56 protein-coding genes, 1 tRNA gene and 1 pseudogene (1 of these 58 running past the window's edge) are annotated in these 55,778 nt (G+C 60.0%); 30 read left to right on the forward strand and 28 right to left on the reverse strand.

The genetic code is table 11. The features are described from left to right. Positions 1–173: 173 nt before the first annotated feature. From dnaN to purF, 4 genes are all read left to right on the forward strand, one after another. Positions 174–1,340, forward strand: coding sequence for a DNA polymerase III subunit beta (gene dnaN, locus SynA1560_RS00005; protein WP_186500810.1), 1,167 nt, complete (start codon positions 174–176; stop codon positions 1,338–1,340). 2 nt (positions 1,341–1,342) lie between these two features. Then, a complete protein-coding gene (locus SynA1560_RS00010) occupies positions 1,343–2,119 on the forward strand; it encodes an RNA methyltransferase (protein WP_186500811.1) in 777 nt (258 codons plus the stop codon). A 56-nt stretch (positions 2,120–2,175) separates the two neighbouring features. Next, positions 2,176–4,518 carry a phosphoribosylformylglycinamidine synthase subunit PurL gene (gene purL / locus SynA1560_RS00015; protein WP_186500812.1) on the forward strand — a complete coding sequence of 781 codons (2,343 nt, stop codon included), beginning with the start codon at positions 2,176–2,178 and terminating at the stop codon, positions 4,516–4,518. Positions 4,519–4,654: 136 nt separating this feature from the next. After that, positions 4,655–6,112, forward strand: a complete 1,458-nt coding sequence (gene purF, locus SynA1560_RS00020) for an amidophosphoribosyltransferase (protein WP_186500813.1) — start codon at positions 4,655–4,657, stop codon at positions 6,110–6,112. 38 nt (positions 6,113–6,150) lie between these two features. On the opposite strand, the gene SynA1560_RS00025 is transcribed toward purF, so the two are convergent. The 3 genes from SynA1560_RS00025 to queG all read right to left on the reverse strand — a co-directional run bounded on the left by SynA1560_RS00025 (position 6,151) and on the right by queG (position 10,578). Beyond that, the gene (locus tag SynA1560_RS00025; RefSeq protein WP_186500814.1) at positions 6,151–8,646 is read right to left on the reverse strand and encodes a DNA topoisomerase (ATP-hydrolyzing) subunit A; all 2,496 of its coding nucleotides are present in this window, start codon (positions 8,644–8,646) and stop codon (positions 6,151–6,153) included. A gap of 55 nt (positions 8,647–8,701) precedes the next feature. Continuing rightward, positions 8,702–9,532: a tetratricopeptide repeat protein gene (locus tag SynA1560_RS00030; protein ID WP_370523253.1), complete on the reverse strand. Its 831-nt coding sequence runs from the start codon at positions 9,530–9,532 to the stop codon at positions 8,702–8,704. Between the two features lie 83 nt (positions 9,533–9,615). Beyond that, complete coding sequence (gene queG, locus SynA1560_RS00035) at positions 9,616–10,578, reverse strand: tRNA epoxyqueuosine(34) reductase QueG (RefSeq protein WP_186500816.1); 963 nt, start codon at positions 10,576–10,578, stop codon at positions 9,616–9,618. Positions 10,579–10,617: 39 nt separating this feature from the next. Here queG and SynA1560_RS00040 point away from each other — a divergent pair, with 39 nt between their 5' ends. From SynA1560_RS00040 to SynA1560_RS00070, 7 genes are all read left to right on the forward strand, one after another. After that, on the forward strand, positions 10,618–11,277 hold the full coding sequence (locus SynA1560_RS00040; RefSeq protein WP_186500817.1) for an HpsJ family protein: 660 nt from the start codon (positions 10,618–10,620) through the stop codon (positions 11,275–11,277). 49 nt (positions 11,278–11,326) lie between these two features. Beyond that, positions 11,327–12,064: a DUF502 domain-containing protein gene (locus SynA1560_RS00045; protein WP_186469755.1), complete on the forward strand. Its 738-nt coding sequence runs from the start codon at positions 11,327–11,329 to the stop codon at positions 12,062–12,064. Between the two features lie 26 nt (positions 12,065–12,090). Then, entirely contained in the window at positions 12,091–12,717 is a 627-nt protein-coding gene (gene nusB, locus SynA1560_RS00050) for a transcription antitermination factor NusB (protein ID WP_186469756.1), read from the forward strand. Between the two features lie 18 nt (positions 12,718–12,735). After that, entirely contained in the window at positions 12,736–14,406 is a 1,671-nt protein-coding gene (gene ftsY, locus SynA1560_RS00055; protein ID WP_186500818.1) for a signal recognition particle-docking protein FtsY, read from the forward strand. 57 nt (positions 14,407–14,463) lie between these two features. Then, entirely contained in the window at positions 14,464–15,873 is a 1,410-nt protein-coding gene (locus tag SynA1560_RS00060) for a PP2C family protein-serine/threonine phosphatase (protein WP_186470901.1), read from the forward strand. 32 nt (positions 15,874–15,905) lie between these two features. After that, positions 15,906–17,318: an argininosuccinate lyase gene (gene argH / locus SynA1560_RS00065; protein ID WP_186500819.1), complete on the forward strand. Its 1,413-nt coding sequence runs from the start codon at positions 15,906–15,908 to the stop codon at positions 17,316–17,318. A gap of 120 nt (positions 17,319–17,438) precedes the next feature. Beyond that, positions 17,439–18,029: an RNA-binding protein gene (locus SynA1560_RS00070; protein ID WP_186501513.1), complete on the forward strand. Its 591-nt coding sequence runs from the start codon at positions 17,439–17,441 to the stop codon at positions 18,027–18,029. An 18-nt stretch (positions 18,030–18,047) separates the two neighbouring features. Here the strand turns inward: SynA1560_RS00070 and dusA are convergent, their stop codons facing one another. Beyond that, positions 18,048–19,052 (reverse strand): tRNA dihydrouridine(20/20a) synthase DusA, encoded by a 1,005-nt coding sequence (gene dusA / locus SynA1560_RS00075; RefSeq protein ID WP_186500820.1) that lies wholly within the window; start codon positions 19,050–19,052, stop codon positions 18,048–18,050. Positions 19,053–19,121: 69 nt separating this feature from the next. Between dusA and msrB the strand changes: the two genes are divergently transcribed. Then, positions 19,122–19,631: a peptide-methionine (R)-S-oxide reductase MsrB gene (gene msrB / locus SynA1560_RS00080; RefSeq protein ID WP_186469760.1), complete on the forward strand. Its 510-nt coding sequence runs from the start codon at positions 19,122–19,124 to the stop codon at positions 19,629–19,631. 34 nt (positions 19,632–19,665) lie between these two features. Further along, positions 19,666–20,856, forward strand: a complete 1,191-nt coding sequence (locus tag SynA1560_RS00085) for an NAD(P)/FAD-dependent oxidoreductase (protein ID WP_370523167.1) — start codon at positions 19,666–19,668, stop codon at positions 20,854–20,856. A gap of 10 nt (positions 20,857–20,866) precedes the next feature. Here the strand turns inward: SynA1560_RS00085 and SynA1560_RS00090 are convergent, their stop codons facing one another. The 3 genes and pseudogenes from SynA1560_RS00090 to SynA1560_RS00100 form a co-directional block, all read right to left on the reverse strand. Next, the gene (locus tag SynA1560_RS00090; protein ID WP_186500822.1) at positions 20,867–22,141 is read right to left on the reverse strand and encodes a type II secretion system F family protein; all 1,275 of its coding nucleotides are present in this window, start codon (positions 22,139–22,141) and stop codon (positions 20,867–20,869) included. A 16-nt stretch (positions 22,142–22,157) separates the two neighbouring features. Further along, a pseudogene (locus SynA1560_RS00095) lies at positions 22,158–23,230 on the reverse strand (type IV pilus twitching motility protein PilT). A gap of 10 nt (positions 23,231–23,240) precedes the next feature. Continuing rightward, a complete protein-coding gene (locus tag SynA1560_RS00100; RefSeq protein ID WP_186500823.1) occupies positions 23,241–25,022 on the reverse strand; it encodes a GspE/PulE family protein in 1,782 nt (593 codons plus the stop codon). Positions 25,023–25,116: 94 nt separating this feature from the next. Here SynA1560_RS00100 and grpE point away from each other — a divergent pair, with 94 nt between their 5' ends. The 4 genes from grpE to rsgA are packed head-to-tail and all read left to right on the forward strand — an operon-like array spanning position 25,117 to position 28,161. Then, a complete protein-coding gene (gene grpE / locus SynA1560_RS00105) occupies positions 25,117–25,842 on the forward strand; it encodes a nucleotide exchange factor GrpE (protein WP_186501514.1) in 726 nt (241 codons plus the stop codon). A 42-nt stretch (positions 25,843–25,884) separates the two neighbouring features. Further along, positions 25,885–27,015 (forward strand): molecular chaperone DnaJ, encoded by a 1,131-nt coding sequence (dnaJ, locus tag SynA1560_RS00110; RefSeq protein WP_186469764.1) that lies wholly within the window; start codon positions 25,885–25,887, stop codon positions 27,013–27,015. A 2-nt stretch (positions 27,016–27,017) separates the two neighbouring features. Beyond that, entirely contained in the window at positions 27,018–27,260 is a 243-nt protein-coding gene (locus tag SynA1560_RS00115; RefSeq protein WP_186500824.1) for a sulfurtransferase TusA family protein, read from the forward strand. A gap of 19 nt (positions 27,261–27,279) precedes the next feature. Then, positions 27,280–28,161 (forward strand): ribosome small subunit-dependent GTPase A, encoded by an 882-nt coding sequence (rsgA, locus tag SynA1560_RS00120; protein WP_186470905.1) that lies wholly within the window; start codon positions 27,280–27,282, stop codon positions 28,159–28,161. Here rsgA and SynA1560_RS00125 read toward each other — a convergent pair. From SynA1560_RS00125 to murC, 3 genes are read right to left on the reverse strand one after another with little or no spacing between them, the layout of a single operon-like run. Next, positions 28,136–28,477: a YbaB/EbfC family nucleoid-associated protein gene (locus tag SynA1560_RS00125; protein ID WP_186469766.1), complete on the reverse strand. Its 342-nt coding sequence runs from the start codon at positions 28,475–28,477 to the stop codon at positions 28,136–28,138. The two genes, rsgA and SynA1560_RS00125, sit on opposite strands and share 26 nt — an antisense overlap. Positions 28,478–28,501: 24 nt before the next feature. After that, the gene (murB, locus tag SynA1560_RS00130; protein ID WP_186500825.1) at positions 28,502–29,434 is read right to left on the reverse strand and encodes a UDP-N-acetylmuramate dehydrogenase; all 933 of its coding nucleotides are present in this window, start codon (positions 29,432–29,434) and stop codon (positions 28,502–28,504) included. Further along, entirely contained in the window at positions 29,410–30,861 is a 1,452-nt protein-coding gene (gene murC / locus SynA1560_RS00135) for a UDP-N-acetylmuramate--L-alanine ligase (RefSeq protein ID WP_186500826.1), read from the reverse strand. The genes murB and murC overlap by 25 nt, the downstream gene beginning before the upstream one ends. Positions 30,862–31,034: 173 nt before the next feature. On the opposite strand from murC, the gene gap reads away from it, so the two are divergent. Next, a complete protein-coding gene (gene gap / locus SynA1560_RS00140; protein ID WP_186469769.1) occupies positions 31,035–32,060 on the forward strand; it encodes a type I glyceraldehyde-3-phosphate dehydrogenase in 1,026 nt (341 codons plus the stop codon). Positions 32,061–32,119: 59 nt separating this feature from the next. Here the strand turns inward: gap and thiL are convergent, their stop codons facing one another. After that, positions 32,120–33,106: a thiamine-phosphate kinase gene (gene thiL / locus SynA1560_RS00145; protein ID WP_186500827.1), complete on the reverse strand. Its 987-nt coding sequence runs from the start codon at positions 33,104–33,106 to the stop codon at positions 32,120–32,122. A gap of 5 nt (positions 33,107–33,111) precedes the next feature. Then, positions 33,112–34,185: a peptidylprolyl isomerase gene (locus SynA1560_RS00150; protein ID WP_186500828.1), complete on the reverse strand. Its 1,074-nt coding sequence runs from the start codon at positions 34,183–34,185 to the stop codon at positions 33,112–33,114. Between the two features lie 77 nt (positions 34,186–34,262). Here SynA1560_RS00150 and efp point away from each other — a divergent pair, with 77 nt between their 5' ends. Both efp and accB read left to right on the forward strand, forming a co-directional pair. Next, on the forward strand, positions 34,263–34,826 hold the full coding sequence (gene efp / locus SynA1560_RS00155; RefSeq protein WP_186469771.1) for an elongation factor P: 564 nt from the start codon (positions 34,263–34,265) through the stop codon (positions 34,824–34,826). A 2-nt stretch (positions 34,827–34,828) separates the two neighbouring features. Next, complete coding sequence (accB, locus tag SynA1560_RS00160) at positions 34,829–35,317, forward strand: acetyl-CoA carboxylase biotin carboxyl carrier protein (RefSeq protein ID WP_186469772.1); 489 nt, start codon at positions 34,829–34,831, stop codon at positions 35,315–35,317. Here accB and pdxA read toward each other — a convergent pair. From pdxA to SynA1560_RS00180, 4 genes are all read right to left on the reverse strand, one after another. After that, complete coding sequence (gene pdxA, locus SynA1560_RS00165) at positions 35,304–36,335, reverse strand: 4-hydroxythreonine-4-phosphate dehydrogenase PdxA (RefSeq protein ID WP_186500829.1); 1,032 nt, start codon at positions 36,333–36,335, stop codon at positions 35,304–35,306. The two genes, accB and pdxA, sit on opposite strands and share 14 nt — an antisense overlap. Continuing rightward, positions 36,304–36,429, reverse strand: coding sequence for a hypothetical protein (locus SynA1560_RS13715; RefSeq protein ID WP_255476997.1), 126 nt, complete (start codon positions 36,427–36,429; stop codon positions 36,304–36,306). Before SynA1560_RS13715 ends, pdxA begins: the two co-directional genes overlap by 32 nt. A 16-nt stretch (positions 36,430–36,445) precedes the next feature. Continuing rightward, on the reverse strand, positions 36,446–37,417 hold the full coding sequence (locus tag SynA1560_RS00170; RefSeq protein WP_186500830.1) for an SDR family oxidoreductase: 972 nt from the start codon (positions 37,415–37,417) through the stop codon (positions 36,446–36,448). Positions 37,418–37,696: 279 nt separating this feature from the next. Then, positions 37,697–38,128 carry an HNH endonuclease gene (locus tag SynA1560_RS00180; protein WP_186469775.1) on the reverse strand — a complete coding sequence of 144 codons (432 nt, stop codon included), beginning with the start codon at positions 38,126–38,128 and terminating at the stop codon, positions 37,697–37,699. Between the two features lie 259 nt (positions 38,129–38,387). On the opposite strand from SynA1560_RS00180, the gene SynA1560_RS00185 reads away from it, so the two are divergent. Continuing rightward, positions 38,388–39,896: a DEAD/DEAH box helicase gene (locus SynA1560_RS00185; RefSeq protein ID WP_186501516.1), complete on the forward strand. Its 1,509-nt coding sequence runs from the start codon at positions 38,388–38,390 to the stop codon at positions 39,894–39,896. On the opposite strand, the gene SynA1560_RS00190 is transcribed toward SynA1560_RS00185, so the two are convergent. The 3 genes from SynA1560_RS00190 to SynA1560_RS00200 all read right to left on the reverse strand — a co-directional run bounded on the left by SynA1560_RS00190 (position 39,851) and on the right by SynA1560_RS00200 (position 41,267). Beyond that, complete coding sequence (locus SynA1560_RS00190; protein ID WP_186500831.1) at positions 39,851–40,228, reverse strand: hypothetical protein; 378 nt, start codon at positions 40,226–40,228, stop codon at positions 39,851–39,853. The genes SynA1560_RS00185 and SynA1560_RS00190 overlap by 46 nt on opposite strands. A gap of 47 nt (positions 40,229–40,275) precedes the next feature. Next, positions 40,276–40,683 carry a DUF6554 family protein gene (locus tag SynA1560_RS00195; protein WP_186469777.1) on the reverse strand — a complete coding sequence of 136 codons (408 nt, stop codon included), beginning with the start codon at positions 40,681–40,683 and terminating at the stop codon, positions 40,276–40,278. Positions 40,684–40,751: 68 nt separating this feature from the next. Beyond that, positions 40,752–41,267 carry an AbrB family transcriptional regulator gene (locus SynA1560_RS00200; protein ID WP_186470909.1) on the reverse strand — a complete coding sequence of 172 codons (516 nt, stop codon included), beginning with the start codon at positions 41,265–41,267 and terminating at the stop codon, positions 40,752–40,754. Positions 41,268–41,386: 119 nt separating this feature from the next. Here SynA1560_RS00200 and SynA1560_RS00205 point away from each other — a divergent pair, with 119 nt between their 5' ends. Beyond that, on the forward strand, positions 41,387–41,698 hold the full coding sequence (locus SynA1560_RS00205) for a chemotaxis protein (protein WP_255476999.1): 312 nt from the start codon (positions 41,387–41,389) through the stop codon (positions 41,696–41,698). A 38-nt stretch (positions 41,699–41,736) separates the two neighbouring features. Further along, on the forward strand, positions 41,737–41,979 hold the full coding sequence (locus SynA1560_RS00210) for a hypothetical protein (RefSeq protein ID WP_186501706.1): 243 nt from the start codon (positions 41,737–41,739) through the stop codon (positions 41,977–41,979). A 407-nt stretch (positions 41,980–42,386) separates the two neighbouring features. Here SynA1560_RS00210 and SynA1560_RS00215 read toward each other — a convergent pair. Then, positions 42,387–42,458: transfer RNA gene (locus SynA1560_RS00215), tRNA-Gly, on the reverse strand. Between the two features lie 53 nt (positions 42,459–42,511). Then, on the reverse strand, positions 42,512–43,663 hold the full coding sequence (locus SynA1560_RS00220) for an alanine--glyoxylate aminotransferase family protein (RefSeq protein ID WP_186500832.1): 1,152 nt from the start codon (positions 43,661–43,663) through the stop codon (positions 42,512–42,514). A gap of 53 nt (positions 43,664–43,716) precedes the next feature. On the opposite strand from SynA1560_RS00220, the gene cbiD reads away from it, so the two are divergent. The 5 genes from cbiD to mrdA all read left to right on the forward strand — a co-directional run bounded on the left by cbiD (position 43,717) and on the right by mrdA (position 49,449). After that, entirely contained in the window at positions 43,717–44,892 is a 1,176-nt protein-coding gene (cbiD, locus tag SynA1560_RS00225; RefSeq protein ID WP_186501517.1) for a cobalt-precorrin-5B (C(1))-methyltransferase CbiD, read from the forward strand. 51 nt (positions 44,893–44,943) lie between these two features. After that, positions 44,944–46,530, forward strand: a complete 1,587-nt coding sequence (guaA, locus tag SynA1560_RS00230; RefSeq protein ID WP_186500833.1) for a glutamine-hydrolyzing GMP synthase — start codon at positions 44,944–44,946, stop codon at positions 46,528–46,530. A 63-nt stretch (positions 46,531–46,593) separates the two neighbouring features. Then, positions 46,594–47,205, forward strand: coding sequence for a hypothetical protein (locus SynA1560_RS00235; RefSeq protein WP_186469781.1), 612 nt, complete (start codon positions 46,594–46,596; stop codon positions 47,203–47,205). 19 nt (positions 47,206–47,224) lie between these two features. Continuing rightward, complete coding sequence (locus SynA1560_RS00240) at positions 47,225–47,638, forward strand: hypothetical protein (protein ID WP_186500834.1); 414 nt, start codon at positions 47,225–47,227, stop codon at positions 47,636–47,638. A gap of 5 nt (positions 47,639–47,643) precedes the next feature. Continuing rightward, entirely contained in the window at positions 47,644–49,449 is a 1,806-nt protein-coding gene (gene mrdA / locus SynA1560_RS00245; protein ID WP_186500835.1) for a penicillin-binding protein 2, read from the forward strand. A gap of 15 nt (positions 49,450–49,464) precedes the next feature. Here mrdA and SynA1560_RS00250 read toward each other — a convergent pair whose 3' ends face one another. The 4 genes from SynA1560_RS00250 to SynA1560_RS00265 form a co-directional block, all read right to left on the reverse strand. Next, positions 49,465–50,613 (reverse strand): glycosyltransferase family 1 protein, encoded by a 1,149-nt coding sequence (locus SynA1560_RS00250; protein WP_186500836.1) that lies wholly within the window; start codon positions 50,611–50,613, stop codon positions 49,465–49,467. 20 nt (positions 50,614–50,633) lie between these two features. Further along, on the reverse strand, positions 50,634–51,830 hold the full coding sequence (locus SynA1560_RS00255; protein ID WP_186500837.1) for an NAD-dependent epimerase/dehydratase family protein: 1,197 nt from the start codon (positions 51,828–51,830) through the stop codon (positions 50,634–50,636). Positions 51,831–51,888: 58 nt separating this feature from the next. Further along, the gene (psb34, locus tag SynA1560_RS00260; protein ID WP_186469786.1) at positions 51,889–52,056 is read right to left on the reverse strand and encodes a photosystem II assembly protein Psb34; all 168 of its coding nucleotides are present in this window, start codon (positions 52,054–52,056) and stop codon (positions 51,889–51,891) included. 87 nt (positions 52,057–52,143) lie between these two features. Further along, positions 52,144–52,953, reverse strand: coding sequence for a thiazole synthase (locus SynA1560_RS00265; RefSeq protein WP_186469787.1), 810 nt, complete (start codon positions 52,951–52,953; stop codon positions 52,144–52,146). A gap of 92 nt (positions 52,954–53,045) precedes the next feature. Between SynA1560_RS00265 and SynA1560_RS00270 the strand changes: the two genes are divergently transcribed. Next, positions 53,046–53,567 carry a hypothetical protein gene (locus SynA1560_RS00270; protein WP_186500838.1) on the forward strand — a complete coding sequence of 174 codons (522 nt, stop codon included), beginning with the start codon at positions 53,046–53,048 and terminating at the stop codon, positions 53,565–53,567. Here SynA1560_RS00270 and SynA1560_RS00275 read toward each other — a convergent pair. From SynA1560_RS00275 to rpmI, 3 genes are all read right to left on the reverse strand, one after another. Continuing rightward, positions 53,535–54,125, reverse strand: a complete 591-nt coding sequence (locus tag SynA1560_RS00275) for a hypothetical protein (RefSeq protein ID WP_186500839.1) — start codon at positions 54,123–54,125, stop codon at positions 53,535–53,537. The genes SynA1560_RS00270 and SynA1560_RS00275 overlap by 33 nt on opposite strands. A 34-nt stretch (positions 54,126–54,159) precedes the next feature. Next, the gene (gene rplT, locus SynA1560_RS00280; protein ID WP_186469790.1) at positions 54,160–54,507 is read right to left on the reverse strand and encodes a 50S ribosomal protein L20; all 348 of its coding nucleotides are present in this window, start codon (positions 54,505–54,507) and stop codon (positions 54,160–54,162) included. Positions 54,508–54,574: 67 nt separating this feature from the next. After that, positions 54,575–54,772: a 50S ribosomal protein L35 gene (gene rpmI / locus SynA1560_RS00285; RefSeq protein WP_186470911.1), complete on the reverse strand. Its 198-nt coding sequence runs from the start codon at positions 54,770–54,772 to the stop codon at positions 54,575–54,577. A gap of 117 nt (positions 54,773–54,889) precedes the next feature. Between rpmI and SynA1560_RS00290 the strand changes: the two genes are divergently transcribed. Next, a protein-coding gene (locus SynA1560_RS00290) for a SpoIID/LytB domain-containing protein (protein WP_186500840.1) crosses the window boundary here: on the forward strand, positions 54,890–55,778 show its 5' portion. Its footprint extends 701 nt past the window's final position; 889 of the gene's 1,590 nt are visible here — the first part of the coding sequence; its start codon is at positions 54,890–54,892; the stop codon falls past the right edge of the window.

Below are 55,778 nucleotides of genomic sequence, written 5' to 3' on the forward strand. Positions count from 1 at the left end.
AAGGTTTTCCACGTTTTCCCCAACGCCTATTACGGCTGTATGGATAGTTTTTCTAGAAATCAAAAACAGCCCGTAGACAGGCAAACGAAAAAGCCAGGCACCAGGCCCATTGCGCTTCGTCCAACCCTGTGAAACCGTGGAAGCCTTGAAGCGCTCCAGCGAACAGCCTCGCCATGAAACTGGTTTGTTCCCAGTCGGAACTCAACGCGGCGCTCCAATTGGTCAGTCGTGCCGTTGCATCGCGCCCGACCCATCCAGTCCTGGCGAATGTGCTCCTAACCGCTGATGCCGGCACTGACAGGCTCAGCCTGACGGGATTTGATCTCAACCTCGGCATCCAGACGTCGTTGACCGCGTCTGTGGAAACCAGCGGTGCTGTCACGCTTCCAGCTCGACTGTTCGTTGAGATTGTCTCCCGTCTATCGAGTGATTCCCCGATCACACTCTCCACGGATGAGTCGGGTGAGCAGGTGGAACTCACCAGCCTCAGCGGCAGCTACCAGATGCGTGGCATGCCGGCCGACGATTTCCCCGATCTGCCTTTGGTCGAAAACGGCACGGCTCTCAAACTGGACCCTGCTGCATTGGTGAAAGCGCTTCGCAGCACCCTGTTTGCCAGTAGTTCTGATGAGGCCAAGCAGCTCTTGACCGGTGTGCATCTGCGTTTCGATCGCACCAGCCTCGAGGCGGCCTCCACTGATGGTCACCGGCTGGCCGTGCTCAGCGTGAATGAGGCTCTTCAGGCTCCGCTGGAAGTGGCCGATCCAGGCGCGTCTGATGACGCTGCTTTGGCCGTCACCCTGCCAGCCCGCTCCTTGCGTGAAGTGGAGCGGCTCATGGCCGGTTGGAAAGGCACCGATGCGGTGAGTCTTTTCTGTGAACGCGGACAGGTTGTGGTGCTGGCGGCCGATCAGATGGTGACCAGCCGAACCTTGGAAGGTACGTATCCCAATTACCGCCAGCTCATCCCCGAGTCGTTCACCCGGACCCTTCAGCTCGATCGCCGCGCGTTTGTGGCGTCGCTGGAACGCATTGCTGTCTTGGCAGATCAGCACAACAACGTGGTGCGCATCAGTAGTGATCCATCCAAAGGTCTTGTGCAGATCAGTGCTGATGCTCAAGACGTTGGCAGTGGTTCTGAATCGCTGCCTGCTGACATCGAAGGTGAACCGATGCAGATCGCTTTCAACGTGCGCTATGTGCTGGATGGACTGAAGGCCATGGATGCCGACCGCATCCGCCTGCAGTGCAATGCACCCACGACACCGGCCATCCTCTCGCCTGCGGATGATGGTTCTGGATTGACCTACCTCGTGATGCCTGTTCAGATTCGGACCTGACCTTGGCGCTGCCTGATCCCCTGCTGCTCAGTGATCTGCTGCGCCACCGTGTGCGTTGTGATCAGGGGCTCGACCATGGCGTCGGGGTCATGGCCTGGATGCACCCACCTGTGCATCGATTGCTCGGCTGGGTCAGTCGTCCGTCGGCCCTCCGCAATGCGCGGGCTGTCTGGCGTCTCGATCAGTGTCGCGGTTTGGGTGATCAGCAGGTGTTCGTGAAGGGATCACCTGCTGAAACCGATCAGCTCACCTTGGAGCGGTTGCCGACGCTGCTGGATGCCGATCTTCTCGATGTGGAGGGTCAACGACTGGGCCAGGTGGCGGATTTGGCTTTTGTGCCCTCCACGGGAAAAATTCTCCATTATTTGGTTTCGCGTAGTGATCCTCGATTGCCCGGCAGCAGTCGTTGGCGGTTGACTCCTGATCGCATCATCGATCAGCAACCCGGATTGGTGTCCACAGGCATTCGCAATCTCGATGATCTTCCCCAGGCCCGGGCGAGTGTTCGTCAAGATCTGGTGCGGCGCTCTCGCCAATGGCGAGATCAGCTTCAGCACCTTGGTGATCGTGCTGGTGAACGATTGGAGGGTTGGCTGGAAGAACCACCCTGGGATGACGAGCCAGCACCCGCACAGGTGTCCCGCGACGAAGAGTCTGATCCCATGGGTGATCCAGATCTCCCAGATCCCTTGGAGGATTGGGACGATTCCGATTGGCCCCAACAGCCGGAACGAGTGGGGGATCGCCGAGGGGATCGCGACGAAGATCCCTGGGTCTGAGCTGAGCGGTGTGAAGCCGGCCGTCGGCAAGACTGGGAAGAGATGACCTGTTGACTGTGACCCAGTCTTCTTCCGTGGCTGAGGCCTTCGATGTCGCCGCCGCCCTCCGTCAGGAAGGGCTCACGCAGCAGGATTACGCCGAAATTCAGCGACGCTTGGGACGCGATCCCAACCGTGCTGAATTGGGCATGTTCGGTGTGATGTGGTCTGAGCATTGCTGCTACCGCAATTCCAGGCCTCTCCTTAGTGGCTTTCCCACGGAAGGACCTCGCATCCTTGTCGGTCCTGGTGAGAATGCCGGCGTCGTTGATCTCGGTGGCGGCCATCGCCTGGCGTTCAAGATCGAGAGTCATAACCACCCTTCAGCGGTTGAACCCTTCCAGGGGGCTGCAACCGGAGTTGGCGGCATCTTGCGTGACATCTTCACGATGGGCGCTCGGCCGATTGCGCTGTTGAATGCGTTGCGCTTCGGTCCTCTGGAGGATCCCGCCAATGTGGGCTTGATGCAGGGGGTTGTGGCTGGGATCGCCCACTACGGCAATTGCGTCGGTGTTCCCACCGTGGGGGGCGAGGTGGCCTTTGATCCTTCTTACAACGGCAATCCACTGGTCAATGCCATGGCCCTGGGTCTGATGGAGACCGAGGACATCGTTAAATCTGGGGCCTCTGGCGTCGGCAATCCCGTTGTGTACGTCGGCAGCACGACAGGGCGCGATGGCATGGGGGGAGCCAGTTTTGCTAGCGCTGAGCTCAGTTCCGCTTCGCTTGACGATCGACCCGCTGTGCAGGTGGGTGATCCGTTTCTGGAAAAGGGATTGATCGAAGCTTGTTTGGAGGCGTTTCAGAGCGGTGACGTGGTGGCTGCTCAGGACATGGGTGCAGCTGGCCTCACCTGCAGCTGTTCCGAGATGGCGGCCAAAGGTGATGTGGGTGTGGAGCTTGATCTCGACAAGGTGCCGGCGCGCGAGGAGGGGATGACGGCTTACGAGTATTTGCTCTCTGAATCCCAGGAGCGGATGCTGTTCGTGGTCCGTGCTGGCCGCGAGGAGCCTTTGATGGAGCGCTTCCGTCGCTGGGGTCTTCAGGCTGCAGTTGTGGGCCGTGTTCTGGCGGAGCCTGTGGTTCGCGTGCTGCAGCACGGTGAGGTGGCGGCAGAGGTGCCATCGCGTGCTCTGGCAGAAGACACGCCGATCAATCATCACGACCTCTTGCAGGAGCCGCCCGCTGACATTCAAGAGCTCTGGCGCTGGTCTGAAGTGGATCTTCCCTGCCCTTCTCAGGGCCATGACTGGGGGCAAGAGTTGCTGCGTCTTTTGGATGACCCCACCATTGCGAGTAAGCGTTGGGTGCATCGTCAGTACGACCAGCAGGTGCTGGCGAACACCGTGGTGTCTTCAGGGGCTGCCGATGCTGCCGTGGTGCGGCTCCGCCCTCAGCAGGGCGAAGGCTCCCTTGAGGCGTCTCAACGCGGTGTGGCGGCGACGGTCGACTGTCCTAACCGCTGGGTCGCTCTCGATCCCGAACGAGGCGCGCAGGCAGCTGTGGCGGAAGCCGCGCGCAATCTCAGTTGCGTTGGTGCCGAACCGCTGGCGGTCACCGACAACCTCAACTTCCCTTCCCCTGAAACACCCAAGGGGTATTGGCAGCTGGCCAAAGCCTGTCGAGGCATTTCCGATGCCTGTCGAGCGTTGAACACCCCCGTTACCGGTGGCAATGTTTCTCTCTACAACGAGACCAAACAGGATGATGGCAGCTTGAAGCCCATTCATCCCACACCTGTGATCGGCATGGTTGGTGGCGTCGATGACATCAGCACCGTGACCGGGCTGGGTTGGCGCAAAGCCGGGGATCCTGTGTATCTCTTGGGTGTACCCACGGCCGATGGTGAGTCCAGCACCCTGGGTTTGGCCGGCAGCGCTTATCAACAGCTGGCTATCGGCCGCCTGGCTGGTCGTCCGCCTGAGACGGATTTCGATTTAGAAGCACGCGTAGGAGGGTTGGTGCGCGACGCCATCGCCCGAGGATTGCTTGCCTCGGCCCATGACTGCAGCGATGGCGGCTTGAGCGTCGCTTTGGCTGAATCCTCGATGGCTTCTGACTACGGGATCAGCGCTGATCTTGCTGCCGGCGGTGTTCGGATGGACCGGTTGTTGTTCGGCGAAGGCGGTTGCCGCGTCGTGGTGTCTGTGAAGTCGGAATGTGTCCAGGCCTGGGAGTCCTTGGTCGATGCAGTGGAGGAATTACCGATCACGCCGATTGGTGTGGTGATCGATCAACCCAGCTTGATCATCAAGGTCGATCAGACACCCTGCCTGGATCTGACCCTTCAGCAATGCCGTGATGCCCATGCCATGGCGCTCCCTCGTCGCATCGAAGCCGACGCCGAGGTTGCAAAATGATCATCACTCGTTTTGCTAATCTTTTTTGCCCAGTTTCCACCGTTTCAATCATTCCCGAGGAGTCAATCATTTCTTTTGGATTGAATTCTTCAGGGGTGTTGAGTCTGCTTCGTTCTTTTAGTTAGAGGTTGTCATTATGTGTGGAATTATTGGAATGTTTTGCACTGATTCTGTGAATCAGCAGATCTACGATAACCTTCTATTGCTTCAACACCGTGGTCAGGATTCTGCGGGGATTGTCACGATGGACAATCACACGTTTCATGTTCATAAGCAACGCGGAAGAGTTCGAGAAGCATTCCGAACAAGAGATATGCGCAAGCTTCTTGGCAATGTCGGAATCGGCCATGTTCGTTATGCCACACGAGGGGCAGCAGCAGCAGAAGACGAGGTGCAGCCGTTCTATGTCAATGCTCCCTATGGAATCGCCTTTGTTCACAACGGCAATCTGACCAACACCTCCCAGCTTGAACAGGATTTGTTCAAGGTGGATCGTCGCCACACCAATTCCTCCAGCGACACCGAGATGCTGGTCAATGTGTTAGCGACAGAGATTCAGTCTTGCCTTACAGGTCCTGATGTTTCACCGGATCAGTTGTTTGATGCTGTGGCGTCCCTGCATCAGAGAGTCAAGGGTTCTTATGCATCCATCGCTCTGATTGCAGGCCGCGGCATGCTCGCTTTTCGCGACCCTTATGGAATTCGTCCACTGATCCTGGGGCGACGCATTTCGGATCAGGGTCGTAATGAATGGATCGTTGCCAGTGAATCACTGGTGATTGAAAACAGTGGGTACGATATTGTTCGCGATGTGGAACCCGGTGAAGCAGTCTTCATTGACTTTGATGCCAACTTGCATCATCGCCAGTGCGCACCGTCGTCGTGTTTGGTTCCCTGTGCATTCGAATACGTCTATCTCGCCAGACCAGATTCGGTCATGAATGGAATCTCTGTTTATGAGACTCGATTGCGGATGGGAGATCTTCTGGCCAAGACTATTGCTCAAGAGTTGCCTGCCGGAGAGATCGATGTGGTGATGCCGATTCCTGACTCGGCACGTCCCTCGGCTATGCAGGTGGCAAAGCAGCTTGGAATTGAATATCGCGAAGGCTTTTATAAAAATCGTTATGTCGGCAGAACCTTTATCATGCCTGGTCAGGCAGAACGTAAAAAATCAGTTCGCCAGAAACTCAATGCTCTGGGAACTGAATTTGCTGGAAAAAATGTTCTGATTGTGGACGATTCAATCGTGCGGGGTACCACGTCGAAGGAAATTGTTCAGATGGCTCGTGATGCAGGAGCAAATCAGGTCACTTTCACCTCCGCAGCGCCGCCAGTTCGTTTCCCGAACGTCTATGGCATCAACATGCCCTCTCGAGCAGAATTGCTGGCACATGGTCGATCAACAGACGAAATAGCGGATGTTCTTTTGGCTGACCATGTTGTTTATCAAAGTGTTGATAATCTCAAGCAGAGTATTGTTCAAGGGACAAGTCTTGATCAACTTGAAATGTCTTGTTTTGATGGAGAGTATGTGACCGGTGATATTGATGAAAAATATTTGACGTGGTTGGAAGGGAATACCCGTTCCTGATTAATTTACAGCTTAGAATTAAAGAGATAAACGGTTACTCAACTGATGAGTGGCACTAAACGAACCAATTGTTCGTTTGTTTTCAGAGACAGATCGGTCGGTTGATCGGTGTCAGCACTGATGCAGTCGTTCAGGATCCGACCATGACGACTCTGGCTGGTGATCACGCCGACGAGATCACTTGTCGCACACACCGTCACAACAGGATCTAACTTTTTCCCCGTTTTGCTCAGTTGCAGTGCAACGTCCCCAAGATCTCCCCGCTGGCAGCGTCGCAGCGACGCCAGCGACAGACGTGTGAGCCAACCGTTGCCTGTCCCCACCAGGATTTCACTGCTCGTCGCGTTGCCGATGGGATCTGCAGGATGGCTCACCGCTCCCACCAGTGTTTCTCCAGGTAATGTGCGCATTGCCACCGGACCCTGCGCCAGTTTCCCCATCACTGGTAGGCATTGCTCTTCCACCGGTAGGCACAGGACCCGACCGATATCGCTGATCAGCGTGACGGTTCCGCCGTCATCGCACATCACGGCAGACAGCAGTGAGACGCCGTCCTTGAGTTTGACGATGGTCGCTGCACGACCCGATAACTCCTGCATATCGTCCAGTGGCAGTCGCTTGAAACGGCCATCGGTGCTCAGCAGGCCGAGGGACAGTCGCTGATTGGCCTCAATATCGTCGGCTGGTGGAAGTTGGAGAAGACTGATCACCTTGTCGCCTTCCAAGGCAGTGGGTAGGAATCGCTCTAGGACACCGGGCTGTTGGCCGGCGAATTCCCAGCGCACCAATGCCACTCGACCTGTTGCAGTGAGTGCCAACAAACGAGGTGCTGGATGGATTGGCAGAATCAGCTGTGCTGGCGAGGGTTCATCACCCAGATCCGCTGCTTCGTTGAGATGCAGACGGCCGAGAAGTTGTGGGCTCACCACCTTCACTTGACCATCGTTCTGAATTAACAGTTTTGATTCCGATGGAAGGGCATCGAGGGCTTGCTGACGCTGCAGTTCTGCATTGGGACGCTGGTTGGCGGCCCGTTCAGCCAACAGATGATCGCCGCCTTCTACCAGTCGTGTGCGTCGCGGAGTGGCAAAACGTTTTTTGAGTTGGCGCAGTTCCTGGACGAGGGCATCCAGCAGTTGATCGCGGTTGTCCAGCAGCACTTTCAAGCGCTGCCGCTCGGTCCGCAGATCCTCGGCCTCCTGGCGCAGACTTTCCTGTTCCAGGCCTGTGAGACGGCGCAGAGGCATGGACAGAACGGCATCAGCTTGCCGTTCACTGAGATCCAGCTGCACCATCAGGCTCGCCCGAGCGCTGGATGCGTCGCGAGCTTCCTGGATCATTGCGATCACTTTCTGTAGCGATGCCAGTGCTGTCGTTAACCCTTCCACCACTTCCAGTCGGTCTTCTGTCTTGCGCAGGGCGTGACTGGTCCGCCGGATCAACGTCAATTCCCGGTAGTCCAGGAAGGTCTGCAGCATGCGCCGCAAGGACAGTTGCTTCGGCTGTCCGTCCACAAGGGCCAGGAGGATGGCGCCGAAATTGCTCTGCAGTGAGGTGCGTCGCTGTAGATCTTTCAGCACCGTGTCTGGATCGGCGTCTCGCCGCAGTTCCACTACGACACGCATGCCCTCACGGTCGCTTTCATCGCGAATGTCAGCGATCCCGCCGATCTTGCCGTCGTTGACCTGTTCCGCCAGCTTTTCGATCCAGCCAGCCTTGCTGAGTTGGTAGGGCAGTTCCGTGACGATGACCGCTTTGCGTTTGTGTCGTCCCTTGCCCGGCTGCACCTCTTCGATGTGTGCCACACCCCGCATTGGGATGCTGCCACGTCCCTTCAGATAAGTGTCACGCACGCCACTGCCCAGTAGCACTTCCCCACCCGTGGGAAAGTCGGGTCCGGGGATCAGGCTGAGCAGCTTGTCATCGGTGAGGTCTGGCTTGCGGACTAGGGCGATCAGACCATCCACAACCTCGCCAAGGTTATGGGGAGGAATGCTGGTGGCCATGCCAACGGCGATCCCCGCGCATCCGTTCAGGAGCAAAAACGGAAGCTGAGCCGGCAGGACGGTGGGTTCCTGTTGCGAACCGTCGAAGTTGGGTGCGAAATCAACGGTGTCGTTGCCGATTTCATCCAGCAGACCTTCGTTGGCGATCGGCGCCAGTCGCGTTTCTGTGTAGCGCATCGCCGCTGGTGGATCGTCGTCCACGGAGCCAAAGTTGCCGTGACCATCCAGCAGTGGATGCCGACTAGAGAAGGTTTGCACTAGCCGCACCAGGGCGTCGTACACGGCTTGGTCACCATGGGGGTGGTATTTGCCAAGCACATCGCCGACGACACGGGCGCATTTGCGGTAAGGCCGATCTGGGGTCAATCCCAGCTCATGCATCGCGTAAAGGATGCGCCGCTGAACCGGTTTGAGCCCATCACGGACATCCGGTAAGGCTCGACCCACGATCACGCTCATCGCGTACTCGAGGTAGGAGCGCTGCATCTCCTGATGCAGGGCGATCGGTTGAACGCGCTCCTCGGCCATCCGCTCCGGAATCAAGAAGGCAGAAGGCGCTCAGCCTACAGATCTTCTTCCTGAATCACTCAGCTGATTTGGGATCGGCATTGGCTTCAGCCCGTTCAACGGCTCCTTTCAACCTGGGTTCTGACAGCAGAACACCTGTGGCTTGGCGCAGTTTTTGACCCCAGAGCTGGTTTTCCTGATGCCCTGGCAGCACGTAATTGGGGTCGTCGGCCAGCGCTTGGCGGGCCAAATCGATGGATTCCTCATCGCCGCTGGATTGGTTGTTCAATGCCGCAGCCAGAGCAAGCATCGGCTCGGCATTGCGCTTGATTTCCAGCACAGATCTCCAGCGTCGGATCGCTTCCGCTGTGTTTCCCATCTCGAACAACACCAGCGCTTGATTGTTTAGCGCTTCCCAGAAGCTGGGTTTGATGGTTGTGGCTTGTTCAAAGGCTCGGAGGGCTTGACGCAGCTCTGACTGCATGATTCGGGCGTTGCCGAGATCGAAGTAGGCGCCTGCATTCTTCGGGTCAAGACGCAAGCCCTGATCCAACAACGGCACGGCATCATCCGGGCGTTGATCGCGTAAGGCTAGGGAAGCCTCGGCAAACCAGAGTCCTGCGTTCTGTGGATCCAGCGACTTGGCCTTAGCCAGCGATGCTGCTGCTGCCTTGAGCTGATCGCTGCGAAGTTGCGCTTCCGCCAAAACGGACCAAAGCCGTTCGTCGTTGGGCTGGAGCCGAACGGCCAGTGCTGCCAGACGTGCTGCTTCCTGCGGTTGACCGAGACGCAGCAATTGAGCTGCGGTGCGGCCGATGCCGATGCCTGCATTCTCCAATTCCTCGGAGCTGGGTGTGTACACGTAGGGGACCAAGGCCCGGGCAGGGAATGAACTCAGGGAGCCCATGAAACCGATCAGCAGCGTGATGGCCAGGGTTTGACGCCAAGGCCGCCCCGAACGAGCCAAAACTCCCATGGCTGTTACACAGATCAACCAACACTAGGCGGGGTATCTGGTTTCGCTGCTGCCGCATTGCGTCGCCACATCCAGGGTTTGATGCGACGCAGTGCAGAACCCCGCAGACGTTCATCCCAATCCTCATCTGTCCATGCCTGGATCGCTTCAGCACGAAGATCCAGCAGCCAGGGTCGTGGTTGCACATCTGGATCATTGCTGGAGGGGATTCCGGTTTGATTAAACGGGCAGACGTCCTGGCAGATGTCGCACCCGGCCACCCATGGCCCCAGGGCTGTCGCCATGGCTTCGGGCAGTTCCGGCTCACGGTTTTCGATGGTGTGAAAAGCGATGCAGCGCCGTGCATCCACCACAAAAGGTTCGGTGATGGCCTCGGTTGGGCATGCATCGATGCAGGCCCGGCAGCGACCACAACGTGCTGTCGCAGGTTGATCGGCCTCCAGCCGTTCTGTGGTGATCAGATGACCGATCACCATCCATGACCCACGCTCGGCATGGATCAGGTTGCTGTGCTTCCCGATCCATCCCAGACCTGCTTCCTCTGCCCAGGCCTTGTCGAGGAGCGGTTCAGCATCCACGCAGACACGCCAGTGGCAATGCGGACGTTGCGTTTGCAACCAGCGCCCCACTCGGCGCAGCCGTTGGTTCACCACCCGGTGGTAATCACGTCCCCAGGCGTAGCGGGCCACCGCCAGGCGATCTGAGCGTCGTTCGACGGCCACGTGATAGTTCAGCCCGACGGCCAGAAGGCTGTTGGCTCCATTGAGCAAAGTCTGGGCTGATCGACGACGGGGAGCGGCCATCCATCCCATGTCGCCTTGATGACCGGCGTCCAGCCAGCGCTGCAAAGCTTCTGTGCGCATCTGCAATCGTGCACTCCCCGGCAGGCGAGCAATGCCGACCGGGTCAAATCCCTCCTCCCGGGCCCGTTGTTTCAGGGCCCGGCTGAGTGCTTCACGCTCGGATGGAACATCCAAATTCAGACCCTAAAGTTGAGCGTCTTCAGGCATCGTGCCGTGTCCGCTTCCCCAACAGATTCCTCGCTGCGTCTGTCACCTCTGATGCGCTGGTTGGGAATCACGTTGGTGATTTTGCTGGTCTTGCAGATCGGCGTGGTGCTCAGTGCTGCGGATTGGAGCGACAGCATCTATCAGCAGCTGCTGATTGAGCGCTTGGTCAGTCAAACGCCGATGGGGTTTGTCGGACTGTTACTCATGCTGATCAGCTCACGGCTCGACCACCCCCGAACCGCTCGAACGCCGATTCGTTGGGTGGTCTGCGTGGTGTCGGCGGTCTTGGCCCTGGTGATGATCTCCGTGATCCTTTTGGGCCTCGGTGGCAACCAGGAACTGGTGCGTGAAGCGGACCAGACCCTTGACCAACGCCGCGGTCAGCTGGAGATGGCCCGGCAGCAGTCCGCTAATCCCGACAATGTGAAGGTGTTGGGTGAGCAACTCGCGCAGGCCGGTCAGCTCCCTTCTGATGCCACTGAAGAAGAAAAAACCGAGGCTGCGCAGGAGTTCATCGACAAGCAGCTCTCTCAAATGAGTGACCAGATCAAGCAGGCGGAGCGCCAGCGCAATCTGGCCGTGAATCAGCGATTGATTGGTGGAACCATCAGCGCCGTGGTGTTGGCGGTGGCTCTGGTGTTGCTGGCGTTGGTCGCGGTTCTCTGACCGCTCGTTAGGTTGGTGGAACACGTTGGCTTCCGGCCCCAGGCGTTCCTTGGTTCAGTCCAATCCGAGACCTGACCTGCCGCTCAGCGCCAGGCTTCAGCAGGATCTCAAGAATGATCTGATTGCGGGTCTCCTGGTGGTGATCCCGCTGGCTACCACGATCTGGCTCGCCACGATCGTCAGCAAGTTCGTGCTGGCGTTTCTCACTTCGATTCCCAAGCAGTTCAATCCGTTCATCAACCTGAACCCCTGGCTTCAGGATCTGATCAATTTGGCGCTCGGATTGACGGTCCCATTGATGGGAATTCTTCTCATCGGTCTCATGGCCCGCAACATCGTGGGCCGCTGGTTGCTGGAATTCGGTGAGGGAACACTCCAGCGCATTCCTCTTGCCGGTTCTGTTTACAAGACCCTCAAACAGCTGCTGGAAACCTTTCTGCGCGACAATTCGCGCCGCTTCCGCAGGGTGGTCCTGGTCGAATATCCAAGAGAGGGCCTTTACAGCGTCGGTTTCGTTACGGGTGAAGCGGGTCCTTCGTTGCGCTCTGATCTGGGCGACACCCTGTTAAGTGTGTTCATCCCCACGGCACCCAATCCGACCACAGGCTGGTACACCCTTGTTCCTGAGGGTTCGGTTCGGGAGCTCGATATCTCTGTAGAGGATGCCTTCAGAACGATCATTTCGGCGGGCATCGTCAATCCCGATGAACGCGAGGCACCAGTTAACCGCAGTTTTTCCAGCCTGATCGCCCAGCTGCGCGCCTCTGTGGCACCCTCATCGTCCTGAGTCGTTCGTCCGATACGCCTTAACCCATGCAGACCCGCACTCTCTCCCGTGAGCTCGCCTTGCTGGTGCTAGGCCAATGCGCTGAGCGCGATCACTCCGCTGCTGCCAACCACACCTTGGACGTGCTGTTGCAAAAGGCCCTCGACAGCCTGATGCAGCATTGGCGAGAGGTGCTTGATCACTGTGCTGGGGACCTGGAGAAAGCTCAACAGTCTTTGCTTGACAGCGAACTTCAGGACTCTCCGGATGCCGGTGATGCTGCACCTGTGCGCGCGCACCTGCGCGACTCACTCACCAGTGCGGAGCAAGTTCTGAATGGTCTTTCCGCCAGCCTTGAGCTTCCGCGTCTGCTGGCACTGGCCGATCAGGATCGGGTGCGTGAGGAAGCCATGCGCCGCATTCATTTGGTGCTTGACTCTCGGGACACCATTGATCAGCAGTTGGATGGTGTGATGGAAGGCTGGCGTCTGAGCCGATTGCCGCGCATCGATCGCGACATTCTTCGTCTTGCAGTTGTCGATCTCGGTGCCATGAAGACGCCGGCATCTGTGGCTTGCAGCGAGGCCGTGGAATTGGCCAACCGCTACAGCGATGAGCAAGGTCGTCGCATGATCAATGGAGTTCTGCGTCGGCTGCAGAACGCCACTGTCTAGGCGTTTCCCTGATTTCGCATGGTTTACGACTGGTTCAACCGACGCGCCGAGCCGGCACAGTCCGCTCAGCCGACCCCCAGCCCTGAGGACACGGTTAGCCCGGCTCCAGATGCTGAGTCGGTCGAACCGTCGGTCGAGTCCGCGCCGAGTCGATCAGAAGAAGGCCCTCCAACCGAATCGCTGGCGCCGCTTTCTGAACCTGTTGAATCTGGGCCTGTTTCAGATTCGGAGCTGCCTCAGCCTTCTGTTCAGCCATCAACGGAGCAAGCCAACCCTGACGATGACCCCCTGGAGTGGGCCCGCCAGGCCTATGCGCGACTGAAAGCGCAGAAGGAGCAAGAAAAGGCCCAACAAGAACAAGATGGCTCGGCTCCGGCGGCACCCTCACCGGCTCCGGCTGATGTTGCGGAACCTCAGTCGTCATTACCGCCACAACCACCTTCAGCCGAACAGGCTTCTGCTCAACAGGCTTCTGCTCAACAGCCAAGCGATGACGCCGTTGCACGCGAATCCCCTGTTGTTGAACCGCTTGCAGTGGAACAACCTTCGACGGGACTGTCTCTGCTCGAGCAGGCCGCGGCCCAACGTCAGGAACGTCAGCAGCAGTTGGAGCAAGCTTCTGCAACGGAAGATGCTGAGCCCTCTGCTGCAGATCCGTCCGATGAACCCAGCCTTGGGGAATTCGATGACACCTTCACCTGGTCGGCTGAAGTTTTGGCCGCTCAGGGACGGTCTGCGGATCAGATCACTCTTGAGGAGATCGACTGGCTCGGTCGTCTGCGCCAGGGGCTGGAAAAAACCCGCCAGGGCTTTGTCACCGGTCTTCTCGAAAATCTTGGGGATGATCCACTCACTCCTGAGGTGCTTGATGACCTGGAGTCGCTGCTTCTGCGAGCTGACGCTGGTGTGAAGGCCACGGATCAGGTGTTGGAAGCCCTGCGCCGCCGTATGAATGAACAGGTGGTCGATCCCACCGAGGGCATTCGTTTTCTGAAGGAGCAGTTACGCGATCTGCTCGAAAAGCCCATCAAAGACAGCGGTGTTGAACTGCTAGCTCCGCGACGGGAGCAACTGAACGTCTGGCTGATGGTTGGTGTGAATGGTGTTGGCAAGACCACCACACTCGGCAAGCTCGCCAATCTTGCGGTCCGCAGTGGTTACTCCGCCATGATTGCGGCGGCTGACACGTTCCGTGCTGCAGCGGTTCAGCAGGTTCAGGTCTGGGGTGATCGCAGCGAGGTGCCCGTGGTGGCGAATCCCTCCTCCAATGCTGATCCTGCGGCTGTGGTGTTCGACGCGATCGGTGCGGCTCGTTCCAAGGGAACGGATTTGGTGCTTGTTGACACCGCCGGTCGCTTGCAGACCAAGCACAACCTCATGGAGGAGCTCGAGAAGATTCGACGTGTGGTCGACCGTTTGGCTCCCGATGCCCGTGTGGAGTCCTTGCTGGTGCTGGATGCGAGCCAGGGCCAGAACGGACTTAAACAGGCGATGGCATTTGCCAAGGCGGCGGGACTGACTGGCGTGGTGATCACGAAACTGGACGGAACGGCCCGAGGTGGTGTTGCGCTGGCGGTGGCTTCGGAGGCTGGGCTGCCAATTCGTTTCATCGGAGCCGGTGAGGGCATCCGCGACTTGCGTCCTTTCAACAGCTTTGAGTTTGTCGAAGCGCTGTTAGCCGGCCGCTGAGCACTTCGGTTTTCTCAGCGCAGACTTGCTACCTTGCGGGTTCTGCCCGGGGTTGCCGTGAGCAGCAATCCATCAAGGCGCCATCCAGCTTCCCCGATCCGGCAGTTTTTGCCGTCCACCTCGGCAACCGCTTCGTTGCGTCAGTTGCTCGACAGCCTCTCGAAAGAGCAACGTTCCAATCAGGAACTGCTTGTGTCGCTGGGCTTCGCTCTGCGCAGTTTCACCAACCTCAACCGCTTTCTGGAGCTCGTTCCAGTGGTGGCAGCCCGTCTGGTGGGTGTGGAGGGGGCACTGCTCGTGCCTTTTCATGCCGATGGACGCCTGTGGAACGAACAACTGCAGATTCTGACGACCGCTCGTTCGGAACCCGTGCTTCAGGCTCTGAACAAGCACGAACCCGGACGATCATCTGGCTTTGGTTCTGATGATGCCCTGGTGCTGGGCATGGATCGCCTGGTGCAGCGCCAGCTCGGATCGGCCGGTGTGTTTGCCACGTCACTGGTGGCCCGCGGTCGTCAGCGCGGACGTCTTTATGTGTTCAATCCCTCCGGATCACTGATCTGGACGGATGTGCATCGTCGCCATGTGCAGCTCGTGGCGGATCTCGCCGGTGTGGCGATTGAGAACGACCTGATGCTTCAGGAAGCACGCCTGCATGAGCGTGTCGATCGGCAGCTGAGCATTGGTGCAGAAATCCAGGCTCAGCTGCTGCCGGATCACTGTCCGGTGATTGAGGGCGTGGAATTGGCGGCCCGCTGCCGACCTGCTTTTCAGGTGGGTGGTGACTACTACGACTTCATTCCCACACGGCCAGAGTTGATCGGTCGCCGGCGAGAGCGCGGTCGTTGGGCTTTGGTGATGGGCGATGTGATGGGGAAAGGAGTCCCCGCTGGTCTGTTAATGACCATGCTGCGCGGAATGTTGCGCGCTGAGGTGCTCAGTGGCTTGCCACCGGATCGGATTTTGCATGACCTCAATCAGCTGGCCCTCGAGGATCTGTCTCAGTCCCACCGTTTCGTGACGCTGTTTTATTCAGATTTCGATCCGCGCTCGCGTCGCCTGCGTTTTGCCAATGCTGCCCACAACCCACCCCTGATTTGGAGGTCTCAACAACGCTCCGTAAGTCGACTCGATGCACCGGGTCTGCTGATTGGTCTTCAGCCGGATGCGGAGTATGGCGTTGGTTCCACGGTGCTGGAACCCGGCGACGTCCTGCTTTATTACACCGATGGGGTCACTGAGGCTCCCGGCATCACTGGCGATCGTTTCGATGAGGACCGTCTGATCCGCTGCTTGGAGTCGGCCTGCCGCTCTGGAACGGGGTCGCAGGGCATTCTTGATCAGTTGTTTAGTCGCTTGGACCGTTTTGTTGGCCCAGATCGTCAGTTAGAAGATGACGCTTCGATGGTTGTTCTCAAGGTGCGTGAGGAGGTGATGCTGCCGTCTGTTCCTAGGACTTCGGCCTGACAAGCTGAGTAGATCTGTGATGAGGACCGGAGATGGCGGGTGGAGTGACGGGCGGAGGCTCCGCCACCTGGAGTGATCGTTTCGAACAAGGTCTGCATCCGGCGATCGAGCGATTCAATGCCTCGATCGGTTTCGATATCACCCTGCTTCAAGAGGACCTCGACGGATCGATCGCCCATGCCCGCATGCTGGCCAATTGCGGTGTGATTGCCTCTGATGAGGCAGAGCTGCTTTGCACTGGTCTGGAGCAGATCCGTGCTGAGGCAGAAGCCGGACGTTTCCAGCCAGGGCTTGAAGACGAAGACGTTCACTTTGCAGTGGAGCGCAAGCTGATCGCTCTACTGGGTCCAGTGGGCAAGAAATTGCACACGGGTCGCAGCCGCAACGATCAGGTCGGCACCGATCTGCGCCTGTGGCTGCGCCGTCGGCTTGATGAACTGGATCCGCAGATTCAAGGCTTTCAGACCGCCTTGCTGAAGCAGGCCAGAGACCACCGCTCCACTTTGATTCCTGGTTATACCCATTTGCAACGGGCTCAGCCGGTCTGTCTGGCGCATCACCTCCTTGCCTATGTGGAGATGCTCGAGCGTGATCGCCAGCGGCTTCAGGACGTCCGCAAACGCGTGAATTGGTCTCCCCTTGGAGCGGCGGCTTTGGCCGGAACGCCGGTGCCAATCGATCGGCGAAGCACCGCTCAGGCACTTGGATTTGATGGGATTTACGCCAACAGTCTCGATGCGGTGAGTGATCGCGACTTCACGGTTGAGTTTTCTGCAGCTGCATCACTGCTGATGGTGCATCTCAGTCGTCTGGCCGAAGAGGTGATCTTCTGGGCTTCAGAGGAGTGCGGGTTTGTGCGGTTGACGGACCGGTGTGCCACGGGCAGCAGCTTGATGCCTCAGAAGAAAAATCCGGATGTGCCTGAGCTGGTGCGCGGCAAATGCGGCCGCGTGTTCGGGCATCTGCAGGGGTTGCTCACGATGATCAAGGGTCTGCCTCTGGCCTACAACAAGGATTTTCAGGAAGACAAGGAAGCCCTGTTTGATGTGGTCTCCACGACCAAGCAGTGTTTGGAGGCGATGACGATCCTCATTGAGGAAGGTTTGAGCTTTCGTCCGGATCGGCTTGAGGCTGCGGTAGGCTCTGATTTCTCCAATGCCACGGATGTGGCCGACTACCTGGTCGCGCGTCAGGTGCCGTTCCGGGAGGCCTATCAGATCGTCGGTGCTGTGGTGAAGCAGTGTTTGAGTGAAGGCTTGCTCCTGCGTGACTTGAGCCTTGAGCGATGGCAGCAGTTCCACCCTGCGATCGAGGTCGATCTCTATGAGGCGCTTGCCCCACGTCAGGTGGTGGCTGCACGCACCAGTGAAGGCGGAACAGGCTTCACGCGGGTGGAGGAACAGTTGGCTCTGTGGAGCGAACGTCTCGGCTTTACCGCGCAGTGATCATTTTGTGATAACGGGACTACGCTGAAACTGCCAGAGGACCAATGCTCCCTCACCGGACCTTGAACCAATGGCTTGTCTGATCCCTTGGGTCCCTTTCTCGTCAGGTCCAGCAGTCAAGTGAGCATTTTTGTCGGCAATCTGCCCTTCCGCGCTGAGCAGGAGGACGTCATCGAACTGTTCGCCGCTCACGGAGAGGTCACAAACTGTGCCCTTCCTTTGGAGCGCGACACCGGCCGTAAGCGCGGCTTCGCTTTTGTGGAAATGGTCGATGAAGCGGCGGAGGCCGCGGCAATCGACGCCCTTCAAGGTGTTGAGCTGATGGGCCGACCCTTGCGCATCAACAAGGCTGAGCCGCGTGGCAGCGCACCGCGTCGAGGTGGCGGTGGCTATGGAGGCGGCGGTGGTGGTGGTTATCGCGGCGGCGGCGGTGGCGGCTACGGCGGTGGCGGTGGCTATGGAGGCGGCGGTGGTGACCGTCGCTCAGGAGCCCGTGGTTGGGAGGACCGCAGCTACGGCGGCGGTTCCAGCGGTGGTGGCTACGGCGGTGGCGGAGATCAGTCCAGCTCCCCCTATGGCGGCGGCGAGGGTTACAGCGCTGCAGATGATGGCCGCAGCCGTCGTCGTCGTGGTGGTGCCTCCCAGCCTGATAGCGGTGGTTCCTCTTACAGCGGCGGTGACTACGGCGGTTACGGCGGCGCTGAAGGCTGAGTTCGCCAGAGCTCAGCTTTAGAGCCCGGCATCGATCAGCTGCTGGGTGGCTTGTTCCAGCACATAGAGATTGGCACCCGGGCGCTGAGCTTTCTGGCCCAGCTCTCTGCGCCAGTAACGCGCACCCGGTACCCCTTCCACCAGTTGCACCAGATGGCGGCAGAGGTCCCAGAGACGACCGCCGCGTTCCAGGTGACGTTCGGCGTGGGGCATCAGCCCCATCAGCACATGCGACGCCTTCATGGGTCGGGGCGCATCGCCGAAAATCAGGGCATCCATGCTCGCCCAACGCAGGGGATGGGCATAGGCCGCCCGGCCCACCATCGCGCCATCACAGTGGTCAAGAGCGTTCAGACAGTCTTCGGGGGTGTCGAGACCGCCATTCAGTTCGATCAACAGCTGGGGTCGGCGTTGTTTGAGCGCGATGACCCGATCGTGCTGAAGCGGAGGGATGGTGCGGTTCTGTTTGGGATCCAGTCCTTCCAGCCAGGCTTTTCTGGCGTGCACACTGAACCGTGTTGCTCCAGCTGCTGCCACTTGATCCACAAAGGCGGTTAATAGGCTGTCGCTGTCGAGATCATCGATCCCCACCCGATGTTTCACCGTGACCGGAAGGTTGCTGGCGCTCACCATCGCTTCCACGCAGCGGGCCACGCGATCCGGTTCGGCCATTAGGCAAGCGCCGAAGTTGCCGGCCTGCACCCGCGGGCTCGGGCAACCCACATTGAGGTTGATTTCGTCGTAGCCCCAGTCCGCAGCCATGCGGGTGGCTTCTGCCAGCAGGGCCGGATCGTCACCGCCCACTTGCAGTGCGATCGGGTGTTCCTCCGCATCGAAACCCAGCAGTCGCTCGCGGCGGTTGCTGTGATGCAGGGCCTGGGCCACCACCATCTCGCTGTAAAGCAAGGCTCTGCGGCTGATTTGCCGCATGATCTGGCGGAAATGGCGGTCTGTGCAATCCAGCATCGGCGCGATGCTGAAACGCCAGGGAGGTTCCCGATTAACTCTGGTGAGGGGATCCATCCCTCCATGCTGCCTGGCCCTTGGATCTGATTTGTTTAGAACAGTTCCACGAACGAAATGCTTCAGCTCATGACACCCACCTTTGATCACTGGCTGCTGAGCAGACGATCGCTGTTGATGGCATCAGCGGCAGGGGTGTTTGGAGTGTTCCGCGCACCCGAGCAGGTGCTGGCAGCGTCGAAGGCCTCCGATTCAGCCTGGGATCTCTCGGATGCGCAATGGAAACAACGTCTGTCTCCGGAGTCGTATTCCGTGCTTCGCCGGGAAGGTACAGAGCCACCTTTCACGAGCCCCCTCAACAACGAGAAGCGCAATGGCACCTATCACTGTGCCGGTTGTGATCAGCCCTTGTTTTCATCCAAGGCGAAATTCGACAGTGGCACCGGTTGGCCCAGCTTCTTTGAACCGTTGCCCGGGGCGATCGCTACGAAAGTAGATTTCAAACTGATTATTCCGCGCACGGAATACCACTGCAGCCGCTGCGGCGGTCACCAGGGTCATGTGTTCAATGACGGCCCAAGGCCCACAGGCAAGCGCTACTGCAACAACGGCGTCGCTCTGCGTTTCCAGCCCGTTTGATCTGATCGTCGTTGGGGGTGGTCCTGCCGGTTACATGGCAGCGATCACCGCCGCAGAGCAGGGGCTGTCTCGGGTGTTGATTCTGGAAGGAACGCCTGAGCCGCTTCAGAAGGTGCGCATCAGTGGTGGTGGCCGCTGCAACGTCACCCATGCCTGCTGGGATCCACGTGAGCTGGCCACCCATTACCCGCGTGGCAGCCGGCCCCTCCGCGGTCCCTTCAGTCGCTTCGCCTGCGGTGATGCGATCACCTGGTTTGATGAGCGGGGTCTCACCCTTGTGGAAGAGCCCGACGGCCGGATGTTTCCGCAGCAGAATCGTTCTGAGGCGGTGATTCAGTGCCTTCAGAATGCTGCCAGGGCGGCTGGCGTGCAGCTGCGTACGCGGGCCATGGTCCAGCAGGTGCAGTCCCAACTGGATGGGGGATTCGAGTTGGTGGGCCGCGGCCTGGAGAGCCCCTTGCGGGCGCGCCAGTTGATGCTGGCCACCGGCGGCCATCCCAGCGGTCGCAGAATCGCTGAGGCCCTGGGTCATCGGGTGGTTCCTCCAGTGCCGTCACTGTTCAGCCTGTCGCTGCAGGCGAAGCCACTGGTGGCATGCAGCGGCATCGCTATGGATGACGTGAGTCTCGATCTCAAACTCGGCCATCAGCGTTTCCGCCAGACCGGGAGGGTGCTGATTACCCATCGAGGATTGAGTGGCCCGGCCACGTTGCGGCTGTCTGCTTTTGCAGCGCGGGCGCTGCATGCAAGCCATTACCAAGGTGAGCTCAAAGTGGATTGGAGCGCAGGTCTGGGCCGTCAAGGAGTTGAGCAGCGGTTGCAGCAGTGGCGTCAGGAACAGGCCAGGCGCACCCTCGTGGCCGCCAAGCCCATGGAGCATCTGCCGCGTCGGTTGTGGCAGGCGTTTCTGCTGATGGCCGGCGTGGAGGGAGTTCGGCGCTGGGCGGATCTGCCTCTGAAGGCGGAGCGTCAATTGCTAGAGATCCTTTGCGCCCAGTGTCTGTCCATTCGAGGCAGGGGGCCGTTTGGAGAGGAGTTCGTCACCGCGGGTGGCGTGGACCTGGGTGAGGTGAACCTGGCCACCATGGAAAGCCGGCGTTGCCCTGGTCTTTTTCTGGCCGGTGAACTCTTGGATGTCGATGGTGTGACTGGCGGATTCAATTTCCAGGCCTGCTGGAGCGGCGGCTGGCTGGCAGGTCAGGCCATAGCGGCGACTTTGCAGTGACGATCAACTTTCACTGGATCTGATCAAACACGGTGAACATCGGCAGATACATCGCCAGAAGGATGGAGCCCACGATGCCGCCCACCACGACGATCATCGCTGGCTCGAGCATGGAGGTAAGCGCTTTCACCGTTGCGGAGACTTCGTCCTCGTAGAAGTCGGCCACCTTGCTGAGCATCTGGTCCATCTCGCCGGTTTCCTCGCCGATTGAGAGCATGCTCAAGGCCATATCGGGCAGCACTTTCTGTCGTGTTAGCGCGGTGCTCAGCAGCACCCCCTCCTGCACCAGGCTGCGGGAGTCGAGAATGGCGTCGGAAATGATTGAGTTTCCGGTGGTTTCACTGGAGATCTCCAGTGACATCAAGATCGGCACACCTGCGCGGGTTAGTGAGCTGAAGATCCGACAGAACTGGGCTGTCGCCGTTTTCATGATTAGGTCCCCGAACAGGGGGAGCTTCAGCATGAATCGGTCCACAACCCTGCGGCCCTTATGGGTGGCGTAATAGCGGCTGAACATCCACACCATCACCAGCAGGGCTCCGGCAAACACCAGCGCTACCGAGGAGCGCAGCAGCTCGCTCAGGTCCACCATCAGCTGGGTGAACAGGGGTAGTTCGGCGCCCAGATCTTCGAAGATGCCTGCGAAGGTGGGAATCAAAAAGATCGTCATCCCCAGGAACACCAGGATGGCGATCACCAGCACCGCCACGGGATAGCCCAGAGCCCCTTTGATCTGGTTCTGCAGACGGGCGTTGTCTTCCAGCAACTTGGCCAGTCGCTTGAGCGATTCGTCGAGCACACCACCGGCTTCCCCTGCTTCCACCATGGCCACCGTGAGCTGGTCGAACACCTTGGGCCACTTGCGCATGGCTGCGCCCATGGCAGTGCCTTGGTTCACCTCAAGCCCTACAGCCGTTAAGGCCTTCTTGAACATCGGCAGCTTCTGCTGCGTGGCCATCAGATCCAGGCTGCGCACGATCGGCACGCCTGCATCCACCAGCGCGGCCAGCTTGCTGGCCCACACGGCTTTTTCTTTCACTCCCGGCGGTTTTTGGAATGCTTCACCGAGATCCATGGACAGCAAGCCGTTGGCTTTGACCTTTTGGGCTGTTGATGGGTCTTTGGTAGTTGATTGGTTTGGCTTCTTGTTCTGGGCATGAAGGGCCGTCGCCATGATTCCCCGTCTTCGCAGCTGTCGTCGCGCTGTTTGCGGATCTTTGGCGCGGATGGTGATCGTGCGCGATTGTCCGCTGGCGGATTGGTAAGTGGCGGAGAAGATGGCCATCGCAGTGTTTGAGCCTTCAGCTGCCCATCAGCCGTTCCAGCTCTGATGGTTTGCCAGCTTTGATGCGTGCCTCTTCGGAGCTGATTGCACCATTGGCGACCAGATCAGCCAGAGCTTTCTCCAGGGTCTGCATACCCAGCTCTCCCCCGGTCTGGATCTGGGAATACAGCTGTGCCGTCTTGCCTTCGCGGATCAGGTTGGCTGTGGCGGCGGTGTTGATCAGGATTTCCTGGGCCATCACCCGCCCGAACTGGCCTGGAGCTGGGTTGCTCCGGCGACAGAGGGTCTGCGAGAACACAGCCACCAGGCTTCCGGAGAGTTGCACGCGGATCTGGGTCTGCTGTTCGGGGGGAACACATCCACCATGCGGTCCACGGTCTGTGCGGCCGAACTGGTGTGCAGGGTGCCGAACACTAGGTGGCCGGTTTCCGCTGCGCTGATCGCTAATTGAATCGTTTCCAGATCCCTCATTTCCCCCACCAGGATCACGTCCGGGTCCTCGCGCAACGCCGCACGGAGGGCATTGGCGAAGCTGCGCGTGTCTTCATTCAGCTGCCGCTGATGCACCAGGCTGCGGTCGCTCTTGTACACGAACTCGATCGGATCCTCGATGGTGAGGATGTGTTCGGCGCGGCTGTGATTGATGTGATCGAGCAGCGCCGCCAGGGTGGTGGTCTTTCCCGAGCCCGTGGGTCCTGTCACCAGCACCAGGCCCCGTGGTCGTTCGCAGGTCTGCACCACCACCGGCGGCAGATTCAGCCGATCGATGCTGGGAATGCTGCTGCCCAGGGCCCTCAGACAGGCGGCATAGCTTCCCTTCTGTCGGTACACATTCACCCGGAAGCGGGCCACGCCCTTCAGTCCATAGGCGCAGTCAAGTTCCCACGTCTGTTCGAGTGTCTTGCGCTGACTGTTGTTGAGCATGGAGAAGATCAGCCGGTTGCAGCTCTCCTCTAGGAGAGGTTCGTCCCGCATCGGACGCAGTTCGCCGCTGAAGCGGCCGTAGGGGGGCTGCCCACTGGCGATGTGCAGGTCGCTGCCGCCTGCCTCGACAAGCTCCTGCATCAGGTCCTCGATCATCAGCTCCATCGCTCCGTCCTCAGTGACGTGGTGTGAGGCAGTAAGGGCATTCCAGCCAACCTTCCTGGAGCCCGCCACCACATCCACTGCAGGTGAGTGAGCTCAGCGCCCGGGCGCGCCGTTCCGATTCCAGGCCCGCGTCGGTAAGCACCATGCGCCCCACCTCCTCCAGGGTGGTGTGGCCCTCCCGTACCAGATCGAGGCTGTACCCCAGCAGGGTTTTCATGCCGCTTTCCAGAGCCAGTTGCCGCACCATGTCGGTGGTGGCGCCTTTGGCTACGGCTGCCGCAAGCTCTTCGTTCATGCGCAACACCTCGTAGACCCCAACCCGGCCCTTGTAACCGCTGCCCTGACAGTGAGGGCAGTTGTTGGCCTCTATGTCTTGGTGATTGGCCTTGAAAAAGCTCACGTCAGCTTCATGGCTGGCCATCAATCCGAACCGCGCTAGTTCTTCAGGATCCGGTCGATAGGCGATGCGGCAATGAGGGCAGACCCTCCTCAGCAGTCGCTGGGAAACGATCCCGATCAGGGAGGCGCTAACCATGAATGGTTCGACTCCCATCTCATCCAGACGAGCAATCGCGCTGGGGGCGTCGTTGCAATGCAGGGTGGTCAAGACCAAATGACCGGTGAGGGCCGCTTCAATGGCTGTTTTCGCTGTTTCCAGATCGCGGGTTTCGCCCACCAGCAGCACGTCCGGGTCCTGACGCATGAAGGCCCGAAGGGCCTGACTGAAATCGAACCCTTTATCTCGGTTCACCTGGCATTGGGTGATCCCGGGCAAGGTGTATTCGATCGGATCTTCAACCGTGGAGATATTGATTCCTGGCTCGTTGCGTTCCGCCAGCAACGAATAGAGAGTGGTGGATTTACCGGATCCCGTCGGACCGGTCACCAGGATCATTCCGAACGGTTTGGACCCGAGGGCTCGCACCAATTCCAGTGCCTCCGGGTTGCTGATCAGCTTGTCGAGACCCAGCTGGGTGGCGGAGCTGTCCAGTAGTCGCAGCACAATCTTTTCGCCGTACCGGCTGGGCAGGCTGTTCACCCGGAAGTCCACTGTGCGGTTTTGGAAACGACGGCGGATCCGACCGTCCTGGGCGATGCGGCGCTCGGCGATGTCCAGGTCCGCCATGATTTTGAAGCGGGAGGTCACGGCTGGGATCAGCCGGCTGGGCAGGGGTTCAATGTGGCTTTGCAGCACACCGTCCTGACGGAAGCGCAGTTGCAGACCTGCCTGCTGGGGCTCTACGTGAATGTCACTGGCTCCCAGTTGAAGGGCCTGCATCAGGATCCGGTCCACCAGGTTGATCACCGGCGAACGGTCCGCATCGTTGAGGCTTGACTCCAGATCCTCCGGACCGGCTGATTCCGCTGCTGCCTCCTCCGGGTCCTGCTCCAGCACGCCGTCCACGGAGAACTCCTGTAGATAGGAGGTGGCGGTCTCCGCCACGGTGTTGTTTGCACCGGTGTTCGTCGCGCCGGTGTTGGCCTCCATGTTGTTCACCGCAGGGGTGGTCTCTTCCGCGTCTGGATCAGGTGAAGGCTCGATCGGTTCACTTGCATTGATTGCCAGCGTTGGTGCAGGGGTGGCCTGGCCCAACGAGTGGTCTGGAAGAGGGGAGGATTGCAGATCTAACAGTGCCGTCAGCTGTTCGCTCAGCGCGGCATGCCGCGCTGGATTGAAGCCCATGGTTTTCAGCCTCTGCAGCAGGGATGGCGCATCGGCACGGCCGAGATTTCCCGGGATCGACTGCTGCAACAGCAATTCAAGTTCGAGACGCCGGCGATCGTCGATCACGGATCAAGTTCATGGGAGGTGCGGGCTTCCCCCGCTTGTGTGAGGCCTACCTCACCTATCAACATGTCTAGACGTGAATTCGCAACCGGTCAGCATGAGTGGCGATGCTCCCACCCCCGCGCAGGATCCGTCCACGGAAGTTTCTGACGACCAGCAACCTGGCGTGACGGCCTCTGAGTCCACAGAGGCGGCAACCGTTGATGCGGCTCCGTCTCCTGAGGCTGCCGCGTCGGATCCAGCCATTCCAGCTGGCGATAACGAGGCTCGTCTCGTACAGCTGGAACGCGAACACTCCACCCTGCGTGAAGAGCACGAGGTGCTTCGAGGCCAGTACGTGCGCATCGCTGCGGACTTCGACAACTTCCGCAAGCGTCAGAGTCGTGATCAGGACGATCTCAAGGTGCAGCTCACTTGCAGCACCCTGAGTGAAATTCTGCCGGTGGTGGACAACTTCGAGCGTGCCCGTCAGCAGCTGAATCCCGAGGGTGAGGAAGCCCAGGCGCTGCATCGCAGTTATCAGGGTCTCTACAAACAACTGGTGGATGTGCTCAAGCAGCTCGGGGTCGCCCCCATGCGAGTGGTGGGTCAGGAGTTTGACCCCACCCTCCATGAGGCGGTGCTCCGCGAACCGAGCGAAGAGCACGGAGAGGACGTGGTGATGGAAGAGTTGCAGCGCGGCTACCACCTCAACGGCCGTGTGCTCCGTCACGCCATGGTCAAAGTGTCGATGGGTCCCGGTCCCCAGCAGGGTTCTGCCACTGAAGACCCAGCCAAGGATGCCGCTGCCGGCGAGGAGGTCGTCGGTGATGCCAACGGTTGATCCCACACCTGCTTTTACTGTGACCTTCGGGATGACCAGTTGATGGCTGATTATTACGAGCTGCTCGGCGTCAGCAGGGACGCCGATGCTGATACCCTCAAACGCGCCTATCGGCGACTGGCACGCCAGTACCACCCCGACATCAACAAGGAGCCTGGCGCAGAGGACCGCTTTAAGGAGATCGGTCGTGCCTACGAGGTGCTCAGTGATCCTCAGACCCGCGGTCGTTATGACCAATTCGGTGAGGCCGGTCTTGGCGGTGCGGCCGGCATGCCCGACATGGGCGACATGGGTGGTTTCGCCGACATCTTTGAAACCTTCTTCAGTGGGTTTGGCGGTGCAGCTGGGGGTGGACGTCAGCAGCGGCGCCGCGGTCCCCAGCAGGGCGACGACCTGCGCTACGACCTCACGATCGATTTCGATCAGGCGGTGTTTGGTCAGGAGAGGGAGATCCGTGTACCTCACTTAGAAACCTGCACCACCTGCGGTGGCAGTGGTGCCAAGAGCGGCAGCGGTCCCACCACCTGCACCACCTGTGGCGGTGTCGGTCAGGTCCGTCGCGCGACGCGTACGCCTTTCGGCAGTTTCACGCAGGTCGCCGAATGTCCCACCTGCAACGGCAGTGGTCAGGTGATTGCTGATCCGTGCAACGCCTGCGGCGGTCAGGGCGTGACCCAGGTGCGTAAGAAACTGCGCATTAACATCCCTGCCGGTGTCGACACCGGCACCCGGCTCCGGGTGGCAGGTGAGGGCAATGCCGGTCTCCGGGGAGGTCCTTCCGGCGATCTCTACGTGTTTATCACGGTCAAACCGCATCCTTCGCTGAAGCGGGATGGCCTCACGGTCAACTCGGAGGTGAAGGTCAGTTATCTCCAAGCGATCTTGGGCGACACCATTGAGGTGGACACGGTGGATGGGCCCACCAGCCTTGAGATCCCTGCCGGTACGCAGCCCAATGCTGTGCTCACCCTGGAGAACAAGGGCATTCCAAAGCTGGGTAACCCAGTGGCCCGGGGCAATCAGCGCATCACTGTCAACGTGAAGCTGCCCACACGGCTGAACGATGAAGAGCGCGGTCTGCTCGAGGAGCTGGCCGGTCATCACTCTGCGCGTGGTGAGCAACATCACCATCACAAGAGTGGCCTGTTCGCACGCCTGTTCGGACAGCGTTGACCATGACGGAGCGTCTCCCGGACCGACAGCTCGATCTGTGTGGGACGCCCTGTCCGCTCAATTTCATTCGCTGTCGACTCACCCTCGAGTCCATGACTGCTGGCCAGATCCTGCAGGTGGATCTGGATCCGGGTGAGCCCGAAGAGATGGTGGTTCCCGGTCTGCGCCGCGATGGTCATCAGGTGGAGGTGCAGCCCATCTCGGAGGCGAGGGTGCGGCTGATGGTGATCTGTTCTTGTGAGTGATCGCCAGCTTCAGTCAGGCATGGTTGTGGCGCTTCAGGCCAACTATCTGGAGGTGGAGCTGGAGGCACCACCACAGGGCGTTCCCTCCCGTCTGTTGTGCACGCGTCGAACGCGGCTGAACCATCGAGGCGCAGCTGTGCACGTGGGAGATCGCGTGAGGGTGGAGGCCATCGATCAGGATCACGCCCGAGCTGTGGTGGCCGCCGTGGAGCCTCGCAGCAGCTTTCTCACCCGTCCGCCTGTTGCTAACGCAACCTGTGTGTTGGTGGCGGTGGCGGTGGAACAACCCGCTTTCGATCCTGATCAGGTCAGCCGGTTTCTGCTGACGGCCGAACAGACCGGCTTGCAGGTGCTGCTGGTGCTCACCAAGTGTGATCTGCTGGAGCCGGAGGAGCTGGATCAGTTGAAACGGAGGCTGCAGGGCTGGGGATATGAGCCTCTGTTGGTGTCCACCCAATCGGGGATGGGGCTGGAGGCTTTGCGGGTGCAGCTCGCCTCGGCACCGATTTCCGTGCTTTGTGGACCGTCCGGGGTGGGCAAGAGTTCATTGCTCAACGGCCTGTTGCCGGGTCTCACCCTGAGGGTGGGCGCTGTCTCCGGCCGGCTTCAGCGCGGTCGCCACACCACTCGACATGTGGAGTTGCATGCCATTGCCCCCGGGGCTCGAGTGGCGGACACACCCGGGTTCAATCGTCCGGAACTGCCGGATGATGTGCGCAACCTCGAAGTGCTGTTTCCCGAGCTGAGGGCTCAGCTCGAGCAGCATCCCTGTCGCTTCCGCGACTGCCTGCACCGGGATGAACCTGGATGCGGCGTCACACGCGACTGGGAGCGCTATCCGATGTACCGACGTGCGGTGGAGGAGTTGCTGGGACTCAGCCGCCCATCCCGGGGAGGTTGAGGTCGAGACCACCGGTGAGCTCCTGCATCCGTTCCTTCATCGTGCCGGTGGAGCTCTCGTACGCCGCCTGCAGAGCTTCAAGAGTCGCGGCTTCCGTGGCCTCTTGCCCCTCACTCAGCAGGCTGGGATCCAGTTTCACGCGCAGGGGCTGTTGGTTGCCCGAAAGCCAGATGCTGGCCCGACCGTCAGCGCTGCTGCCCTCGATTTCCATGGCATCAAGCTCCTCCTGCAGTTTCTGGGCGTCTTGCTGGATCTGCTGCGCCTTGCGGAAGGCTTCGGTGAGCTGTCCAAAGTTGGGAAGTCCGAAACCGGCCATGGAATCGCTGAAGGAATCGGAAGGTTAGGCCGCCGACTCGAATCCCAGTCGTTTCACTTCCGGATGCAGTTCGATGCCATGGGCATTGGCGACTTCCTGCTGCACCAACTGGATTAAGCGACGGATGTCATCAGCCCGTGCTGCACCGGTGTTCACAATGAAGTTGGCATGCATTTCCGACACCTGGGCGCCACCGATACGTCGTCCTTTCAGCCCCAGCCCTTCGATCAGTCGACCTGCTTTTTCCGGTTCGGGGTTGCGAAATACACTGCCGCAGCTGGGCTGTTTGTAAGGCTGCGTGCTGGTGCGGTGGCTGAGATTGCCGCTGGTGCGCCGTTGCAGTTCAGCAGGGTCGTGCCCAGGCTCCAGCTGGAAGTCAGCGGCGACCACCACAGTGGTCTTCTGCTGCAGAGCACTGTGGCGATACGCGTAATCCAGGGCATCCCGCTCGATCCGTCTGATTGCCATGTCCTCAGCGTTGAGGTCGATGACATCCACGCTGAGGAGATGCTCAGCGATGCAACCACCTTGGGCTCCGGCATTCATCACGGCCGCACCACCCACGGTGCCGGGAATGCCCACAGCCCACTCGAGGCCCTGGAGACCCTGCTTGGCGGCGTGTCGCGCCAGCGTTGGGATCGCTTCTCCGCTCAAGGCCCGAATCCGGCCAGTGTTGGCATTCACATCGGAGCCCTGCAGTCGACGCAGACAAAGCGTCAGGCCGGGAAGTCCTGCATCGGCAATCAGCAGATTGGAGCCGGCCCCAATCACACGAACGGGGAGGTCAGCATCCGCTGCCCAGTGCAGCAGCGCAGCAATCTGATCCGGGTCGTTGGGTTCGGCTAGCCATTCGGCCGGCCCGCCCACACGCCAGGTGGTGTAGCCCGCAAGCGAGACCTGCTTTTGCAGGACGCCGTTGCTCTTGAGTATCTTCAGCTCGCGACTGCTGACTGACATGACACTTGGCCTTGCGCTGAGTTGGCAGACAACCGCGACCAGAGGCTGTTCACATCGCCGGCCCCCATGACCAGCACCAGATCATCGGTTTTGCTGTGGTCACGCACCAGCTCTGTAACTTGATCCATCGTGCTGGCGACATGAATGATCTGGTCGGATCGGAGCTGCTGCATGCAGCGGGCCAGCGCGTCGCTGGTCACACCAGCAATAGCCGACTCGCCAGCTGAAAATACGGGAGCCAACACCACAAGGTCGGCGCTGCTGAGGGCCTGAGCAAAGTCCTGCTGAAATTCGCGTGTCCGACTGAATCGATGGGGTTGAAATACGGCCATCAGCCGTCGTGGAGCCCGTGGCAAGGGGCTGCGCCCGCTTGACACCATCAGATCAGCCATGGCGAGAGTTGCAGCTACTTCACTGGGGTGATGCGCGTAGTCGTCAACGATCAACCGCCCTTCCCAGTCGCCTCTGAAATCGAAGCGACGTCCTGGTGATTTGAGCTGGTCAAGGTTCTGAATCAGTTGGTCCAGTGGAATGCCTTCCATGCGGCAGGCTGCGATGGCACCGACGGCATTACTCAGGTTGTGGAGACCTGGCAGGGGGAGGGTGATTCGCCCGACCTGAACACCTTGTTCATAAAGGTCGGCAATAGTGCAATCGCCTTCAAGGCTGACGGGCAGGGCGGCGAAGTCCACGTTGTCGCTGCGTTGCACGGACCACCAGGCATCCGCCTGGAAGTGTTCACTCAGGATTGGATCGTCCTGGTTGGCAAGCAGGCGGCCGCATCCGGATCCGAAGCGACGCATGGTGGTGATCAGGTCATCCAGATCCCGGTAGTGATCGGTGTGATCCAGCTCAAGATTGGTAATCACGCCTAGAGCGGCGTTGAATTTGATCAGGGATCCGTCCGATTCATCAGCTTCCGCCACGAGGAGTCGCCCTGATCCTGCATGACCATTGGTGCCGTAGCAGGGAACGACTCCGCCGATTACAGCCGTGGGATCTTCGCCAGCGCTATGGAGAAGGGAGGTGATCACGGTGCTCGTGGTGGTTTTGCCGTGGCTGCCGGCCACAGCAATGGAGGGTTGCTGATCGATGAGGGCAGCCAGCAGATCTGAACGGTGCCAGATCGTTAATTTGCGTGCGCGGGCTTCGATTAGCTCAAGATTGCTGTCCGGGATGGCGCTGCTGATCACCACCAGGGGGTTTGCGATGCCGCGTTGATCCAGTTCATCGAAATTTTCGGGGATCTGGGAACTGAAGGTCACCATGCCTTGGGCCTGCAGGCTTTCCAGGGCGGGGGACAGTCGTCGATCGGATCCGCTGACCTGATGACCACGCACCATCAGGATTTGGGCTAGAGCAGACATGCCGATTCCGCCGGCACCCACGAAATGTACCGACGACGGTCTGTCGAGAGGTCTGCTCAAAGAAGAAATTCGTGAGAACGCAGGATAAATCAGCTTTTCCGAGTGACCACTAACTGGCGCAGATTGTCTTTAGTGCGTTGTCGGAAGGCCTCGAAGACCTGTTGAGAAGGAGAAAATCCCCGATTTCTGTATGATCGGCGGCCAAACCCTGTTGCGGATCTGCCGCTTTAACGATGACCCTGCGCGTTGCGATCAATGGATTCGGCCGAATCGGTCGCAATGTGATGCGGGGTTGGATTAGCCGAGGTGCCGATACCGGAATCGAGATCGTTGGCGTGAACGCTACCTCCGATCCCAAGACCAGTGCGCACCTACTCACCTACGACTCCATTCTGGGCAAGCTCGATCCCAGCGTGAAGATCGAGACCACCGACGATTCGATGATCGTCAACGGCAAGGAAGTCAAATTCTTCTCTGACCGCAACCCCCTCAACTGCCCTTGGAAGGAGTGGGGCGTGGATCTGGTGCTCGAATCCACCGGCGTGTTCAACACCGATGAAAAAGCCAGCATGCACATCCAGGCTGGTGCCAAAAAGGTGATCCTCACCGCGCCCGGAAAGGGACCCAAAGTCGGCACCTTCGTGGTGGGCGTGAATGAAGACCAGTACAGCCACGACGACTGGGACATCCTCAGTAACGCCAGCTGCACCACGAACTGCTTGGCTCCTCTGGTGAAGGTGATCGACCAGTCGATCGGAATCAACCGCGGTCTGATGACCACGATCCACAGCTACACCGGAGACCAGAGGATTCTCGACAACAACCACCGCGACCTGCGTCGTGCTCGCGCGGCAGCCGTGAACATGGTGCCCACCTCGACCGGTGCCGCACAGGCTGTCGCTCTGGTGTACCCCGCCGTGAAGGGCAAGTTCACCGGTATCGCCATGCGCGTTCCCACCCCCAACGTGTCCGCCGTTGACCTGGTGTTCGAATCGTCCCGCGCCTCCTCCGTTGACGAGATCAAGTCGATCATTAAAGGTGCCGCTGATGGTGCCATGAGCAAGGTCATCAAGTACGGCGATCTGCCTTTGGTTTCCAGCGACTACGCCGGCACCAATCAGTCGACCATCTTCGATGCTGACCTGACCTTGGCCATGGGTGACAACTTCTTCAAGATCGTCGCTTGGTACGACAATGAGTGGGGCTATAGCCAGCGCGTGGTTGACTTGGCCGAAGTGGTCGCCAAAAACTGGAAGTGATCGCTTTCTGAATCATCTTCAACCCTCCCCAATGGGAGGGTTTTTTGATGGCTTGATCTTCAGTTGTTGCGGAAATGATGGAAACTTTTGGTTTGCACGGGCTGTGCGTTTTCGCTCCAGCGGATAGTGCTGCTCGCGCCCGTGATGCGGCCGACGCGTCGGCTCCCTGCCTGTTTCTCTAACCAGCGCTGGGCCCAGGCAGGGGGCAGGCTCAACACCAGTTCGAAGTCCTCACCTCCTGCCAGACACCATTGGTCCCAGGGGTCACCGAAGGGCCAGTGTTGGGTTCGCGGCAGCCAGGCCTGTGTGAGTTCAGCACCGCAACCACTGCTTCTGCAGAGAGCTTCTACAGCCGCCAGCAGTCCGTCGCTGCTGTCGGTGCCGCCGGCTCTCCAGGCCAGCCCATCGGGTTTGCAGGCCAGCAGGGTGTCGAGGGCATCCAGTCGGGGAATGGGCCGTTGATGCGTTGCGATTGCCAGTGCGCGAAGTTGGGGATTGAGATCTGCAGTGTTCAGAACCTCATCGTTCTGCAGCAGTGCCAGGCCAAGCCTGCTCAACCCATGGGCACCGCTGGTCACGATCCAGTCTCCAGGACGGGCCTCGCCGCGATGCAGGCGCAGCGGTCCCAGACGCCCCAAGGCTGTGATCGAAACCAGTTTCTGGAGGCCTGCGGAACAGTCACCCCCCAGTAACGTCCCTCCGAATTCACTCAAACCATCGGCAATGCCTGTGTAGAGCTCCTCCACCCAGCTCCACGGGGTGGTGCTTGGAGCCACCAGGGTCACGGTGATGCCGTCGATGGCAACGGCTCCGCTGGCGGCAAGATCGGAGAGGTTGGCTGCCACCGCACGCCAGCCCACATCCGCTGCGCTGGTGGTTGCATCACTGAAATGAACGCCATCCACCAGCACGTCGCTGTTCACCAACAAGGGCCTGGAGTCGGAGCGGAGAGAGGCTGTGTCGTCGCTTAGTTGACCGTCCGGTGCAAAGCGCGCCAGTCGCTTCAGCAACTCCGCTTCACCCAGATCCCCCAGGGTCTCCGTCACGGTGCTTAGGCGTGCTCCATCAGACGATCCGCTCCCTCGACCACCTTCACGCTGAGGATTTCATCATCCACACCCAGTTCTTCGAGCACATCGAAGCCGTCCACCACGTAACCGAAGGCAGCGTTGCGGCCATCCACCAGGTTGAGACCAGCGGGCGTCAGCTCCGCTTCGTAAAGGAACAAGAAGAACTGGGAGGAGCCGTCATCGAGGGCTTGATCGGAATGCGCCCAACCCAGCGTTCCGAGGGTGGCGAAGGGCAGCACAGGGGTGGCCTTGTAAAGCCCGACATCCTCGAAGGTCTGGTTGTAGAAGGTGTCGGGTTCGCCTGGAACCCTGATTTCCAGTGGAACGTGGCGTTCCTGCTTGGTTTTGGGATCGACATAGCCGATCTCCGGACCATCCGGATCACCGCTCTGCAGGATGTAAAAGTCTTCAGCTCGATTGAACGGCAGCCCGTCGTAGAAGCCCTTCAGGCTCAGGTCAATGAAGGCTCCTGCGGTCAGCGGAGCGTTGTAACCGTCGACAACCGCGGTGAGGTCTCCCTGAGTGGTTGTCATGACGACGGTGGCCCGACCGGCCAGCCGCGGCAGGTTGTCGAACTCTGCGGGGATGTCCGGCAGACGGTCGTCGATCAACATCGCTTCGAGGTCTCCGATCCGGCTCAGCGCCAGGCGGCGGGTTTCGATGAAGCCGGCCTTGTCGGAGGCATCGACACGCGCTTGCAGCCGATCGAGATCGCTGCTCACCGCATCGAGAATCTGTTCAGCCTGTGCCTGGTCTTCGCCAGGGACCGCCGCAATGATCGTTCTTCGTCGGGTGTTTAGAACCGATTGGGTGCGTTTGATCCCTCGGCCCAGAGCGCTCCAGCGCTTGGCACGCAGGTCGTCGCTGGTGCCTTCCAGCCGATGTTGCAGTTCGCGAAGGTCCTCCTGATCCATCGGCAGCGAATCGCGCAGGATCGCCGCTGGATCCTGCACGGCATTGCCTTGAGGTAGCCCTGCCCAGGCCGGTGAGGCCCAGGTCATGCCAACCACCATCACGAGAGCGAGAAGCCACGTAGTCAGGCGTTGAAACGCCATCCGAATCGCCAAGGAGAACCCCAGGTGCTGAAAGGACTTTGGCACAGCCGTATGATCCCCTGAACCGTTCGGCGGGAATGATCTCCAGCAACGACTTTCGCACTGGCACCACGATCGAGCTTGATGGTTCCGTGTGGCGCGTGGTCGAGTTCCTGCATGTGAAGCCAGGCAAGGGCTCTGCATTTGTGCGTACCAAGCTCAAGGCTGTGCAAAGCGGCAACGTGGTGGAAAAGACCTTCCGTGCCGGTGAGATGGTCCCGCAGGCCATGCTCGAGAAAGCCACCCTTCAGCACACCTATATGGAGGGAGAGGAATACGTGTTCATGGACATGGCGTCATTTGAGGAGACGCGTCTCACGGCCAAGCAGATCGGTGACAGCCGCAAATACCTCAAGGAAGGGATGGAGGTGAGTGTCGTCTCCTGGAATGAGAAGCCCCTCGAGGTTGAACTGCCCAATTCCGTGGTGCTGGAAATCACCCAGACCGATCCTGGGGTGAAGGGGGACACAGCTACCGGTGGCACGAAGCCGGCAATCCTCGAAACCGGTGCACAGGTGATGGTGCCACTCTTCCTCTCGATCGGCGAGAAGATCAAAGTCGACACCCGCAACGATTCCTATCTGGGCCGGGAGAACAGCTGAGCATGCAACTTGATCACGACCAGCTTCACAAGCTGCTGGATGCTCTTGGTGAAAGCGACATCCAGGAGTTCCGCCTGGAAGGCGATGACTTCCGCCTCGAGGTGCGTCGCAACCTGCCCGTGACCACCGTTGCGGCACCAGTGATGCCGGTGGCCCAGGCTGCCCCTGCTCCAGTTCCTCCAATGGATGTGCAGCTCCAGGGCGAGACCGCATCATCGGCACCTCCAGCTGCTGCCGGCACCCGCTCGGATTTGGTGGATGTCACTGCACCGATGGTGGGTACCTTTTATCGCGCACCCGCTCCAGGTGAACCTCCGTTCGTGGAGATTGGTAATCGCATTACGGCCGGTCAGACCATCTGCATCCTCGAAGCGATGAAGCTGATGAACGAGCTCGAAGCTGAGGTGTCTGGTGAAGTCGTGGAACTTCTCGTTGATAACGGCACGCCTGTGGAATTCGGTCAGGTCTTGATGCGTGTCAAGCCCGGCTGAGTTGCCAGGCCGCCTCGATCGCGGCCAGCATGCTGGCCGACCGCGCGATTCCTAGACCGGCGATGTCGAAACCCGTGCCATGGTCCGGTGACGTTCGCAAGAAGGAGAGGCCGAGGGTGGTGTTCACGGCCTGATCGAACGCCAGGAGTTTGACGGGGATCAACCCCTGATCGTGGTACAGCGCCAAGAGCCCATCCGGGCTGTTGGGTGCAGGTGTCTGGTTCCAGGCCTGGGCGGCACTCAGCCAGCAGCTGTCCGGTGGCATGGGCCCTAGCAATGTCACGTTGGGATGCGCAAGCCGCCAACGTTCCAGCAAAGGAATGAGCCAGTCCAGTTCTTCTGTTCCCAGTTGACCCTGTTCACCTGCGTGGGGATTGAGACCCGCCACTACCAGCCTGGGGTTGGAATTGAAGCGAAGGCAGAAGCTTGTCAGCGCATCCAATTTCTCTTCCACCAGGTCAGCGGACAGTCGCAGAGCTACCTGATGCAGGGGGATGTGGGTGGTGGCCAGCAGCGTGTTGAGACGCCATCCCGTCTGCGGAGACAGGGCCGTGAACAACATGGAGGCCCGTTTTCCACCGTCGAGTTCTGCGAGGCGTTCGGTCTGTCCGGGATAGCGATGCCCTGCGGCATGCCAGGCGTGCTTGGCAATCGGAGCCGTTACCAGTGCACATCCCTGGCCCTGTTGCACCAGCTGCACGGCCCGGGTCAACCACTGGAAGCTGGCTGCACCGCTGATGCTCCCGGCACTGCCAGGCTCCAGCGGGCCGCCGGGGATGGGTTGATCGTCCACCTCCAAGCCATCCGGGTCAGCTATGGGTGCCTGGGTTCGTTCCTTGAGTTGCTGAGCGGCGCGTTCCAGGCTGGCTCTGCAGCCCACCAATAGTGGGCTGACGTTGGCCGGCCGTTGTGGATCTGCCAGGGCCTTAAGCGTCACTTCCATGCCGATGCCCGCTGGATCACCGAGGGCAATCACCAGCCGCTGATTAGCGTCGTGGCAATTGGAGGTTGTGGTCATGCTGCGCTGGCTGTTGATCGGTTTGCTGCTCTACGGCCTGGGGACGGCGCTGCGGCAAGGTTGGCTGGAGGTGCAGTGGAGTCAGCTGCTGCATGATGCTGGACTGACGTTCATCGATCCGGACCGGCCGATGCAGTGGCATGAGTTGCCGCTCTTGAACCCGCAACGGACGGAACCTGTTGCTCCGTGAGCCGTTCCTGTTCCAGGCACTGGGCCAGCCCGCTGCGGAAATTTGGATGCACCATCGTGTAGCCAAGCTCCTTGCAGAGCAGGTCATTGCTGACCCGTCGGTTCTCCGCCCAAAAGGAGCGCGCCATGGGGCTCATCTCGGCTTCCGCCACGCTGTAGGGCTTGGCATCCGCCAGCGGGCATCCCTGCAGCTCTGCGGCATGGCGTTGGAGGAGTGCACTGGGTGCCGGTTCGTGATCACAAACGTTCACCACGCTTGGATGGTGCCCCTCTGCAGAGCAGTGCATCAGGTGCAGGCAGGCCGCGGCGATGTCATCGATGTGCACCCGACAGAACACCTGTCCGGGCTTGTCGATCGGCTGAAGCGTGCCGGCCTTGACGGCGGCAAGTGGTGATCGTCCTGGGCCGTAGATCCCCGGCAGTCGCAGAATCTGAACCGGCAGACCACTCTTGAGCCATTCTTGCTCGCAAGCCAGGCGTCGCCGGCTGCGCTCCTGCGTCGCATTGGGCGGATCCGCTTCGCGAACCCACTCTCCATTGGTGTTGCCGTAGACGCCGGTGGTGGAGAGATAGCCGACCCAGCGCAGCGGTTGTTGTTGCAGCAGCGGGCCAAGGGTGCGCAACACCGGGTCGCTGGTCTCGCGGCCAGGCGGGATGGTGCTCAGCAGATGCGTCACCCCTTCAAAGGCTGAGGCTGGCGGCATCAGGTTGTTGGCGCTGTCGAATGGAAGCGCCTTGCTGCCTGGATCAGGGTTGCGTCTGGTCGTGATTACCCGCATCCCCATTGCTTCGGCGAGGGACGCGAGACGGCGACCACTGAAGCCGGCTCCAAGGATGCAGAGTGTTGAGCCTTCAGGCAGTGGCCGGCAGCGGTTGACAAGCGGATCAGGCATGAGTACAAACGTATTAGCAATGGTTTGGTCGTGACTGGTTCCTGTCTTTCTCTGGTGTCTCCACAGCGTTCCATGCTGCCTTCTTGTGATGGCAGTCGTGTGATCAGGGCCTCTGAGCGGCAGTGGATCCCTTTGGGCAGGCTGGTCAAAGCCCTTGTGGCGTCAGCGCTCCTGGGCGCTGCGTTTCTGCTGGCGCCTGAGCAGCCTGAGCAGCAGGCGTCGATTTGTCAGCAGCATCATTCCTTCGAAGCTTGCAGGGTCTGGTAAACAGCACTCCGTTCAGGCCACCTGCAACATCCAGTCGGAGTCGTCTTGATTGTTGAGTGACGGTTCGCCTGGGGTTGAAGGGGGAACTGATTGAGATGATTCCGGTTGTGCCCACTGGAGTAGGCGCAGGGCCAAGCGCAAGTCGCCATCCATCCAGGCTCGGATGGCCATTGCCCGTCGAGGATCGTAGAAGCGTTGACGGCGATACCAATCGAACACTTCAGCGTCAGATTTGTGACCATTGCATGACAGACATGCTGGAACACAATTTTCGGTCACGCTCAAACCTCCTCGAGCACGGGGAAGGATGTGATCAATAGATTCAGAAGGTTTGCCGCAGTAAATACAACTTTTACCGGTATAAGAGTGGAGGGATTGACGCCATCGTCGGACACGCAATTTGGGGCAAAGTTCTTCGAGGAAGACCGCATCCCTGTTGTGCATCCGAATGTCTCGGTTGGTCGAATTCTGACGGGTTCATAGCGATCGTCAATGTGTCCATCGCTGCATTTTTGAATCTTTTCCCGACTGTTTTGAATGTGATTTTTAACGTCCAACGGCTTGTTTTTATTGGCCAAAGCCTTAAAGTGTTTCTTGCTGGTTTTTTGCTACGACATCAATCGCCTCCTGCTGCTGCCTTGGGTTGACCCCAGCAGGACTTGTGCGGGTCACTTACCCCTTTGACGCCGTGACCCATGCTCAAATGGCGAGGATCCGCCCTCGGGGTGTTTGGAGAGGTTCGGGTCGTGGCTGGGAATTTCCTCTGGCAGCCGCCGATTTGCTACTTGAGCGTTTCGGAGGGCGCTTCCGTGTTGAAGAGGAGCTGCTGAGCTGGCTTCACTGGCATCGTCATCCGCTTCCACCGCTTCCGCACCATCGCGTCTTGGTGGCCAGTGCCGATTTGGATCAACCGCTGTTGGATGGACGCATGCCGTTGCCCCATCAGCGCTCGGGCGCGCGCTGGCTGCTGGCCAGGCGTGGGGCGTTGCTTGCCGATGAGATGGGACTTGGAAAAACGCTCACTGCCTTGCTGGCGGCCCGGGCGCTAATGCGTGCTGTCTCGCTGCGTCTGATGGTGATTGCGCCCGTAGGTCTGCACCCGCATTGGCGCCGCGAAGCTGCAGCGTTAGATCTGGAGTTCAGCTTGCACAGCTGGGCCAAGTTGCCCGTTGCGTTGCCAGAGGCCGGCACCTTGCTACTGGTAGACGAAGCGCACTACGCCCAATCTCTGCAGGCGCAGCGCACGCAGGCGTTCTTGAGGCTGGCGCGGCATCCTCGCCTGCGCGCGGTGTGGATGCTGACCGGCACGCCTATCCGCAACGGTCGTCCGATTCAGTTCTTTCCACTGCTGGCAGCGATGGATCATCCGATTGCGCGTGATCAGAAGGCCTTTGAAGAGATCTTCTGTCAGGGACATTGGAGTGAGAGTGGTGGTCAGCGCCGCTGGCGCGCTGATGGTGCCAGCCGCCTGGAGGAATTGCGTCATCTCACCCGCCCCCTCGTGTTGCACCGCCGGAAGCAGTCAGTTCTCGGTCTTCCGGCGAAGACGCGGCAAATGCACCCGGTTTCCCTGGCGGCAGATCAGAACCGAGGGCTGGATCACCGCTTGCGTCTGGTGGTGGAGGACTATCGCCATCGCGTGTTGGCTGGTGAGGTCCGCTCCGATGCTGAATCCCTGGCTGTTCTTACCTCCATGCGCATGATCGCAGCGGAGTTCAAGCTGCAGGCGGCCCGCAGCCTGGTGCAGAAGTTACGCAGTACAGGAGAGGCCATTGTCTTGTTCAGTTCCTTTGTGAGCCCACTTCAGCTGCTTCAGGAGGATCTTGGTGGCGAACTGCTAACCGGCCGGCAGAAACCCGAGCAACGCCAGGAGGCGGTAGACCGCTTTCAAGTCGGCGATTCGGACCTGTTGCTGGCCACCTATGGAGCGGGTGGCTTGGGATTCACCCTCCACCGGGCCCGTCACGTGGTGTTGCTCGAACGACCCTGGACCCCCGGTGACGTGGAACAGGCGGAAGATCGCTGTCACCGCATCGGCATGGATGGTGGTCTCACCAGCCACTGGTTGCAGTTGGGTCTGGCGGATCAGCTCGTGGATGCCTTGGTGGCCAGCAAGGCCAACCGGATTGAACTGCTCTTGGGACCCCGCCAGGTCAAGCTTGATCGTCAACCGTTGCCGGCCATGGTGGCGCGCTGTTTGCAGGATTGCTGACGGACGGTCAGCTCATGTTTCAGCATCGGATCGTGGCGTTGGTCACCTTTGGCCAGCAGGGCTGAGGCCTGCTTCACGTCGGCACAGGCTTCGTCATCACGTCCGATCAGAGTATGAATTAACGAGCGGTCGGTCAGCGGGATGGGATTGCCGGGGTGGCCTTTCACCACGGCATTGCAATGATTGAGCGCTTCATCAAGACGCTGAAGGTCGAGCCCCTCCAGGCAGCTGGAAGCGGCCAATTCAGGATCGTTGGTCGGCTTCGCCGTTTCGCCACCTCGGACGCAGGCCTGGATCAAAAGCAGCAGCCCTGCCAACACCAGGGCTTGCATTATTCGGGCGGGATGCCGAAGCCCAAGCCTTTTTTGCAACACGGTGATCAGTAGCTGTACCGCTCAGTAGCATCCCAGCTCTCCGATGTTCCTGAGTCACTGGCACCGACCGAAGAGTTGTTGAAGCTTGAGCTGCTGTTCTGGGAGCCACCAAAGAGATCTCCGAGGTATTTGCCGCAGTCGGGGTAGTTGCCCGGGTCGGCCACCACCGCTTCGGCGATCATGACGGCGGCATGTTCCGGAGATGTTTTGAACAGTCCACTGCTCTGCCGCTTGATTAAGGCGTAGGACGCTTCCCAGCTCACCTCGTGGTTGTTGCCGTTGCTGCGCATGAAGCAATACATCTGAGCCCCTTTCTGGGCCGGACCGGCCGCAGCGGCTTCAGCAGGACCAGCGGCCAGCAGCATCCCGGCCATGGGAAGAAGGAGAGCAAGGCGGGTGCGGAGGCTGGCCATCGATGGACAGAACAATCGGTCTGCGCCAACGTATCGGCTCGGGTTTTTCTGTCCAGAGCTGGGTGGACTCAGGAATTGCCGACTCCCAGCGGTGTCAGCAGTTTCACCATCAGTGGGAGCACCAAGAGAACGGTGATCAGACGTACAGCGTGCAGCGCAGCCACGGCAGCGCCAACGCCGTAATTCGCACCCACCAGACTCATGCCGCTAATGCCGCCTGGTGCAGCTCCCAAGAGGGTGATTAGGGGGTCGACCCCCAGGAGCCGACTCGCCCACAGCCCGACGACCAGTCCCGTCATCACCAGCGTGAGGGTGATCAGAACGGCCGGTTTCCAGAGGCTTTGCAACTGCTCCAGCGATGCTCGTGTCAGTCCGGTGCCGATCACGGTGCCGATGCCGATTTCTAGAGCCGTGCGGGTGCCTGCTGGCCATTGGGCGGTCTCAATGCGACCGCTCATGCTCACCAGGGCGGCTCCCAGCAGCGCCCCGGCCAGAGGAGCCGCGGGAAGGCCGGTGCAAAGTGCCAGCAGTCCTATGCCGATCCCGGCCAGCACGTAGATCAGCAGGGTCATCAAAGGAGGCATTGCACCCGCGTGCATCAATGCTGTCAGTCTGAATGCAGAGCTGTCGTTGTTTGTCAACGTCTCTCTTGAGCCTGAGAGATGCATGTGTTGTTATCGGGCCAGCACCCTTCCCTTTCCGGATGAGTCAGTCCGTCTCCTTCCGCATCACGCGAACCGCTGAGGATGTTGCGCAGATGCTTAATGCGTTGTCTCAACGCCTCGTGAAGTTGGAACAACGACTGGAAACTCTCGAGCTGGAGATGCGCCACCAGCGCAGTCAGTCGGAGTCCATGCCGGCTGATGAGCTGCAACGTCTTGATGATGTGGATCAGTTGCTGCTCGACTGCCAAGAATTGCTGAGCAGTTCGGAGCCTGAGAGCCGTGATGAGACGGCCGTTGCTGAAAGTCCTGCATTTGAGTCCGGAGATGCGGACCTGCAGATGGCTGCATAAGAGGGGTCAAAAGTGTCAAAATGAAAAGAAAGCCACCCATGGCACCAACAACTCTCTCCACATCCGGTAGTAGCGGCTCTGGTCGTGGCCACCGGAGTCCTCATGCTTCGGCTTCGCTGGCATCCCCTGGGCCCAAGGGTTTCTACGAGGGAGGTCACCAGCTCGAAAAGCTGGAGTTTGCTCTTGCAGTGGCCATGACACGCGGTGACAGCAGCCGTTCTGAACTTCTGCGTCAACAGATTGCTGCATTGGGTGGGAATGCTGAGGAGCCTGGGACCTGACAGTGGCAGTCACGTCAGCGGGCTTTTCATATCGGGATCGATCGCATCAAGGAAATACTTGCATTTGTTGTTGGTGCATTGTTGAAATTCAAGATCACTTGTTAATATCCATCTGATGAATGTTGTGTTGAAGTGACAGCGTCGGTGAAGTCGGTTTTAACGCTTCCGTCATCCGATCTCGATCGGGAGCAATTATTGGTTCGTGCACGTCAATGTCTTGAGCAGGCACGAGTGCAAGCGGAGGAAGGGAATATTGCTGGTTCGGCCCAAACCATCCTCAAAGCTCTTGATCAGGAGCGTCGTGCCGGCAGTGTCGGCCCCCAGGTGATGCAGCTAATCAAGCCACGACCCACAGCCTCTAATTGGGGAAATCGAAGTTAAACGCGAACAACCGTTCAATGTTTGCAAGCGGGTGACCGGATTCGAACCGGCGACGTTCAGCTTGGGAAGCTGACATTCTACCACTGAATTACACCCGCACAGACATGATTTTAACTCATGTCTATAGCTTCAAAGTGCCGAATTGTGTCACTCAGCGATTCAAAGCTAGTGAGGCTGCGCTCACACCTGCACCCATCGTTCCTTTATGCAGTCCAAGGGATTGGAGGACCGATTCAATGGCTGCTACAGCGGTGAGCACATCGCGATCGCACACAAATCCCAGATGACCGATGCGGAACACTTTGCCTTTGAGGTGGTCCTGGCCACCAGCGAGAAGAATGTCGTAGCGGTCTTTGACGGCCTTGCGCAGCTGTTCAGCATCGATGCCGTCAGGAGCGACAGCGGTGATGGCAGGACTTCCGTGACCTTCCGCTGCGAACAGCGGCAGTCCGATCGCTTTCATTGCAGCCAGTGAGGCGTCGCGATGGCGGGCATGGCGGGCAAAGATTGCGTCCAGGCCTTCGGCTTGCATCATCTCCAGAGCCGCGTCAAGAGCGAAATAGAGATTGACTGCTGGTGTGAAAGGGTTGCTGTTTTTGGCAGCTGTTTTTCGGTAAGGACCGAGATCCAGATAAAACTTGGGCAGATTGGAGCGCTCATAGGCCTGCCAGGCGCGTTCGCTCATGGCCACAAAGCTCAGACCCGGGGGCATCATGTAGCCCTTCTGTGACCCTGATGCCACCACATCCAGTCCCCAGGCATCCATCGGGACATTGGTGGCCCCAAGACTGGTGACGCAATCCGCGATGGTGAGGGCGGTGCCGTGAGCGTTCACGTGAGCACTGATCGCCTCCAGGTCGTTGATCACGCCTGTGGAGGTTTCCGAGTGGGTGAGGATCACTGCCTTGATGGCTTTGGCGGTGTCTGCTTCCAGGGCAGCCCGGAAGGCCTCAGGGTTGAGGGGTTGGCCCCATTCGGCCTTCACCACCTCCACCTCGAGCCCGTAGGCGCGGGCCACTTTCACCCAGCGTTCGCCGAACTTGCCGTTGTCGCCGCAGAGCACCTTGTCGCCGCGGCTGACGGTGTTGATAATTCCGGCTTCCATGGCGGCCGTGCCGCTGCCGGTGATCACCAACACGTCGCTGCTGGTTTGGTGCAGCCAGCGCAGTTGGGCGGTGGTGCGCTCCACCACGGCCTGGAATTCACCGCTGCGGTGACCGATCGGGTGCCGGCCCATGGCCTTGAGAACCGTTTCGGGCACCGGGGTGGGCCCGGGGATCATCAGGGTGAGCTTGTCCTGCACGGGCTCAAGGAGTGCCAATCGTCCATCCTAAAAAACGATCCGCTCTTCTCCTCATCGCTGAGACGTCTGCTGTGTCTGCAACCGGGTTGACCTTGCCCGTTTGGGTGGCGGCTGCAGCGCGCGCGGCTGTGCTGGTGCTGCAGGGTGGTGCTGCGCCTGCAAGCGTTGAACTAAGAATCCCAGGCGAACAGGCGTCTCGTTCTGTGCCTGTTTGGGCTGCTGCTCGCCTGGAGGATGGGACTCAGGCGCTGGCCATCACGGTCTGTGACCCAGGCCGAGGGCTTGATCTCACGCGCGGTCTGGAGATCTGGGTGCGTGCAGCCCGCACATCTGCTCCTGGACCCGGGTTTCAAGTGACAGCCGGTGCTGGCGTTGGACGGCACGTCCAGGACGGCGGGCTCTGCATTTCCGGGTTCGCTCGGGAGTTGCTGGACCTCAACCTCACGGATCTGCTCACAGTGGAGTCCGCTCTGGAGTTGGAGGTGGTGCTGCCCCGTGGCCAGGAGTTGGCCTTGCGCACCAGCAATGCAGCGTTTGGGGTGGTGGACGGTCTGGCGCTGATCGGAACGCAGGCTGAGGTGCAGACCAGTGCATCGCCTGATCAACTGGAGATGCTGTTGGCCCAGTTGACAGAGCTGGCGTCTCAGTCTGGCTTTGCTGGACAGCTCACCCTGGTAATCGGTGAAAACGGAATGGATCTGGCCCATCAACTTGGTTTGTCCCAGCAGCAACCAGTGCTGAAGGCGGGGAACTGGATCGGTCCGGTGTTGGTGGCGGCGGCCGAAGCTGGTGTCCGCGAATTGCTTCTGCTTGGTTACCACGGAAAACTGATCAAACTGGCCGGAGGGATTTTTCACACCCATCACCACCTGGCGGATGCCCGCTTTGAGGTGTTGGCCGCTCTGGCGGTGCAGCAGGGCCTGAGCACGGAGCGCATCCGTCCCTTGCTGCAGGTCGCATCGCTGGAGCAGGCCTGGGAATGGCTCGCCTCGCAGGATGCAGGCCAAGCCAGAGCGCTTTGGATGTCCATGGCTGGGGCAGTTGAGCAGCGCAGTCAGGGCTACTTGCAGCGCTATGGCTGTCCGGCCATGGCGATTGGCGCTGCCTTGTTCAGTCGTGATCGTCAGCTGCGCTGGGCAGGCCCTGAAGGCCTGCGGATGCTGGGCCATGCGGGCCTGAGTCTGGAGCCCTTGCTGGGCGGTGAAAGTGGAGGCCCTTCTCTACGCTGATGGATTGGCGATCGTGTTCAGCGATCTCCCGTTCCACGGATCACGTGCGAGATGTCTCAGGTTTCGAGTGAAGGTCAGCGTCAGCCGGCCATCGTCATCCTTGATTTCGGCTCCCAGTACTCCGAACTGATTGCACGTCGGGTGCGCGAGACCGAGGTGTTTTCCGTGGTGCTGGGCTACAGCACATCGGCGGAAGAGTTGCGCAAGCTGTCTCCGAAGGGAATCATCCTCAGCGGTGGTCCCAGCTCGGTTTATGCCGAAGGTGCGCCCCTCTGCGATCCCGAGATTTGGTCGCTGGGCATTCCCGTGCTCGGGGTCTGTTACGGCATGCAGTTGATGGTGCAGCAGCTGGGCGGTCGCGTGGTGGCGGCCATCGGTAAGGCCGAGTACGGAAAGGCACCGCTCGAGGTGGACGATCCCACCGATCTGCTCACCAACGTGGACAACGGATCCACGATGTGGATGAGTCACGGCGATTCCGTGCAGGCGCTCCCTGAGGGATTTGTGCGCCTTGCGCACACGGCCAATACCCCGGAAGCGGCGGTCGCCCACCACGATCGGCGTCTGTACGGGGTGCAGTTTCACCCCGAGGTGGTGCACTCCACCTGCGGCATGGCCATGATCCGCAATTTCGTCTACCACATTTGTGGATGTGATCCTGACTGGACCACCGACGCCTTCATTGAGGAAGCCGTCCAGCAGGTGCGTCATCAGGTGGGCGACAAGCGCGTGCTGTTGGCGCTGTCGGGTGGTGTGGATTCATCCACCCTTGCCTTTCTGCTGAAGAAGGCCATCGGGGATCAGCTCACCTGCATGTTCATTGACCAGGGCTTCATGCGAAAAGGCGAACCGGAGTTCCTCATGGAGTTCTTCGATCGCAAGTTCAACATCCATGTGGAGTACATCCACGCTCGTGAGCGCTTCCTTGAGAAGCTCAAGGACATTACGGATCCCGAGCAGAAGCGCAAGATCATCGGTACGGAATTCATCCGGGTGTTTGAAGAGGAGAGCAAGCGTCTCGGACCTTTCGATTACCTGGCCCAGGGCACGCTCTATCCCGATGTGATCGAGAGTGCCGGCACCAACGTGGATCCCAAGACGGGTGAACGGGTGGCGGTGAAGATCAAGAGCCATCACAACGTGGGCGGCTTGCCTAAGGATCTCCAGTTCAAGCTGGTGGAGCCCCTGCGCAAGCTCTTCAAGGATGAAGTGCGCAAGGTGGGTCGCTCTCTTGGTCTGCCGGAAGAGATCGTGCGCCGTCATCCCTTCCCTGGCCCTGGTCTGGCTATCCGCATCCTTGGAGAGGTCACGGCTGAGAAGCTCGATTGCCTGCGGGATGCCGATCTGATCGTGCGTGAGGAGGTAAAGCAGGCGGGCCTCTATCACGACATCTGGCAGGCGTTTGCTGTGCTGCTGCCCGTGCGTTCCGTGGGTGTGATGGGTGACAAGCGCACCTATGCCTGGCCGATCGTGTTGCGCTGCGTCTCCAGTGAGGACGGCATGACCGCTGACTGGTCGCGCTTGCCCTACGACCTGATGGAGACGATCTCCAATCGCATCGTCAATGAAGTGAACGGGGTCAACCGCGTTGTTCTCGACATCACCAGCAAGCCTCCCGGCACGATCGAGTGGGAATAGGTCTTCAAGGGGGCTGGTGGGTCGCGCTCAGCGCCGATACCCTGAGTCCCCGGCCTGAAGCGTGTGACCGCTGCCCAACAGCAGGATCAGCAACTCCAGCGACGTCTGCAGCAGGACAGCATCCAGCTGGCAGGCAAGACCGTCTACATCAATCCTTTTCTCTACTGGCGTCGTTTTGACAGCAACACCGATCGTTGGCTGCGCGAGCCCGGTCAGCTGAATGAGGATCAGATTCAGCAGAATCGCAGCCGCTTCTACCCCGAATTGGACTGGGCGTTGCTTGATGTCTCCGATCAGGACATTAAGGACGGCGCTGTTGAGATGTTCCTCAAGAGCCTGGAGCTAATCGGCACCTTTCATCCTGAACTCACCTCCGGGCAGCTGCTGGAGGTGGAGCGCAAGATGGCGATCACCAAGAAGCGTTCCTTTGAGCGCTGGGTTGAGAAGTCATACAAGCGGCGTGCACGGTTGGAGAGTCGTGAGAAGCGTCGTTTTGCCCGTGATCGTTTCCTGCGGGGCTGGTCGGAATGGATTGCCCTCGACACCACCCATCAGGCACTGGCACCGATGGTGGCCTTGGTGGTGATCTCTGGCGTGATCGGCTGGTCGTTGGGATCCTCCCGTGCCAGTTGTCCGGCACTTGTGCCTCCAGCGCAGCAGACTGGAGTTCGTTGATCGTTGAGGGCCTTGTTTAATGGCCGACAGCCAACCTCTCGACTCCTTTCGCCTGACCCTGATGCAGGACGTGCTGCCGATGGGTCTGGCTTTTGTGGATCGCGTTCGCACGGATGGTGCAGCCAAAGCGGTGGAATCCGTGGCCACAGGGGAGGACCCTTTGGGTGATCTGCGCAAGCAGGGTGAACCAGCGGCCCGGGAGGTGCGTGAGCGGCTGGATCAGATCAGCCCAGGCCTCGGCAATCCCGTGATGACCGTGCAGGTGGAGGTGAATGAGCCTGATGCGGCGGCTGAGGTGATCGATGCCGCGGGCGAACCGTCATCGGATCGTGCCGATGCTCTGGAGATGTCCCCTGAGCAGCTTCAGACAGTGCTGGGCCGGATCGAAGATCGCTTGAAGCGTCTCGATGCCTTGATGGCGCCGGAGAGCTGAGCGGAATGGCACGCTCGGGCCTGTCGCAACGGGACGGTCAGCGTCAGAGCGGTCTGCGGCAGCAGCCGTTAGTGCTGCTCACTCTGGTGCTGCTGGTGACAGCAGCGATGGTGTCCCGCTTGGTGTGGCTGCAGGTGCTGGAGGGCAAGCGCTATCGCCAGTTGGCGGATGAGAACCGCATCCGCCTGGTGCCCCGTTCCCCGACGCGTGGTCGTCTGCTTGATCGCAAAGGGCGGGTGCTGGCCTCCAGCAAGTTGACTTATTCCCTCTACGTGGAGCCGCGCTTGGTGGACGATGCGTCCTGGCCGGACCTGCGGGATCGTCTGGCGCAACTCCTTGATCTTGATGCGGCCGAGCTCGATCAGCGTCGCGGTAGCGGTGTAGCCCGTGATGGTTATCGCATCAATCTGGCGACTGATCTGAAGCCGGAGCAGGTGCTCCGGTTCCAAGAGCAGTCTCTGGGTCTCAAGGGAGCGCAGGTGGATGTGGACATCCTGCGGTATTACCCCCATGGAACGCTGGCGGCCCACACCCTTGGCTACACCCAGCCGATCACCGAGAGCGAGTACGAAACACTCGCTGAGAAGGGCTACAAGATCCGCGATCGCATTGGCCGGATTGGTGTGGAAGCGGCCTATGAAAGTCATCTCCGCGGTGCCTGGGGCGGCCAGATGCTGGAGGTGAATGCCATGGGTGAGGTCCAGCGCCATCTCGGTGATCGCCCTTCAGTGGCCGGCAAGGACCTCACCCTCACCCTCGATCTCGATCTTCAGAAGGCTGCTGAGCAGGCGCTGGCTGACAAACCTGGTGGCGCCATCGTCGCGATGGACCCCAACACTGGCGCGATCCTGGCTTTGGCCAGCAAACCCACCTTCGACCCCAACTTCTTCTCCAAGCTCGTCACCACCCAGAAGGAGTACGACGCGCTGTTTTCCAATCCCAAGAAGCCATTGCTTAGTCGGGCCATGAATGCCTACGACCCTGGCAGCACCTGGAAAGCGGTCACGGCCATGGCCGGAATGGAATCGGGCAAATTCCCCCCGGATACGAAGCTCAACACCACGGCCTGCATTACCTATGGCGGTCATTGCTTCCCCGACCACAACGGTGCTGGTTTCGGCCTGATCGGCTATGCCGATGCCCTGCGCTTTTCCAGCAACACCTTCTTCTATCAGGTGGGAGTGGGGGCGGGCTCTTTGGCTTTGAAGAAGGCTGCGGATGCCCTTGGTTTTCAGCGGAAAACCGGCATCGAGATCGGTTGGGAGGAAAACATCGGTCTGGTGGGTGATGAGGCCTGGGCCGCGGCCGGACGCGGCTGGGCTGAACCCGGTTCAACGCCCTGGATTCCAGAAGACATGGCCAGTGCATCCATCGGTCAGTCGGTGGTTCAGATCACGCCGCTGCAGTTAGCCCGGGCTTACTCCGTGTTTGCCAACGGAGGGTGGCTCGTCACCCCTCACCTGGCGGATCAGGGACTGAATTGGACTGAGCCACCCCGTCGCACCAAGGTGCTGATTCAGCCAACCACGTTGAACACCATCCGTGAGGGTCTGCGCAAGGTGGTGTCGGAGGGCACCGGTTTCGGCCTCAATGGCCCCGGCATCCCTTCGGCTGGAGGCAAGACCGGCACGGCTGAAGACAGCACGGGTGGCCCAGACCATGCCTGGTTCGCCACCTATGCCCCTTATCCGGAAGGGCAGATTGTGATCGTGGCCTTCGCGCAGAACACACCTGGCGGGGGTTCCGTGCACGCGCTGCCGATGGCCAAAAAGGTGATGGAGGTGTGGAACCGCACCCGCACCCAGTCCTGATCAGGCAGACCTGAATCAGGCGGCCACATTGAGATCCTGTTGCTGCAAAACACCGCGGTAGTAGCCGCGCAGTTGTTCGGTGGCTCCGGCCCAACCCCAGCGCTCGGCTTCATCGCGGGCTGCCTTGCGAAGGGCCTGTCGTTCCAGATCGTTGCCCAGCAGGCGGCGTGTGGCTTGGATCAGGCTCGCGGCACCGCCATCGGCACCGTCGGGTTCGTACAGACAGCCATTGGAGCCATCCGTGATGATGTCGGGGATGCCGCCGCGGTTGGCTCCGACCACCGGACAGCCTGCCGCCATGGCTTCCAGCAGCACCAGGCCAAGGGTTTCGGTGCTGGATGGGAAGAGGAACGCATCACCGCTGGCATAGGCGCTCGCCAGCTCTTCACCAGCCAGATACCCGACAAACGTGGTGGCCGTGTCGGCGAAATGTTTTTCCAATTGTTGGCGGTGGGGGCCGTCGCCCACCAGTGCCAAGCGGGCGTCCGGGAGGGCTTCCAGCACCGGCCGGATCCGTTCAATCTGTTTTTCGGCCGAGAGACGACCGACGTACAGCAGCAGGGCGCCCCGGTCGTCGTGCTTGCCCAGCAGCCGCTGACGCATGGCGTCGCTGCGCAACTGGGGCCGAAATAAATCGGTGTCGACCCCTCGCTGCCAAAGATCGGTGTGCTGAATTCCTTTGTCGCTCAGTTCCTGCACCATGGCGGTGGAGGTGCAGAGGTTGAGCAGGGCTTGATTGTGTGCTGCTTTGAGCAGTTCCCAGAGCAGGGGCTCGAGCATGCCCATGCCGTAGTGCTCTAAGTACTTGGGCAGATGGGTGTGATAGCTGGCGACTAAAGGGATCGATTTGGTCTTCGCCAGCCAGATCCCCCCCAGCCCGAGCACAGCTGGGTTGACTACATGGATGAGGTCGGGTTGGAAGTCATCAATGGCTTCAGAGACGGCTGGGCGGGGTAGTGCCAGCTTCAGCTCGGGGTAGAGCGGCAACGGCATGGCGGGCACCCCAATCAGTCGCGCTCCCATGTAGTGATCGGGGCAGCCCTCAGGGCAGAACACGATCACCTCATCGCCGGCATCCACCAGATGCTTCACCGTCTTGGTGAGTCGGGTGACAATGCCGTCGACCTTCGGCAGGAAGGTTTCAGTGAAGAAGGCGATTTTCAAGGAGGAACCCCGATCAGGAATCAGGAGGCGGTGCTGATCGCCTGAGCCTGTGTTTTGGTCCAGGCGGAGGTGCACAGGATGCGAGCGCGATCGCAGCGGTCGGCGTAGCGGGTGGCGATTTCCACCACTTCCTTCAGGAGGCCGTCATCCAGGGTGGTGGGATTGAGGCCAAGCTCAAGGAAGCAGCGGTTGTCGACGATCAGGTCGTTTTCGACGGCTTCATTGCGCGGGTTGGGCAGGTTGTTCACCCGAGCACCTGTGAGAGCCGCCACTTTCTTGGCCAGTTCACCCACCTGATGACTCTCGGTCATCTGGTTGAAAATCTTCACCCGTTCACCCTGTTCGGGTGGGTTCTCAAGAGCGAGCTGAACGCAGCGCACGGAATCGCGGATGTGAATGAAGGCGCGGGTCTGACCACCGGTGCCGTGCACGGTGAGGGGATATCCGATCGCGGCCTGCATCAGGAAGCGGTTGAGCACGGTGCCGTAGTCACCGTCGTAATCAAAGCGGTTGGTGAGTCGCGGGTCCCGACTGGTGGCATCGGTGTTAGTCCCCCAGACGATGCCCTGGTGCAGGTCGGTGATGCGGACCTTGTCGTTCTTGTTGTAGTAGAGGAAAAGCAGTTGATCGAGCGTCTTGGTCATGTGGTAGACGCTGCCAGGGCTGGCCGGATGGAGGATTTCTTCCTCGAAACGGCTGCCGTCTGGCTGAGGCACTTCCACCTTCAGATAGCCCTCAGGGATGGTGGCGCCGCGATGGGAGCCATAGCCATACACACCCATGGTGCCCAGGTGCACCACATGGATGTCCTGGCCTGATTCCACGATGGCGGCCAGAAGGTTGTGGGTGCCGTTGACGTTGTTATCGACGGTGTAGCGCTTGGTGGCGCTGCTCTTCATCGAGTAGGGAGCAGCCCGCTGTTCCGCGAAGTGCACAACGGAGTCGGGCCTTTCCTCGATGAGCAGGTCGAGTAAGCGTTGGTACTCGTGGGCGATGTCCATGTGCACGAAGCGCATGGGCTCGCCGCCAAGTTGCTCCCAGGCTTGCAGCCGCTCTCCGATGCTTGAAATCGGCGTGAGCGACTCGACTTCGAGGTCGATGTCGATCTTGCGACGGCTGAGGTTGTCGATGATCAGAACTTCGTGACCCTGATCCGCCAAATTCACGGCGCAGGGCCATCCACAGAAGCCGTCACCACCGAGAACGAGAACTTTCACCCCAAACTCCTGCTGAAGCGTTCAAGCCGCCAATGAGGTGCAAGCTACTACAGGGTTTTCAGCTGATCGCCACGGTGACGGCCATCAGAGCCACCACCAGCACCGAGCCACTGATGATCAGCAGTCTGGAGGCGTTGCTGCGGCTGGTGTCCTCCGAGATCACTTCCATGCGGGGTTCCTTCGCGAAGGCGTTCAGGCGTCCGCCGTCTTCGGTTGTGACCTGCATAAGTCCTCGTCGATTGCCGAGACCTTATGAGTCCAATTGCCTAATGACAGGCTTTGTTTCGCCCGCTTCATGTCACTTCACCTCTCTTCACTTCACGAGGCCGCTGGTGGGGGAGCTGGGGTTGGCCTGATCTCGACGCGGTAATCGGCCCGATTGGAACGCCAGACGGCCCGCCTGAACGGCTTGACCCATGGCTTCGGCCATTGCCGGAGGATCGCCTGCCAGTGCGATGGCGCTGTTCACCAATACGGCATCGGCTCCCATTTCCAGGGCAGCAGCAGCTTCGCTGGGGACGCCGATGCCGGCATCCACAACCACGGGGACGTTGGCGTTTTCGATGATCAGCCCGATGTTCGAGGCATTGCAGAGGCCCTGGCCAGAGCCGATCGGTGAGCCCAGCGGCATCACCGTCGCGCAGCCCACATCCTCCAGCCGTTTGGCTAGCAGCGGGTCCGCATTGATGTAAGGGAGAACGGTGAACCCTTCCTTCACCAGAGTTTCGGCGGCGTCCAGGGTGCCGATCGGATCCGGCAACAGGTAACGGCCGTCGGGGATCACCTCCAACTTCACGAAGGTGTTGTCTTCTTGACCCGCCAGCTTGGCCAACTCACGACCCAAACGGGCGACCCGGATGGCCTCCTCTGCTGTGGCGCAGCCAGCGGTGTTGGGAAGCATCCAGATGCGTGACCAGTCAATCGCTTCCATCAGGCCTGCGTGGCCCGCCGCCACCGCTTGCACCCGCCGCACAGCCACCGTGACCATCTCGCAACCTGAGCGCTCCAGGCTTTGCTGCATGGCTTGCAGGTTGGGGTATTTGCCCGTGCCGGTGAACAGCCGACTGTTGAACTGGCGTCCACCGATCAGAAACGGGTCGGTGCTGGACGGTGTCGAAGCCATCATGCGGAGCTGCGGACTGGTGTTGAACCGGATCGGAAGTCGGACGGGCCACGCTTGAGGGCCCTACCGTGCGCCCATCATCCGTTCTCGTCATGCCCATTCCCGTGGACATGAACGCGCCGATCGAGATTCCGGCGACGTTCGAACCGTCTCTCCCCCTGGATGCGTCTGTTCTACAGAAACCGGTCGAGCTTGAGGGATCGGTTCTTCGCTTTGATCCGGTGGCGCGGGCTACAAGTTTGGCAGTGTCGATGCCCCGTCAATGGTGTGGCAGCTACACCTCGTTCACCAGCGGCAACACGGAGGATGTGGTGCTGACCTTGGCCAGTGTGGTGCCGATTGGCCAGATGCTGGATTTGCGTGGAGAGATGCAGATCGGTAGCGTCTCGACTCCGGTTCAGGGCAATTTCAACGCCACCTCGGATCAACTGGATCTGCTGCCCCTGGCCAGCACACTTGCTGACGACATGGAGGTTGGCGGAGATTTTCTTGGCCTTCAGGGCCTTTCTTTGTCGAGCTGGCAGGCTCCGCGACTCACCAATCGCGGTGGCAGCCTCAATCTCGAGCCCAGTTGTTCCGCCTCAGAAGCCCCGGCCGTCCGAGCTCTCTGGTGATCCGCCACTGGATGACGACGATGCCTTGCCGGTTTGACGTTGAAGGGTCCGCTCCAGGCGTTTCAGCCGGGTGCGGGCTGTTTTGTTAGCGGGTTCCAAAGCCAGCACCTTGCGATACAGATCACAGGCGTCATCGCTGTTGAGTAGACGCTCCTGGGCGAAGGCCAGATTGTTGAGCGCGACGGGGTAATCCGCTTTGGCTTGCAGCGCTGATTTGTAATGGCGGACCGCACCCGAGAAGTCCTTTTGGGCGGCTAAAGAAAATCCCAGTGCGTTCTGCACAAGGGCCTTCGCTTCATCAGGCTCGTTACTGAGCCGTTTCGCGGCTTGCCGAAGTGTTGCTGTGGCCTGCGGATAGAGCCGTTTGCGCAGCTGAACTGAAGCCAGCTCATAGAGCTGACCAGCGTCTTTGGAGGAGCTTGCATCCGCCTGCTCGAGCCGGATCAAGTTCATTTCATCGCGACGTACCCGCAGAAGCTGTCGACCGGCGACGACAGCCACGATTGCCAGCAGGCCGATCAGACCGAGCAGGTAAGTCTGCGGCAGAAAGGAGTCCATGAAGGAGGAGGGAAGTCCCGGGGCGGGACCCTACTCAACCCTGGGTTGCATTCACCACATTCGTGAAGCTGGCCGGATCCGCCACTGCCAGCTGAGCCAGCATCTTGCGGTTCAAACGCACGTCGGCTTGCTTGAGGCCGCCGATCAAACGGCTGTAACTCACACCATTGAGGCGGGCTGCTGCGTTAATCCGCGCGATCCACAGACGGCGGAAATCACGCTTGCGGCGGCGACGATCGCGGTAGGCATTGCAGAGAGCCTTCATCACCCGCTGGTTGGCGGTGCGGAAGAGGGTGCCGTTGCTGCCGCGGAAGCCACGGGCTAAACGGAGGATTTTGTTGCGGCGCTTACGGGCGACATTGCCTCTTTTGACGCGTGCCATGGGGAGTTGAAAGGGGAAGTAAGAAGGATCTGAGCGATTCCGTCACCGCTCAAGAGCAGGCCGTCATTCAGGCGTAGGGCATCATCAGAGCCACGCGATCTTCGTCCGTGCGGTCGACGACAGCTTTGGTGCCCAGATGGCGCTTGAGCTTGGGGCTCTTGTGATCCAGCAGGTGATTGCGGAATGCCCGCCGACGCATGAACTTGCCAGTGCCAGTTGCTTTGAACCGCTTGGCGGCTGCTTTGCGGGTCTTGAGCTTGGGCATGTCTCTGGCAGCGCGTGGCACAAACGACAACCATAGAACCTCACCCTCCCCCCAGCCAAACCTCCGGTTCCGGTTCATGCTCAGGTCATCTCCTCCATCGATAGCGATGCCATGGCGATGAACCGGTCTGTTCGAGCCGTGCGCAGTGTCGTTCCATGGGTGGTGTTTCCGCTTCTGGCGGCTGCGGGTTGTCGCGCTCAGGACGTTCGTGGCCCCGTGGTTCAGCCGCCTGCGCCAGTCGTTCCGACCCATCGCAGCGTGCCCCAGCCGCCCTCGGCGCGAAATGCCGTGCTCTGGGTGTCCCTGGACGACCATCTCGGTCGGGGCACGATGCCCGACCGTTCGTCTTCGCCATTGATCCTCACCACGGCAGGCGCGCAACCCTTGCAATTGCAGGATTGGGCAGGGAAGCCTCTGGAGACGGCTGACACGCTGCGCTTCAGCTGGCGTTTAGTGGCCTTGACAGAACCGATGGAGATCGCTCGGCGTGTCGCAGGCCCATACGCCAGTTTCGAGTCGGCGGATCGTGTTGCATCTCGTTGGCGGGATCAAGGGGTGGAGGCTCGGGTCGCCCATCCCGAGGAGTGGGAAGTCTGGGTTCCCTCCGATGCCCCGGATCTCATCGGAATGAGCCTGCGCGATGTACGGGAACGCATTGTTGATGTGGTGCAACCGGTGCTGGAGGGTTTCAGTGGGGGCCGCACTTTGGACGGGCCGTTGCAGGTGATCGCCCCCGATGGCCTCCGCTGGGACGGAGGTGTTCTGCGCGGTCCTTTCCGGTTGCAAGCGGACGCTTACGGCAGCTGGACATTTCTTGAACAGCTCCCGGTGGAGCGCTATCTCGAAGGTGTCGTTCCCCACGAGATTGGGGCTGGATCACCGCCGGCAGCTCTGCAGGCCCAGGCCGTACTGGCGCGCACCTGGGCGCTGGCCAACAGCCATCGTTTCGGCTTGGACGGCTACCACCTGTGCAGCGACACTCAATGTCAGGTGTACAGCGATCCGC

The sequence above is a fragment of the Synechococcus sp. A15-60 genome, assembly GCF_014280095.1.
In the GTDB taxonomy this organism is placed as follows: Bacteria; Cyanobacteriota; Cyanobacteriia; order PCC-6307; family Cyanobiaceae; genus Synechococcus_C.

What these genes read in the sequence shown, in the direction of transcription:
- dnaN (WP_186500810.1), top strand. Translation starts at nt 174, where the DNA reads ATGAAACTGGTTTGTTCCCAGTCGGAACTCAACGCGGCGCTCCAATTG.
- purF (WP_186500813.1), top strand. Translation starts at nt 4,655, where the DNA reads ATGTGTGGAATTATTGGAATGTTTTGCACTGATTCTGTGAATCAGCAG.
- SynA1560_RS00025 (WP_186500814.1), bottom strand. Translation starts at nt 8,646, where the DNA reads ATGGCCGAGGAGCGCGTTCAACCGATCGCCCTGCATCAGGAGATGCAG.
- SynA1560_RS00030 (WP_370523253.1), bottom strand. Translation starts at nt 9,532, where the DNA reads ATGGGCTCCCTGAGTTCATTCCCTGCCCGGGCCTTGGTCCCCTACGTG.
- nusB (WP_186469756.1), top strand. Translation starts at nt 12,091, where the DNA reads ATGCAGACCCGCACTCTCTCCCGTGAGCTCGCCTTGCTGGTGCTAGGC.
- ftsY (WP_186500818.1), top strand. Translation starts at nt 12,736, where the DNA reads ATGGTTTACGACTGGTTCAACCGACGCGCCGAGCCGGCACAGTCCGCT.
- argH (WP_186500819.1), top strand. Translation starts at nt 15,906, where the DNA reads ATGGCGGGTGGAGTGACGGGCGGAGGCTCCGCCACCTGGAGTGATCGT.
- dusA (WP_186500820.1), bottom strand. Translation starts at nt 19,052, where the DNA reads ATGGATCCCCTCACCAGAGTTAATCGGGAACCTCCCTGGCGTTTCAGC.
- msrB (WP_186469760.1), top strand. Translation starts at nt 19,122, where the DNA reads ATGACACCCACCTTTGATCACTGGCTGCTGAGCAGACGATCGCTGTTG.
- SynA1560_RS00085 (WP_370523167.1), top strand. Translation starts at nt 19,666, where the DNA reads ATGGCAGCGATCACCGCCGCAGAGCAGGGGCTGTCTCGGGTGTTGATT.
- SynA1560_RS00090 (WP_186500822.1), bottom strand. Translation starts at nt 22,141, where the DNA reads ATGGCCATCTTCTCCGCCACTTACCAATCCGCCAGCGGACAATCGCGC.
- grpE (WP_186501514.1), top strand. Translation starts at nt 25,117, where the DNA reads ATGAGTGGCGATGCTCCCACCCCCGCGCAGGATCCGTCCACGGAAGTT.
- dnaJ (WP_186469764.1), top strand. Translation starts at nt 25,885, where the DNA reads ATGGCTGATTATTACGAGCTGCTCGGCGTCAGCAGGGACGCCGATGCT.
- SynA1560_RS00115 (WP_186500824.1), top strand. Translation starts at nt 27,018, where the DNA reads ATGACGGAGCGTCTCCCGGACCGACAGCTCGATCTGTGTGGGACGCCC.
- rsgA (WP_186470905.1), top strand. Translation starts at nt 27,280, where the DNA reads ATGGTTGTGGCGCTTCAGGCCAACTATCTGGAGGTGGAGCTGGAGGCA.
- SynA1560_RS00125 (WP_186469766.1), bottom strand. Translation starts at nt 28,477, where the DNA reads ATGGCCGGTTTCGGACTTCCCAACTTTGGACAGCTCACCGAAGCCTTC.
- murB (WP_186500825.1), bottom strand. Translation starts at nt 29,434, where the DNA reads ATGTCAGTCAGCAGTCGCGAGCTGAAGATACTCAAGAGCAACGGCGTC.
- gap (WP_186469769.1), top strand. Translation starts at nt 31,035, where the DNA reads ATGACCCTGCGCGTTGCGATCAATGGATTCGGCCGAATCGGTCGCAAT.
- SynA1560_RS00150 (WP_186500828.1), bottom strand. Translation starts at nt 34,185, where the DNA reads ATGGCGTTTCAACGCCTGACTACGTGGCTTCTCGCTCTCGTGATGGTG.
- efp (WP_186469771.1), top strand. Translation starts at nt 34,263, where the DNA reads ATGATCTCCAGCAACGACTTTCGCACTGGCACCACGATCGAGCTTGAT.
- accB (WP_186469772.1), top strand. Translation starts at nt 34,829, where the DNA reads ATGCAACTTGATCACGACCAGCTTCACAAGCTGCTGGATGCTCTTGGT.
- pdxA (WP_186500829.1), bottom strand. Translation starts at nt 36,335, where the DNA reads ATGACCACAACCTCCAATTGCCACGACGCTAATCAGCGGCTGGTGATT.
- SynA1560_RS13715 (WP_255476997.1), bottom strand. Translation starts at nt 36,429, where the DNA reads ATGCAGCAGCTGACTCCACTGCACCTCCAGCCAACCTTGCCGCAGCGC.
- SynA1560_RS00170 (WP_186500830.1), bottom strand. Translation starts at nt 37,417, where the DNA reads ATGCCTGATCCGCTTGTCAACCGCTGCCGGCCACTGCCTGAAGGCTCA.
- SynA1560_RS00180 (WP_186469775.1), bottom strand. Translation starts at nt 38,128, where the DNA reads ATGCACAACAGGGATGCGGTCTTCCTCGAAGAACTTTGCCCCAAATTG.
- SynA1560_RS00185 (WP_186501516.1), top strand. Translation starts at nt 38,388, where the DNA reads ATGGCGAGGATCCGCCCTCGGGGTGTTTGGAGAGGTTCGGGTCGTGGC.
- SynA1560_RS00190 (WP_186500831.1), bottom strand. Translation starts at nt 40,228, where the DNA reads ATGCAAGCCCTGGTGTTGGCAGGGCTGCTGCTTTTGATCCAGGCCTGC.
- SynA1560_RS00195 (WP_186469777.1), bottom strand. Translation starts at nt 40,683, where the DNA reads ATGGCCAGCCTCCGCACCCGCCTTGCTCTCCTTCTTCCCATGGCCGGG.
- SynA1560_RS00200 (WP_186470909.1), bottom strand. Translation starts at nt 41,267, where the DNA reads ATGCCTCCTTTGATGACCCTGCTGATCTACGTGCTGGCCGGGATCGGC.
- SynA1560_RS00205 (WP_255476999.1), top strand. Translation starts at nt 41,387, where the DNA reads ATGAGTCAGTCCGTCTCCTTCCGCATCACGCGAACCGCTGAGGATGTT.
- SynA1560_RS00210 (WP_186501706.1), top strand. Translation starts at nt 41,737, where the DNA reads ATGGCACCAACAACTCTCTCCACATCCGGTAGTAGCGGCTCTGGTCGT.
- guaA (WP_186500833.1), top strand. Translation starts at nt 44,944, where the DNA reads ATGTCTCAGGTTTCGAGTGAAGGTCAGCGTCAGCCGGCCATCGTCATC.
- SynA1560_RS00240 (WP_186500834.1), top strand. Translation starts at nt 47,225, where the DNA reads ATGGCCGACAGCCAACCTCTCGACTCCTTTCGCCTGACCCTGATGCAG.
- mrdA (WP_186500835.1), top strand. Translation starts at nt 47,644, where the DNA reads ATGGCACGCTCGGGCCTGTCGCAACGGGACGGTCAGCGTCAGAGCGGT.
- psb34 (WP_186469786.1), bottom strand. Translation starts at nt 52,056, where the DNA reads ATGCAGGTCACAACCGAAGACGGCGGACGCCTGAACGCCTTCGCGAAG.
- SynA1560_RS00265 (WP_186469787.1), bottom strand. Translation starts at nt 52,953, where the DNA reads ATGGCTTCGACACCGTCCAGCACCGACCCGTTTCTGATCGGTGGACGC.
- SynA1560_RS00270 (WP_186500838.1), top strand. Translation starts at nt 53,046, where the DNA reads ATGCCCATTCCCGTGGACATGAACGCGCCGATCGAGATTCCGGCGACG.
- SynA1560_RS00275 (WP_186500839.1), bottom strand. Translation starts at nt 54,125, where the DNA reads ATGGACTCCTTTCTGCCGCAGACTTACCTGCTCGGTCTGATCGGCCTG.
- rplT (WP_186469790.1), bottom strand. Translation starts at nt 54,507, where the DNA reads ATGGCACGCGTCAAAAGAGGCAATGTCGCCCGTAAGCGCCGCAACAAA.
- rpmI (WP_186470911.1), bottom strand. Translation starts at nt 54,772, where the DNA reads ATGCCCAAGCTCAAGACCCGCAAAGCAGCCGCCAAGCGGTTCAAAGCA.